The organism is Pseudomonas sp. (genome assembly GCF_050739935.1).
Lineage (GTDB): Bacteria > Pseudomonadota > Gammaproteobacteria > Pseudomonadales > Pseudomonadaceae > Aquipseudomonas.
In genome coordinates this window covers 1-57671 of sequence record NZ_JBOICF010000052.1, presented here as the reverse complement: position 1 = coordinate 57671, position 57671 = coordinate 1, and the positions used below count along the sequence as shown (strand labels likewise).

Annotated in this window: 49 protein-coding genes and 2 pseudogenes (1 of these 51 running past the window's edge); 31 read left to right on the top strand and 20 right to left on the bottom strand. The window is 59.1% G+C overall.

Annotation, left to right across the window (positions count from 1 at the left end):
• The 5 genes from ACRER8_RS09105 to ACRER8_RS09085 form a co-directional block, all read left to right on the top strand.
• Positions 1-953: the end of an MdtB/MuxB family multidrug efflux RND transporter permease subunit gene (locus ACRER8_RS09105; RefSeq protein ID WP_431745998.1), read on the top strand. Its footprint begins 2143 nt before the window's first position; the window shows 953 of its 3096 coding nt (coding positions 2144-3096); the start codon falls outside the window, past its left edge; its stop codon occupies positions 951-953.
• Between the two features lie 94 nt (positions 954-1047).
• On the top strand, positions 1048-4155 hold the full coding sequence (locus ACRER8_RS09100) for an efflux RND transporter permease subunit (RefSeq protein WP_431745997.1): 3108 nt from the start codon (positions 1048-1050) through the stop codon (positions 4153-4155).
• On the top strand, positions 4152-5642 hold the full coding sequence (locus ACRER8_RS09095) for an efflux transporter outer membrane subunit (RefSeq protein WP_431745996.1): 1491 nt from the start codon (positions 4152-4154) through the stop codon (positions 5640-5642). The genes ACRER8_RS09100 and ACRER8_RS09095 overlap by 4 nt, the downstream gene beginning before the upstream one ends.
• Positions 5643-5765: 123 nt before the next feature.
• Positions 5766-7856, top strand: a complete 2091-nt coding sequence (locus ACRER8_RS09090) for a putative bifunctional diguanylate cyclase/phosphodiesterase (RefSeq protein WP_431745995.1) — start codon at positions 5766-5768, stop codon at positions 7854-7856.
• A gap of 120 nt (positions 7857-7976) precedes the next feature.
• On the top strand, positions 7977-8723 hold the full coding sequence (locus ACRER8_RS09085) for an SDR family oxidoreductase (RefSeq protein WP_431745994.1): 747 nt from the start codon (positions 7977-7979) through the stop codon (positions 8721-8723).
• A 102-nt stretch (positions 8724-8825) separates the two neighbouring features.
• On the opposite strand, the gene mapR is transcribed toward ACRER8_RS09085, so the two are convergent.
• Entirely contained in the window at positions 8826-10271 is a 1446-nt protein-coding gene (gene mapR / locus ACRER8_RS09080; protein WP_431745993.1) for a GntR family transcriptional regulator MpaR, read from the bottom strand.
• A 232-nt stretch (positions 10272-10503) separates the two neighbouring features.
• A complete protein-coding gene (locus ACRER8_RS09075; RefSeq protein WP_431745992.1) occupies positions 10504-10752 on the bottom strand; it encodes a DUF3203 family protein in 249 nt (82 codons plus the stop codon).
• 143 nt (positions 10753-10895) lie between these two features.
• Here ACRER8_RS09075 and ACRER8_RS09070 point away from each other — a divergent pair, with 143 nt between their 5' ends.
• The gene (locus ACRER8_RS09070; RefSeq protein WP_431745991.1) at positions 10896-11441 is read left to right on the top strand and encodes an MgtC/SapB family protein; all 546 of its coding nucleotides are present in this window, start codon (positions 10896-10898) and stop codon (positions 11439-11441) included.
• Between the two features lie 49 nt (positions 11442-11490).
• On the opposite strand, the gene ACRER8_RS09065 is transcribed toward ACRER8_RS09070, so the two are convergent.
• Positions 11491-11667: a hypothetical protein gene (locus ACRER8_RS09065; RefSeq protein WP_431745990.1), complete on the bottom strand. Its 177-nt coding sequence runs from the start codon at positions 11665-11667 to the stop codon at positions 11491-11493.
• Between the two features lie 329 nt (positions 11668-11996).
• On the opposite strand from ACRER8_RS09065, the gene ACRER8_RS09060 reads away from it, so the two are divergent.
• The 5 genes from ACRER8_RS09060 (at position 11997) to ACRER8_RS09040 (ending at position 22368) form a co-directional block, all read left to right on the top strand.
• Positions 11997-14033, top strand: a complete 2037-nt coding sequence (locus ACRER8_RS09060; RefSeq protein ID WP_431745989.1) for an alpha-1,4-glucan--maltose-1-phosphate maltosyltransferase — start codon at positions 11997-11999, stop codon at positions 14031-14033.
• 16 nt (positions 14034-14049) lie between these two features.
• Positions 14050-17370 (top strand): maltose alpha-D-glucosyltransferase, encoded by a 3321-nt coding sequence (gene treS / locus ACRER8_RS09055; RefSeq protein ID WP_431745988.1) that lies wholly within the window; start codon positions 14050-14052, stop codon positions 17368-17370.
• A gap of 2 nt (positions 17371-17372) precedes the next feature.
• On the top strand, positions 17373-19616 hold the full coding sequence (glgB, locus tag ACRER8_RS09050; protein WP_431745987.1) for a 1,4-alpha-glucan branching protein GlgB: 2244 nt from the start codon (positions 17373-17375) through the stop codon (positions 19614-19616).
• 427 nt (positions 19617-20043) lie between these two features.
• Positions 20044-20724 carry a TIGR04211 family SH3 domain-containing protein gene (locus ACRER8_RS09045; RefSeq protein ID WP_431745986.1) on the top strand — a complete coding sequence of 227 codons (681 nt, stop codon included), beginning with the start codon at positions 20044-20046 and terminating at the stop codon, positions 20722-20724.
• 300 nt (positions 20725-21024) lie between these two features.
• Complete coding sequence (locus ACRER8_RS09040; RefSeq protein WP_431745985.1) at positions 21025-22368, top strand: MFS transporter; 1344 nt, start codon at positions 21025-21027, stop codon at positions 22366-22368.
• Here the strand turns inward: ACRER8_RS09040 and ACRER8_RS09035 are convergent.
• The gene (locus tag ACRER8_RS09035) at positions 22335-23549 is read right to left on the bottom strand and encodes an MFS transporter (RefSeq protein ID WP_431745984.1); all 1215 of its coding nucleotides are present in this window, start codon (positions 23547-23549) and stop codon (positions 22335-22337) included. The two genes, ACRER8_RS09040 and ACRER8_RS09035, sit on opposite strands and share 34 nt — an antisense overlap.
• A 428-nt stretch (positions 23550-23977) precedes the next feature.
• Here ACRER8_RS09035 and ggt point away from each other — a divergent pair, with 428 nt between their 5' ends.
• Positions 23978-25705, top strand: a complete 1728-nt coding sequence (gene ggt, locus ACRER8_RS09030; RefSeq protein ID WP_431745983.1) for a gamma-glutamyltransferase — start codon at positions 23978-23980, stop codon at positions 25703-25705.
• Between the two features lie 37 nt (positions 25706-25742).
• On the opposite strand, the gene ACRER8_RS09025 is transcribed toward ggt, so the two are convergent.
• The gene (locus ACRER8_RS09025; RefSeq protein ID WP_431745982.1) at positions 25743-26891 is read right to left on the bottom strand and encodes a MalY/PatB family protein; all 1149 of its coding nucleotides are present in this window, start codon (positions 26889-26891) and stop codon (positions 25743-25745) included.
• A gap of 191 nt (positions 26892-27082) precedes the next feature.
• Here ACRER8_RS09025 and ACRER8_RS09020 point away from each other — a divergent pair, with 191 nt between their 5' ends.
• Together ACRER8_RS09020 and ACRER8_RS09015 are read left to right on the top strand one after the other, a co-directional pair.
• The gene (locus ACRER8_RS09020) at positions 27083-27700 is read left to right on the top strand and encodes a hypothetical protein (RefSeq protein WP_431745981.1); all 618 of its coding nucleotides are present in this window, start codon (positions 27083-27085) and stop codon (positions 27698-27700) included.
• Positions 27693-28406 (top strand): hypothetical protein, encoded by a 714-nt coding sequence (locus tag ACRER8_RS09015; protein WP_431745980.1) that lies wholly within the window; start codon positions 27693-27695, stop codon positions 28404-28406. The genes ACRER8_RS09020 and ACRER8_RS09015 overlap by 8 nt, the downstream gene beginning before the upstream one ends.
• A gap of 58 nt (positions 28407-28464) precedes the next feature.
• Here ACRER8_RS09015 and ACRER8_RS09010 read toward each other — a convergent pair whose 3' ends face one another.
• Positions 28465-29622 (bottom strand): aminotransferase class V-fold PLP-dependent enzyme, encoded by a 1158-nt coding sequence (locus tag ACRER8_RS09010; protein ID WP_431745979.1) that lies wholly within the window; start codon positions 29620-29622, stop codon positions 28465-28467.
• Between the two features lie 206 nt (positions 29623-29828).
• On the opposite strand from ACRER8_RS09010, the gene ACRER8_RS09005 reads away from it, so the two are divergent.
• A complete protein-coding gene (locus tag ACRER8_RS09005) occupies positions 29829-30290 on the top strand; it encodes an Lrp/AsnC family transcriptional regulator (RefSeq protein ID WP_431745978.1) in 462 nt (153 codons plus the stop codon).
• A 407-nt stretch (positions 30291-30697) separates the two neighbouring features.
• Here the strand turns inward: ACRER8_RS09005 and pcsA are convergent, their stop codons facing one another.
• Positions 30698-31417 (bottom strand): phosphatidylcholine synthase, encoded by a 720-nt coding sequence (gene pcsA, locus ACRER8_RS09000; RefSeq protein WP_431745977.1) that lies wholly within the window; start codon positions 31415-31417, stop codon positions 30698-30700.
• 296 nt (positions 31418-31713) lie between these two features.
• Between pcsA and ACRER8_RS08995 the strand changes: the two genes are divergently transcribed.
• Entirely contained in the window at positions 31714-32043 is a 330-nt protein-coding gene (locus ACRER8_RS08995) for a hypothetical protein (RefSeq protein WP_431745976.1), read from the top strand.
• Between the two features lie 90 nt (positions 32044-32133).
• Here ACRER8_RS08995 and ACRER8_RS08990 read toward each other — a convergent pair whose 3' ends face one another.
• Together ACRER8_RS08990 and ACRER8_RS08985 are read right to left on the bottom strand one after the other, a co-directional pair.
• Positions 32134-34128 (bottom strand): peptidase U32 family protein, encoded by a 1995-nt coding sequence (locus ACRER8_RS08990; protein ID WP_431745975.1) that lies wholly within the window; start codon positions 34126-34128, stop codon positions 32134-32136.
• A 204-nt stretch (positions 34129-34332) separates the two neighbouring features.
• Positions 34333-34713, bottom strand: a complete 381-nt coding sequence (locus ACRER8_RS08985; protein WP_431745974.1) for a RidA family protein — start codon at positions 34711-34713, stop codon at positions 34333-34335.
• 236 nt (positions 34714-34949) lie between these two features.
• On the opposite strand from ACRER8_RS08985, the gene ACRER8_RS08980 reads away from it, so the two are divergent.
• A complete protein-coding gene (locus ACRER8_RS08980) occupies positions 34950-35720 on the top strand; it encodes an SDR family oxidoreductase (protein WP_431745973.1) in 771 nt (256 codons plus the stop codon).
• A gap of 275 nt (positions 35721-35995) precedes the next feature.
• Here the strand turns inward: ACRER8_RS08980 and ACRER8_RS08975 are convergent, their stop codons facing one another.
• On the bottom strand, positions 35996-36865 hold the full coding sequence (locus tag ACRER8_RS08975; RefSeq protein ID WP_431745972.1) for an isocitrate lyase/PEP mutase family protein: 870 nt from the start codon (positions 36863-36865) through the stop codon (positions 35996-35998).
• A 463-nt stretch (positions 36866-37328) separates the two neighbouring features.
• On the opposite strand from ACRER8_RS08975, the gene ACRER8_RS08970 reads away from it, so the two are divergent.
• The 3 genes from ACRER8_RS08970 to ACRER8_RS08960 all read left to right on the top strand — a co-directional run bounded on the left by ACRER8_RS08970 (position 37329) and on the right by ACRER8_RS08960 (position 41095).
• Entirely contained in the window at positions 37329-37604 is a 276-nt protein-coding gene (locus ACRER8_RS08970) for a DUF2790 domain-containing protein (RefSeq protein WP_431745971.1), read from the top strand.
• 358 nt (positions 37605-37962) lie between these two features.
• A complete protein-coding gene (locus ACRER8_RS08965; RefSeq protein WP_431745970.1) occupies positions 37963-39684 on the top strand; it encodes an IlvD/Edd family dehydratase in 1722 nt (573 codons plus the stop codon).
• Between the two features lie 88 nt (positions 39685-39772).
• Positions 39773-41095, top strand: coding sequence for an MFS transporter (locus ACRER8_RS08960; RefSeq protein WP_431745969.1), 1323 nt, complete (start codon positions 39773-39775; stop codon positions 41093-41095).
• Positions 41096-41103: 8 nt separating this feature from the next.
• Here ACRER8_RS08960 and ACRER8_RS08955 read toward each other — a convergent pair whose 3' ends face one another.
• The gene (locus tag ACRER8_RS08955) at positions 41104-41979 is read right to left on the bottom strand and encodes a LysR family transcriptional regulator (RefSeq protein ID WP_431745968.1); all 876 of its coding nucleotides are present in this window, start codon (positions 41977-41979) and stop codon (positions 41104-41106) included.
• 127 nt (positions 41980-42106) lie between these two features.
• Between ACRER8_RS08955 and ACRER8_RS08950 the strand changes: the two genes are divergently transcribed.
• The 3 genes from ACRER8_RS08950 to ACRER8_RS08940 are packed head-to-tail and all read left to right on the top strand — an operon-like array spanning position 42107 to position 43769.
• A complete protein-coding gene (locus ACRER8_RS08950) occupies positions 42107-42892 on the top strand; it encodes an SDR family oxidoreductase (RefSeq protein WP_431745967.1) in 786 nt (261 codons plus the stop codon).
• A gap of 56 nt (positions 42893-42948) precedes the next feature.
• Complete coding sequence (locus ACRER8_RS08945) at positions 42949-43650, top strand: ribonuclease activity regulator RraA (protein ID WP_431745966.1); 702 nt, start codon at positions 42949-42951, stop codon at positions 43648-43650.
• Positions 43647-43769: a hypothetical protein gene (locus tag ACRER8_RS08940; protein WP_431745965.1), complete on the top strand. Its 123-nt coding sequence runs from the start codon at positions 43647-43649 to the stop codon at positions 43767-43769. The genes ACRER8_RS08945 and ACRER8_RS08940 overlap by 4 nt, the downstream gene beginning before the upstream one ends.
• 13 nt (positions 43770-43782) lie before the next feature.
• Here the strand turns inward: ACRER8_RS08940 and ACRER8_RS08935 are convergent, their stop codons facing one another.
• The 7 genes from ACRER8_RS08935 to ACRER8_RS08905 all read right to left on the bottom strand — a co-directional run bounded on the left by ACRER8_RS08935 (position 43783) and on the right by ACRER8_RS08905 (position 48348).
• Positions 43783-45081, bottom strand: a complete 1299-nt coding sequence (locus tag ACRER8_RS08935) for a tyrosine-type recombinase/integrase (RefSeq protein WP_431746004.1) — start codon at positions 45079-45081, stop codon at positions 43783-43785.
• Positions 45082-45299: 218 nt separating this feature from the next.
• Positions 45300-45584, bottom strand: coding sequence for a hypothetical protein (locus ACRER8_RS08930; RefSeq protein ID WP_431745964.1), 285 nt, complete (start codon positions 45582-45584; stop codon positions 45300-45302).
• Between the two features lie 362 nt (positions 45585-45946).
• Positions 45947-46249: a hypothetical protein gene (locus ACRER8_RS08925; RefSeq protein ID WP_431745963.1), complete on the bottom strand. Its 303-nt coding sequence runs from the start codon at positions 46247-46249 to the stop codon at positions 45947-45949.
• Positions 46250-46945: 696 nt separating this feature from the next.
• Positions 46946-47191 carry a hypothetical protein gene (locus ACRER8_RS08920; protein WP_431745962.1) on the bottom strand — a complete coding sequence of 82 codons (246 nt, stop codon included), beginning with the start codon at positions 47189-47191 and terminating at the stop codon, positions 46946-46948.
• Positions 47188-47349 carry a hypothetical protein gene (locus ACRER8_RS08915; RefSeq protein WP_431745961.1) on the bottom strand — a complete coding sequence of 54 codons (162 nt, stop codon included), beginning with the start codon at positions 47347-47349 and terminating at the stop codon, positions 47188-47190. Before ACRER8_RS08915 ends, ACRER8_RS08920 begins: the two co-directional genes overlap by 4 nt.
• Before the next feature lie 35 nt (positions 47350-47384).
• On the bottom strand, positions 47385-47543 hold the full coding sequence (locus ACRER8_RS08910) for an NAD(P)-binding domain-containing protein (RefSeq protein WP_431745960.1): 159 nt from the start codon (positions 47541-47543) through the stop codon (positions 47385-47387).
• Positions 47544-47613: 70 nt separating this feature from the next.
• Positions 47614-48348, bottom strand: coding sequence for an SDR family NAD(P)-dependent oxidoreductase (locus ACRER8_RS08905; protein WP_431745959.1), 735 nt, complete (start codon positions 48346-48348; stop codon positions 47614-47616).
• 115 nt (positions 48349-48463) lie between these two features.
• On the opposite strand from ACRER8_RS08905, the gene ACRER8_RS08900 reads away from it, so the two are divergent.
• Positions 48464-48838, top strand: a complete 375-nt coding sequence (locus ACRER8_RS08900) for a winged helix-turn-helix transcriptional regulator (protein ID WP_431746003.1) — start codon at positions 48464-48466, stop codon at positions 48836-48838.
• A 143-nt stretch (positions 48839-48981) separates the two neighbouring features.
• Here ACRER8_RS08900 and ACRER8_RS08895 read toward each other — a convergent pair whose 3' ends face one another.
• Positions 48982-49893: a LysR substrate-binding domain-containing protein gene (locus ACRER8_RS08895; protein WP_431745958.1), complete on the bottom strand. Its 912-nt coding sequence runs from the start codon at positions 49891-49893 to the stop codon at positions 48982-48984.
• Between the two features lie 147 nt (positions 49894-50040).
• Between ACRER8_RS08895 and ACRER8_RS08890 the strand changes: the two genes are divergently transcribed.
• From ACRER8_RS08890 to ACRER8_RS08860, 7 genes and pseudogenes are all read left to right on the top strand, one after another.
• Positions 50041-51492 carry an aldehyde dehydrogenase family protein gene (locus tag ACRER8_RS08890; protein ID WP_431745957.1) on the top strand — a complete coding sequence of 484 codons (1452 nt, stop codon included), beginning with the start codon at positions 50041-50043 and terminating at the stop codon, positions 51490-51492.
• Complete coding sequence (locus tag ACRER8_RS08885; protein WP_431745956.1) at positions 51489-52550, top strand: membrane dipeptidase; 1062 nt, start codon at positions 51489-51491, stop codon at positions 52548-52550. The genes ACRER8_RS08890 and ACRER8_RS08885 overlap by 4 nt, the downstream gene beginning before the upstream one ends.
• A gap of 107 nt (positions 52551-52657) precedes the next feature.
• On the top strand, positions 52658-54217 hold the full coding sequence (locus ACRER8_RS08880; RefSeq protein WP_431745955.1) for a BCCT family transporter: 1560 nt from the start codon (positions 52658-52660) through the stop codon (positions 54215-54217).
• Entirely contained in the window at positions 54218-55912 is a 1695-nt protein-coding gene (locus tag ACRER8_RS08875) for a hypothetical protein (RefSeq protein WP_431745954.1), read from the top strand. It abuts the gene before it with no gap.
• Positions 55893-56546, top strand: a complete 654-nt coding sequence (locus ACRER8_RS08870; RefSeq protein ID WP_431745953.1) for a DUF3726 domain-containing protein — start codon at positions 55893-55895, stop codon at positions 56544-56546. The genes ACRER8_RS08875 and ACRER8_RS08870 overlap by 20 nt, the downstream gene beginning before the upstream one ends.
• A 30-nt stretch (positions 56547-56576) precedes the next feature.
• The gene (locus ACRER8_RS08865) at positions 56577-56948 is read left to right on the top strand and encodes a RidA family protein (RefSeq protein WP_431745952.1); all 372 of its coding nucleotides are present in this window, start codon (positions 56577-56579) and stop codon (positions 56946-56948) included.
• Between the two features lie 194 nt (positions 56949-57142).
• Positions 57143-57238 (top strand): annotated as a pseudogene (locus tag ACRER8_RS08860) (hypothetical protein); the annotation flags it as partial.
• A 253-nt stretch (positions 57239-57491) separates the two neighbouring features.
• Here ACRER8_RS08860 and ACRER8_RS08855 read toward each other — a convergent pair.
• A pseudogene (locus ACRER8_RS08855) lies at positions 57492-57671 on the bottom strand (nuclear transport factor 2 family protein); the annotation flags it as partial.

Sequence of the window (57671 nt, the reverse complement as noted above, 5' to 3'; positions counted from 1 at the left end):
ATCGGGATGCCGCCAGCCGCCTTGGCGTGACGGTCGCCAACATCACCGATGCGCTGTATGACGCTTTCGGTCAGCGGCAGATTTCCACGATCTACACCCAGGCGAGTCAGTACCGCGTGGTACTGCAAGCCGCCGCGGGCAACGAGCTGGGGCCGCAGGCGCTGGAGCAGATTCACGTCAAGACCACCGATGGCGGGCAGGTCAAGCTGTCGAGTCTGGCCCAGGTCGAACAGCGTCAGGCGCAACTGGCCATTGCGCACATGGGCCAGTTCCCGGCGGTGATGATGTCGTTCAACCTGGCACCCGGCGTAGCCTTGGGCAAGGCCGTGGATGTCATTGAACAGGTGCAGAAGGATATCGGCATGCCGATTGGCGTGCAGACGGAATTCCAGGGTGCCGCCGAAGCCTTCCAGGCGTCGTTGTCGAGCACTCTGTTGCTGGTCCTGGCGGCCGTGGTGACCATGTACATCGTGCTCGGCGTGCTTTACGAGAGCTACATTCACCCGATCACCATCCTCTCGACGCTGCCGTCGGCGGCCATTGGCGCGTTGCTGGCATTGATTCTGAGCGGCAACGACCTGGGCATGATCGCTATCATCGGCATCATTCTGCTGATCGGCATCGTCAAGAAGAACGCGATCATGATGATCGACTTCGCGCTGGACGCTGAACGCAACCGGGGTGTCGATCCTCAGACGGCGATCTACGAAGCCGCGCTGTTGCGCTTCCGGCCGATTCTGATGACCACCCTGGCGGCGCTGTTCGGCGCCATCCCGCTGATGTTCGCCACCGGTTCCGGCGCCGAGTTGCGCCAGCCCCTAGGCCTGGTGATGGTGGGCGGTCTGCTGGTCAGCCAAGTCCTGACGTTATTCACCACGCCGGTCATCTACCTGTATTTCGATCGGTTGGGGCGCAGGTTCCGTCGCTCAGGGAAGACCGAGGTGGCGGTATGACCGGCAGCTGCGAGCTTCGAGCGGCAAGTTGCAAGCTGACTAGCGGCGCGGCTCTTTCCCGTGACTGGCCGCTCGATGCTTGGAGCTGCTTCTCGTGAATCTTTCTGCGCCTTTTATCCGTCGGCCTGTGGCGACGTTGCTCCTGAGCCTGGCGATCATGTTGCTGGGCGGGATGAGCTTCAATCTGCTGCCCGTGGCGCCACTGCCGAACATGGATTTTCCGGTGATCGTGGTCACGGCATCGTTGCCGGGAGCCAGTCCGGAGATCATGGCGTCCAGCGTGGCCACGCCGCTTGAGCGTTCCCTTGGCACGATTGCCGGGGTCAACACCATGAGCAGCCGGTCGAGTCAGGGCACCACGCGGATCATTCTGCAATTCGACATGGACCGCGACATCAATGGCGCCGCCCGGGAAGTCCAGGCCGCGATCAACGCCTCGCGCAACCTGCTGCCAAGCGGGATGCGCAGCATGCCGACGTACAAGAAGGTCAATCCGTCTCAGGCGCCGATCATGGTCCTGTCGCTAACCTCCGACGTGCTGGAAAAAGGCCAGTTGTACGACATGGCGTCGACCATCCTGTCCCAGAGCCTGTCCCAGGTGAACGGTGTGGGCGAGGTGCAGATCGGCGGCAGTTCGTTGCCTGCAGTGCGAGTCGAACTGGAACCCAAGTTGCTCGATCAGTACGGCGTGTCGCTGGACGATGTGCGCACTACCATTTCCGGGTCCAATGTGCGTCGCCCGAAAGGCTCGGTCGAGAATGCCGAGCAAAACTGGCAGGTGCAGGCCAATGATCAACTGGAGAAGGCCAAGGACTACGAGCCGCTGGTAATTCGCTACCAGAACGGCGCAACTCTGCGTCTCAAGGACGTGGCCAAGGTCAAGGATTCGGTCGAGGACCGCTACAACAGCGGCTTCTTCAATGAAAAATCCGCGGTGCTGCTGGTGATCAACCGCCAGGCCGGGGCCAACATCATCGAAACGGTGGCGGCGATCAAGGCGCAGTTACCTGCCTTGCAAGCCGTGCTTCCGGCCAGCGTCAAGCTGGATCTGGCCATGGACCGCTCGCCGGTGATCAAGGCCACGCTGCACGAAGCGGAAATGACCCTGCTCATCGCCGTGGTGCTGGTGATCATGGTGGTGTTCCTGTTTCTCGGCAATTTCCGCGCTTCATTGATACCGACCCTGGCCGTGCCGGTCTCCTTGGTCGGCACCTTCGCCATCATGTACCTGTGCGGTTTTTCCCTGAACAACCTGTCGCTGATGGCGCTGATTCTCGCCACGGGCCTGGTGGTGGACGATGCGATCGTCGTGCTGGAAAACATCTCGCGGCATATCGACGAGGGTGTGCCGCCGATGCAGGCGGCCTATCGAGGGGCCGAGGAGGTGGGCTTTACCTTGCTGTCGATGAACGTGTCGCTGGTGGCGGTGTTCATCTCGATCCTGTTCATGGGCGGGCTGGTGGAAAGCCTGTTCCGCGAATTCTCCATCACCCTGTCGGTGTCCATCGTGGTATCGCTGGTGGTTTCGCTGACTCTGACGCCAATGCTCTGCGCGCGCTGGCTCAAGCCTCATGTACCGGGCACGGAAAACCGCTTGCAGCGCTGGAGCCAGCGGGTCAATGACCGCATGATTGCCGGTTACGACCGCAGCCTGGGCTGGGTGCTGCGTCATCGGCGCCTGACCATGCTCACCCTGCTGATCACCATTGGCGTCAACATCGCGCTATATGTGGTGGTGCCTAAAACCTTCCTGCCACAACAGGACACCGGGCAGTTGATGGGTTTCGTGCGCGGCGATGACGGGCTGTCGTTCTCGGTGATGCAGCCGAAAATGGACGTGTTCCGCACAGCGATCCTCAAGGATCCCGCCGTGGAAAGCGTGGCCGGATTCATCGGTGGCAACGGCGGCACCGGTAACGCCTTCATCATCGTGCGCCTGAAACCAATTTCCGAGCGCAAGATCGGCGCCGAGCAGGTGGTCGAACGGCTGCGTAAGGAGATGCCGCAAGTGCCGGGCGGACGCCTGTTTCTGCAACCGGATCAGGACTTGCAACTGGGCGGTGGTCGTGAACAGACCAGCTCGCAATACCAGTACATCTTGCAAAGCGGCGATCTGGAAAGCCTGCGCTATTGGTATCCGAAAGTGGTCGAGGCGCTCAGATCGCTCAAGGAACTGACCGCCATCGATGCCCATGACGGCGGCGGCACCCAGCAAGTGACCCTGGTTGTCGACCGTGACGCCGCCAAGCGTCTGGGCATCGACATGAACCTGGTCACCACCGTACTGAATAACGCCTACAGCCAGCGTCAGGTCTCGACCATCTATGATCCGCTGAACCAGTATCAGGTGGTGATGGAGGTCAATCCGAAATATGCCCTGGACCCGATCACGCTGGAGCAGGTGCAGGTGATCACCGCCGATGGCGCCCGGGTGCCGTTGTCGACCATCGCGCACTATGAGCGCAGCCTGGAAGACGACCGGGTGAACCATGACGGCCAGTTCGCTTCGGACAACGTGTCGTTCGACCTCGCCGACGGCGTGACGCTGGATCAGGCCACGGTGGCGATCGAACGCGCAGTGGCGGCGGTGGGCCTGCCGGAAGACGTGATCGCCAAGATGGCCGGCACCGCCGACGCGTTCGCGGCCACTCAAAAGAGCCAGCCCTGGATGATTCTTGGGGCCTTGGTCGCGGTGTATCTGGTGCTCGGGATTCTGTATGAAAGCTACGTTCATCCGCTGACGATTCTGTCGACCCTGCCGTCAGCCGGTGTTGGTGCATTGTTGAGCATCTACCTCACCGGCGGCCAGTTCAGTCTGATTTCCCTGCTGGGGCTGTTTTTGCTGATCGGCGTGGTGAAAAAGAACGCGATCCTGATGATCGACCTGGCGCTGCAACTGGAACGCGGCAGCGGCATGACGCCGCTGGAGTCGATTCGCAACGCTTGTCTGCAACGTCTGCGACCAATCCTGATGACCACCCTGGCAGCGATTCTCGGCGCCGTGCCGTTACTGCTCAGCAGTGCCGAAGGAGCGGAAATGCGCCGTCCGCTGGGTCTGACCATCATTGGCGGGCTGATCCTCAGCCAGATTCTTACGCTGTACACCACACCTGTGGTTTACCTTTACCTCGACCGTCTGCGCCACCGCGTCAACAAGTGGCGCGGTGTGCGGACGGATGCTGCCCTGGAAACTCCGCTATGAATCATCGCCTGAACATTTCGATCAAACAGCGGACGTTGCCTTTGCGGCGCACCTTCACGCTCAGCCTGTGCGCGTTGTTGCTGAGCGCCTGCGCGGTAGGCCCCGACTATAAGAAGCCCGATGTCACCACGCCCGCCCACTTCAAGCAGGCCGAAGGCTGGACTCAGGCCAATCCCAGTGACGCCATCGCTCGCGGCGCCTGGTGGGAAATCTACGGCGACGCGCAGCTGAACGGGTTGGTGGAAAAGCTCAACACCTCGAACCAGACCGTGGCTCAATACGAAGCGCAATACCGTCAGGCCGAGGCGTTGGTGCGCAGTGCCCGCGGCGCGTTCTTTCCGACTTTGGACCTGACCACCAGCAAGAACCGCTCAAGCCAGGGTACCGGCAGCAGCAATTCGAGCCTGAGCAGTTCCAGCAGCGGGATTCGCGACACTTATAACGCGCAGTTGGGCGTGAGCTGGGAAGCGGATGTCTGGGGCAAACTGCGCCGCGGACTGGAAGCCGACAGGGCCAATGCTCAGGCCAGTCTTGCGGATTTGGCCTCGATGCAGCTGAGCCTGCAATCGCAACTGGTGCAGAACTACCTGCAGATACGGGTCATCGATGAGCAGAAGCGCCTGCTGGAGTCTACGGTCGAGACCTACGAGCGCTCGCTCGAGCTGACCCAGAACCAGTACCGTGCCGGCATTTCCGGCCGCGATGCAGTGGCCCAGGCACAGACCCAACTGAAAAGCACCCAGGCCGACCTTATTGATCTGGCATGGCAACGTGCGCAATTCGAGAGCGCGATTGCCGTGCTGATGGGGCAAGCGCCGGCGGATTTCAGCCTGGCGCCGACGACCACCGTCCCGGCGTTGCCACAAATCCCGGCGCAGCTGCCCTCGCAGTTGCTGGAGCGTCGCCCGGACATTGCTGCCGCCGAACGTTCGGTGATGTCCGCCAACGCCAATATCGGTGTGGCCAAGGCCGCGTACTACCCCGACTTGACCCTGAGCCTGAACGGCGGCTACAGCAGCAGCACTTTCAGTAATTGGATCGCCTTGCCGAACCGTTTCTGGTCGGTGGGACCGCAACTGGCCATGACGCTGTTCGACGGAGGCCAGCGCGCTGCCGAAGTTGATCGCACCGAAGCCGTATACGACCAGACGGTCGCCCAGTACCGCCAGACCGTGCTGGATGGCTTCAAGGAGGTCGAAGACTACATGGCCCAGTTGCGCGTTTATGAACAGGAGGCAGGGGTGCGCGCAGAGGCGCTGGATGCGGCCCGGGATTCGCTGCGTCTGACCAGCAACCAGTACAAGGCCGGACTGATTGGCTATCTGGATGTCGTGAACGTGCAGACCACGGCGCTGAGCAACGAACGCAGTGTGCTGACCTTGTTGCAGAGCAGACTGATCGCCAGCGTGCAATTGATCGCGGCATTGGGCGGTGGCTGGAGCACCGAAAGCGGTCTGTCACGTGATCCGGAGATTTCCAGGCGGTAAATGCAAGCTAAAGGCATGGTGCCATTATTCGACGGGCTGACGCGACATTCTTGCGGTTTTCGGTAAAATCGCCGGCCATTCATTGGGCGTCGCTGCCCTAGTCGTTGAGTCGTGAGTCACGCCATGCTGATTGGACACTACACGTTGTCGCTGGTCCTGGTTTCCATCCTCGTGGCGATCCTGGCGTCCTATACCGCGCTTGATCTGGCCGGGCGGATTTCCATCGCCAAGGGCAGGGCGATGGTCCTGTGGATCTGCGGTGGCGCGCTGTCCTTGGGCATCGGCATCTGGTCGATGCACTTCATGGGCATGCTCGCCTTCAAGCTGCCCATCGATTTGGGCTTCGATATCACCCTGACTCTGTTGTCGCTGCTGGTGGCGGTGCTGTCATCTGGCTTGGCGCTGTGGCTGGTCAGCCATCAGCATGTACCGCTGCCCCACATTATGGTCGGTGCGCTGGCCATGGGTGTCGGCATCAGCACGATGCATTACACCGGCATGGCCGCGTTACGCATGCAGCCGGGCATCGACTACGATCCTGCCTTGTTCGGCGCGTCGCTGGCCATCGCGGTCACGGCTTCAGGCGCGGCGCTGGTGATCGCCCTGCGTCTGCGCCGGCAAACGCCTTACATACGCCTGCTGCGCGGCGGTGCCGCAGTGGTCATGGGGCTCGCCATCGTCGGCATGCACTACACCGGCATGGCTGCGGCCAATTTCCCCGAAGGCAGCTTCTGCGGCGCGGCGGTGAGCGGGCTGCGCACCGACGGCCTGGACAAGCTGGTGCTGATTACCACGCTTGCGGTGCTGGCGATCACCTTGCTGACCTCGGTGCTCGATGCACGCCTGGAAGCTCGCACGTCGCAGTTGGCGCAATCGCTGAGTGAAGCCAACCGTGAGCTGACTCAGTTGGCCTTGCACGACACCCTGACCGGGCTGCCGAACAGGATTCTGCTCGCCGACCGCATTGAGCAGGCGATGCGCAAGGTTGACTCCCAAGGCGGGCTGTTCGCTTTGATGTTCATGGATCTGGACGGCTTCAAGCCGGTCAACGACGCCTTCGGCCACCATGTCGGTGATCAACTGTTGTGCGAAGTCGCGCTGCGCATGCGCGAGAATTTTCACCGCCACGACACCCTGGCGCGCATTGGCGGCGATGAGTTCGTACTGCTGGTGGAGTTGGAAGACATCAACGACGCGACCACCGTGGCTTCTCGTCAGGTTGGACTGGTCAGCAAGCCCTTCAACGTTCAGGACCATGATTTGCAGGTCACCGTCAGCATCGGTATCTCCCTGTACCCCGGCAACGGCCGCACGCAGCAAGAGCTGCTGATGAACGCCGACGCTGCGATGTACCACGCCAAAAACGCTGGCAAGAACGGTTACAGCTTCTTCGATGCATCGATGAACACCAATGCCCGCAATCACCTGCAACTGCTTCAGGATCTGCGTGTCGGTCTGCGCGAAGGGCAGTTCTGCCTGCATTACCAGCCAAAATTTGCCGCGGGCTCAGGTGAGCCGGTCGGCGCCGAGGCGTTGGTGCGCTGGAATCACCCGGAACATGGCCTGCTGATGCCAGACAAGTTCATCGGCCTTGCGGAAAAGACCGGTCTGATCATCAACCTGGGCGAGTGGGTGCTCAACGAAGCCTGCCGCCAGATGCGCGTCTGGTACGACGCCGGTTACAGCCATTGGCGCATCGCGGTAAATCTCTCGGCGGTGCAGTTCTGCCATGCCGGACTGGTCAGGAATGTGGCGACCTCGCTGGCAGCCCATGGTTTGCCGGCCAACTGCCTGACCCTGGAAATCACCGAAACCACGGCCATGAGCGACGCCGACGCGAGCATGACGGTGCTGCAGAAGCTTTCGAACCTGGGCGTCGACCTGTCCATCGACGATTTTGGCACCGGTTATTCCAGCCTGATGTACCTCAAGCGTCTGCCGGCCAACGAGCTGAAAATCGATAGAGGTTTCGTCCGCGACCTGGAGCACGACAGCGACGATGCAGCGATCGTCTCGGCCATCGTCGCGCTGGGACAGGCGCTGAACCTGCGCATCGTGGCCGAGGGCGTGGAAACCAGCAGTCAGCAGAATTTTCTGACGGAGCTGGGCTGCGATTCATTGCAAGGGTATCTGTTAGGCCATCCGTTGCCAGCGGACCGTTTCATGGCGGATATTAATGCGGCGCAACACCGCGTCTGCGAGAACCCTGTTTGACGTTTCACGCTTTGCATAACACCGGGTCTGTACGAAACGCTTCTGTACGAAACGCCGGCGCGCGCAGCCGCTGCTCGTCAGGGCCCGGAACAAGACTTGAGCTTTGATTCGGACTTTCTCATGGATAAAAACCTCCTCATCACTGGCGGCTCCAGAGGTATTGGCGCCGCCACGGCAGTTCTGGCGGCGGCGCAAGGTTATCGCGTTTGCATCAATTACCTGTCTGACCACCAGGCGGCAGAGCGTGTCTGCGGACAGATTCGCGAAGCGGGAGGCTATGCCATCGCGCTTCAGGCGGACGTCAGTAACGAAGACGAGATCATCCGTCTGTTTTCCCGGGTGGATTCGGAACTGGGGCGGATCAGCGCGCTGGTGAATAATGCGGGAACCGTGGGCGAGACGTCGCGGGTCGAAAACATGTCCGAATTTCGTATGCTCAAGATCATGATGAGCAACGTGGTCGGCCCCATGCTGTGCAGCAAACACGCGCTGCTGCGCATGTTGCCTCGTCATGGCGGTCACGGCGGCAGTATCGTCAACGTGTCTTCGGTGGCGGCGCGCCTGGGCTCGCCGGGTGAGTATGTCGATTACGCAGCGTCCAAGGGTGCGCTGGACACCTTCACCATCGGCCTGGCCAAGGAAGTGGCGGGCGAGGGCGTGCGGGTGAACGCGGTGCGTCCGGGTTACATCTTCACCGAATTTCATGCCTTGAGCGGTGATCCGCAGCGGGTGCGCAAGCTGGAGCCGACCATCCCCATGGGCCGCGGCGGACTGGCCGGTGAAGTGGCTGAAGCGATTCTTTGGTTGCTGTCGGACAAGGCGTCATATTCGACCGGAACGTTCATCGATCTGGGCGGTGGCCGTTAACCCGGATTCACACGCACCTCTGTAGCAGCACGGCTTGCCGGGGGTGTCCTCGAATGTGCTTACCATCGGCAAGCCGGACCGCTACAGGGGGCTGTAATCAGCTCAAATCATCGACCGAATGATCTTGCCGAGCGTCTCCATTGCTCGTTCGCTGGTGTCGTTCCACGGGCTGCCGTAGTTCAGGCGGATGCAATTCTTGAAACGCCGGGTCGGGGAAAAGATCGGCCCGGGGGCGATGCTGATCCCTTGGGCCAGCGCGACCTGAAACACCTTCAGCGAGTCAATCTGCTCCGGCAATTCCACCCACAGAAAATAGCCCCCGGACGGCTGGCTCACGCGGGTTTGCTGAGGGAAATAGCGCGCCACGGCGCCAAGCATGGCGCGCAGTTGGTCTTCCAGACTGATCCGCAGTTTGCGCAGGTGCCGGTCGTAACCACCGTGTTGCAGGTAATCAGCGATTGCAGCCTGGGCGGGCATCGACGCGCACAGCGAGGTCATCAGCTTCAGCCGCTCGACCTTCTGCGCATAACGCCCCGCAGCGACCCAGCCGACCCGGTAGCCAGGCGCCAGGCTCTTGGCAAACGAGCCGCAATGCAGCACCAACCCCTCGGTATCGAAAGCCTTGGCAGGTTTCGGCGCCTGTTGCCCGTAGTACAGCTCGGCGTAGACGTCGTCCTCGATCAGCGGCACCTCGTGCATGCGTAGCAATTCCACGAGTTCGCGCTTGCGCGATTCCGCAACCGTTGCCCCGGTGGGGTTCTGAAAGCTGGTCATGCTCCAGCAGGCCTTGATCGGATAACGCTCGAGTGTCTGTTGAAGAACGCTCAGGTCGATCCCGGTCTGCGGATGGACCGGAATCTCCACCGCCTTGAGTTTCAGGCGTTCCAGCACCTGCAGGCAGGCATAGAATGCAGGCGCCTCGATGGCCACCAGATCGCCCGGTTCGGTGACCGCCTGCAAACACAGGTTCAGGGCCTCCAGCGCACCATTGGTGATCAACAGTTCCTCCATGGGCAGCATTTGCCCGGCGACCATGTAACGCAGGGCTATTTGCCGGCGCAGCACCGGGTTGCCCGGCGACAGATCGCTGACCACCATGCTCGGGTCCATCTCCCGCGTTGCGCTGGCCAATGAGCGAGCCAGCCGCTGCAGCGGAAAAAGTCCCGCGCTGGGAAACGCCGAGCCAAACGGCACGGTATTCGGATCCTTGATCGACTCCAGCACCGAAAAAACCAGCTCACTGACATCCACTTCGGTGGATTCGCCCACGCGTGGCTCCAGCGTTGGCTCCGACCCTGACAGCGCATCACGGCGTCGGGCCGCGAAGGTCTGGTTGAGAAGGGTGTCGTTGACGAAATAGCCAGAGCGCGGCCGGGCGCGGATCAGACCATGGCGTTCCAGAAGGTAATACGCCTGAAACACGGTTGAGGGGCTGATGCCGTGGGTCTGGCTGGCATAGCGCACCGACGGCACACGTTGACCGGCGGCCAGGACGCCGGAGCGAATCAGCTCGGCGATGTCGTCGGCGAATTTTTCGTAGCGTTTCATGGAGGGCTCGCACAGTCGCAATCACCGCACTATGCGCGCCAGGCTGTTTTCAGTACAGCTGCAGATTTCCGGATAAACAGCGGATCAGATGTGGGATTTACGCATTTGCGGCGTACCCGGATTGGTATGCGTCGACGGTGCTCTGTAGCAGTCCGCTTGGCCGCGGCAGCGTCCATTAAGTCGCCACGTCAACAAACCGGACTGCTACCGCACCAACATGACGATTGGGCATCTAGATCACCGGCGAATCCTCACCCGGCTCAACGCCAATGGTGTGATGCCGCAGATCCTTGGCTTTGTACACCGTCAGCGCATCAGCCTCGGCTTCGGTGATCGGAATTATTTTTTCGCCAATCTGCGCCTCAGACATGTGCGTCTTGTCGTTAGTGGTGATTAACACGTCGGTCACTGCGCTGCTGTATGGGGTTCCGTCTACCACAGCTGTGCAGCGTTCGTTGTTATGGTCGAATTCCAGAGGCATGGTCGTACTCCTTCACGGGCATATGGAAATCCGACTGCGTACCGCAAACATCGTTTCCGCTGTCCGACGCAGGGGCGCTGCAGCACTCCGCCCAAACTCTGTGGTCCATTGCTCAACGCATCTTGAGCATGGAACAAACCCTGATGAACGCCTGGTGGCAAGAAGTCGTCGAAACGCTGCGTTCGGAGTTCTCGGACATCACCGATGCGACGCAACTCACCCGAGTTACCGTGCGCCTGGTGATCGCGGCCCTGCTGGGCGGCATCCTCGGTTTCGAGCGCGAGCACAAAGGCAAGGCCGCTGGCGTGCGCACGCACATGCTGGTGTGTATGGGGGCTGCGCTGTTCGTGCTGGTGCCACGTCTGGCCGGGGCTGATGACGCGGCAGTGAGCCGTGTAGTGCAGGGCATCGTCGCCGGCATTGGCTTTCTTGGCGCGGGCACCATCCTCAAGGGCGAGAAACTCGACACCCATCAAGTCAAGGGCCTGACCACGGCAGCAGGTTTATGGATGACCGCCGCCATCGGGATTGCGGCGGGAATGGGACGAGAGGCGACGGCGGTGCTGAGTACAGTCCTGGCCCTGGCGATCTTCAGCCTGGTGCCGATAATTGTCGAACGCGTGGATCCCGCGCGGAACAAGGAAAACGATCCAGCACGCAAGACCGGGGGGGATTCGCACCAACCCTGAGCACGCGTCCATGTGCTCATGGGTGGTTTGTTGCTGTATCAGGTTCAAGCTACTCCGGAAAATCCTCAGCCAAAACCTCAGGCGGTTCCTCACTGGGAGGATCGCCCTTGGGCGGTTCGACTACCGGCGGCATGGTCGGAGGCGGAGGCTCTTCCGGTTTGGGCACGGGCAGTTCCGGGTCATCGATGTTCGGATCGGGCGTTTCTGCAGGAACGGGAATGGTCATTGCTACACCTTCCTTCAGCGCAGGTTGCAAGAGGCAGTAGTGCCGGTTTTCAACGCGCTCGCAGCCTTCGACATCGTGTCCGTTTGAATGATTCAGCGCTTTTTTTGCGGCGGTTTGCGGCGATGCGGTGAAGCTGGCAGAGAATCGATTTTCGCATCGCAAGCTCTTTGAACTTTTCCCCGAAACTGGCGTTCGGAACCTATGCGGCCAATCGCGGGCAGCGGCTGTCTCGACAGCCCCGGGCCGCTGCTTATGGATGAACGTCGACCCAACGGACTATTACGGATTTGCTACAAGGAGCGTCCCTGGGGCGTGAGGAGTGATGCTCGATGAATGTGACTGCTGATCAGCCATACGGCCCGGATTCCCTGGCCACAGATGTTCCGCACCCGACCCAGCCTTTATCACTGACCCAGGCCTTGCAACTGCCGCGGATTGTCATCGAAGACACTTCGCCTGTAATCGAGTCCGGGCAGCTTGCGGCCAAGGGCATCATTGGCCAGCCGGTAACGGTTACCAGCAAGGTGTTCGCCGACGGCCATGACAAAATGTCCGTGCGCATTTGCTATCGCGCGGCCGACGAGCAGGATTGGCATCAGACGCCCATGCGTGAGCTGGGCAACGATAGCTGGATCGGTGAATTCACCCCGACCTCGGTGAGCCGCTACCTGTTTCGCCTTGAGGCCTGGATAGATCAGTTCGCCAGCTACCGTTATGAGCTTGAGAAGAAATACGCAGCCGGCGTTTCCATCGATCTGGAGCTGGAGGAAGGGCGTCTGCATCTGCAGCATGCCGCCGAGCGCAGCCAGCATGAGTTACGTGGACAACTCGACAGCCTGTTGCAGCGCTTTGGCGAAAATATCGAGCACGAAGCTCAGGTGGCGTTGCTGCTGCACAGTGAAACGGCGGCGATCATGGCCAAAGCCGATAATCACGCCTTCCTCAGCCGCAGCCTTGAGTTTCCGCTGGACGTCGAGCGCGAGCTTGCCCAGTTTGCCAGCTGGTATGAGCTGTTCCCGCGTTCGATCACCGACGACAAGAGCCGCCACGGCACATTCAACGATGTCCACAGCCGCTTGCCGATGATTCGCGACATGGGCTTCGACGTTCTGTACTTCCCGCCCATTCACCCCATCGGCCGCGCCCACCGCAAAGGCCCGAACAATTCGCTGACGGCAGGTCCCGACGATCCGGGCAGCCCTTACGCCATTGGCAGCGCCGATGGCGGTCATGATGCGATTCACCCGCAACTCGGCACCCGTGAGGGTTTCCGTAATCTGGTCAAGGCCGCTGCCGAGCACGGTCTGGAAATCGCCCTGGACTTCGCGATCCAGTGTTCTCAGGACCATCTGTGGCTCAAGGAGCATCCGGGCTGGTTCTCCTGGCGTCCGGACGGCACCATCCGTTACGCGGAAAACCCGCCGAAGAAATACCAGGACATCGTCAACGTCGACTTCTACGCGCCGGATGCCATTCCGAGCCTGTGGCTGGCACTGCGCGATGTGGTGCTGGGTTGGGTCGAGGAGGGTGTGAAGATTTTCCGCGTCGATAACCCGCACACCAAGCCGCTGCCATTCTGGCAATGGATGATCGCCGACATCCGCGCGCAGCACCCGGATGTGATGTTTCTGGCGGAAGCTTTCACCAAACCGGCGATGATGGCGCGTCTGGGCAAGGTCGGTTATTCCCAGAGCTACACCTATTTCACCTGGCGCAACACCAAGGCTGAACTGAGCGAGTATTTCACCCAGCTCAATGAGTCGCCGTGGCGCGAATGCTACCGGCCAAACTTCTTCGTCAACACGCCGGACATCAACCCCTACTTCCTCCACGACTCGGGCCGTCCGGGCTTTCTGATTCGCGCGGCGCTGGCGACCATGGGTTCCGGTTTGTGGGGCATGTATTCGGGCTTCGAACTCTGTGAGTCGGCACCTGTGCCGGGCAAAGAAGAATATCTGGACTCGGAGAAATACGAGATCCGGCCTCGGGATTACACCGCACCGGGCAACATCATTGCCGAGATTGCCCAACTCAACCGCATCCGCCGTCAGAACCCGGCGCTGCAGACGCACTTGGGCCTGCGCATCTACACTGCCTGGAACGACAATATCCTGTATTTCGGCAAGCGCAGCGCCGACGGTAGCAACTTCGTCTTGGTGGCGATCAGCCTAGATCCGCGTAACGCTCAGGAGGCGCATTTCGAATTGCCGCTCTGGGAGATGGGCCTGCCTGACGATGCCGCGACGCTGGGCGAGGACTTGATGACCGGTCACAGCTGGACCTGGTACGGCAAGACGCAGTTCATGCGCATCGAGCCTTCCTATCAGCCGTTCGGCATCTGGCGCATAAAAGCCACAAACCAATAATTCAAAGGAAGTGGTCATGGCGAAGAAACCCCGGAACGCTGCCTTTATCGAAGACCCGCTCTGGTACAAGGACGCGGTGATTTACCAGGTTCATGTGAAGTCGTATTTCGATTCCAACAACGACGGAATCGGTGATTTTCCCGGCCTGATCGCCAAGCTCGATTACATTGCCGAGCTGGGCGTCAATACCATCTGGTTGCTGCCGTTCTATCCTTCGCCACGTCGCGACGATGGCTACGACATTTCGGACTATCGCGGGATTCATAGCGATTACGGCAATATGTCCGATGCCAAGAAATTCATCGCCGAAGCGCACAAGCGCGGGTTGCGGGTGATTACCGAGCTGGTCATCAACCACACCTCCGACCAGCATCCCTGGTTCCAGCGCGCACGCCATGCGAAGAAAGGCTCAAGGGCCCGCGATTTCTACGTGTGGTCCGATGACGATCAGAAATACGACGGTACACGGATCATCTTTCTCGACACCGAGAAATCCAACTGGACCTGGGACCCGGTGGCCGGTCAATACTTCTGGCACCGTTTCTATTCGCACCAGCCGGACCTCAATTTCGATAACCCGCAGGTGATGAAGGCGGTACTCGAAGTCATGCGCTACTGGCTTGACATGGGCATCGACGGCCTGCGCCTGGATGCGATTCCGTACCTGATCGAGCGCGACGGCACCAACAACGAGAACCTGCAAGAGACACACAATGTGCTCAAGCAGATTCGGGCCGAGATCGACGCCAATTACCCCGACCGCATGTTGCTGGCCGAAGCCAATCAGTGGCCGGAGGATACCCAGCTGTATTTCGGCGATCGCAAGGGTAAGGACGGCGACGAATGCCATATGGCATTTCACTTCCCGCTGATGCCGCGGATGTACATGGCGGTGGCGCAGGAAGACCGTTTCCCGATCACCGACATCCTGCGCCAGACTCCGGAAATCCCGGAGAACTGCCAGTGGGCGATTTTCCTGCGCAACCACGATGAGTTGACCCTGGAGATGGTCACTGACCGTGAGCGCGACTATTTGTGGAACTACTACGCCTCTGACCGCCGCGCGCGGATTAACCTGGGTATCCGCCGCCGTCTGGCTCCGTTGTTGGAACGCGACCGCCGCCGAGTAGAACTCCTCAACAGCATGCTGTTGTCCATGCCAGGTACACCGACCCTGTATTACGGTGACGAAATCGGCATGGGCGACAACATTTATCTCGGCGACCGTGACGGTGTGCGCACGCCGATGCAATGGTCCATCGACCGCAACGGCGGTTTTTCCAGAGCCAACCCGGCAAGCCTGGTGCTGCCGCCGATCATGGACCCGCTGTACGGCTATCAATCGGTGAACGTCGAAGCGCAGGACCACGACCCGCATTCGCTGCTGAACTGGACCCGGCGCATGCTCGCCGTGCGCAAGCAGCAGAAGGCGTTCGGTCGCGGCACGCTGAAGATGCTATCGCCGAGCAACCGCCGGATTCTGGCCTACACCCGCGAATACACCGGGCCTGACGGCAAGAGCGAAATCATTCTGTGCGTCGCCAACGTTTCCGCCGCTTCTCAGGCGGCTGAACTGGAGCTGTCGCCGTACGCCGGCACTGTGCCGGTGGAAATGCTTGGCGGCAGTGCCTTCCCACCTATTGGCCAGCTCAATTACCTGCTGACGTTGCCGCCTTATGGCTTCTACTGGTTCCTGCTGGCTGCGGAGAATCAAATGCCCAGTTGGCACGTTGAACCGGCGCAGAGCCTGCCGGATTTCCCAACCCTTGTCCTTAAACAGCGGCTGGAAGAATTGCTCGACGAACCGCTGCGTCAGACCATGGAACAGAGTTCCCTGGCCGCGTACTTGCCCAAACGCCGCTGGTTTGCCGGCAAGGGCAAGGCGCTGGACAAGGTGCACATTGCCTATGCGGTGCGCTTCGGCACCACCGTACGCCCCGTTTTGTTGAGCGAAATCGAGGTCACGTCAGGTGACGAAGTGGTGCGCTATCAGCTGCCGTTCGGCCTGTTGCCCGAGGACGACATCAGCAGCGCATTGCCACAACAACTGGCGCTTGCGCGCGTTCGGCGGGGACGTCAGGTCGGATTGATCACCGATGCCTTCACACTGGAGCCATTCATTCGCGCAGTGATCAAGGGCATGCACGAGGAGATCGTCCTGCCGACCAATGACGGCGAGCTGCGCTTTCAGCAAAGTTCGAAACTCGCACCGCTGGGCCTGAACGATGAGTCCGAGGTGCGCTACCTGTCCGCCGAGCAGTCCAACAGCTCGGTGGTCGTCGGTAAGGCGCTGGTGCTGAAGATGATTCGCCGGGTCGCTGCGGGCACTCACCCCGAACTCGAAATGGGCGCTTACCTGACTGAAGCGGGCTATCAACATATTTCACCGCTGCTGGGTGCAGTGGTACGGGTCGACAGCGATGGCGAGAGCAATCTGCTCATGATCGCCCAAGGGTATCTGAGCAATCAGGGTGACGCGTGGGAATGGACGCAGAACAACCTCGAGCGTGCCGTGCGCGATGAGATGGCCCATGGTCAGTCCACGCTTGAGCAACACGCCAACGCGTTGCTGGAACTCAAGGATTTTGCCGGGTTGCTGGGCCAGCGCCTGGGCGAAATGCATGTGGTACTCAGCGCGCCCACTGACAACCCGGACTTCAAGACTGAGGTTACGAGCGTCAAGGACAGCCAGGCATCGGCGAAAAGCGTGGCGGCGCAGGTGGAACGGGCGCTCGACTTGCTGGCACAACATCGCGACACCCTGGAACCGGCCGATCAGCAACTGGTCAGTGAACTGCTGGGCAAACGCAAACCGTTGCTGGCCCAGGTGCAAACCCTGGCCAAACAGTCGGTCGGCGGCCTGCGCATGCGAGTGCACGGTGATCTGCACCTGGGGCAGATGCTGGTGGTCAAAGGCGACGCGTATCTGATCGACTTCGAGGGTGAACCGGCGCGTCCGTTGCAGGAACGTCGGGCCAAATACAGCCCGTTCAAAGATGTCAGCGGCGTGTTGCGATCTTTCGACTACGCTGCCGCCATGGCCGTACGCAATGCCCAGAGCGCCGACACCTCGGCCCAGGCTGAGGCGGCGCGCAAACATGTTGCTGAAACGTATTTGAAACAGGCGCGGCAAGCGTTCCTCGATGGCTACAAGGCGGCCACCGTCGATGTTGCCCACGCCTGGAAAGATGCCAAGGGGGAGGCCGCTGCGTTGGCGTTGTTCACCTTGGAAAAAGCCGCTTATGAAGTGGCCTACGAGGCCGAGAATCGGCCGACCTGGTTGTCGGTTCCGCTTCAAGGCTTGCGCGGGCTGCTGGACTTGTCTGATGGAGAATGAAAATGAGTGCGTCTGACCAATTCGGCAAAGGCAACCATCAGTTGTTGCCTGGTGCCGGCGATATGGACGCGTTGATCCGCGCCGAGCATCGTGATCCGTTCTCCATGCTCGGCCCCCACAGCGATGGCCAGGATGGCCAGGTGATCCGCGCCTATTTGCCTAATGCGCTCGGCGTGCGCGTGCTGTCTCGCGACGGCGAGCGCGATTTGGGCGAGTTGAGCATGACCGACAAGCCCGGATTTTTTGCCGGGCACTTCCCCGTGCGTGAACCTTATCTGCTGAAGATCCAATGGGCGACCAGCGAGCAAATCACCGAAGACCCATACAGCTTCGGGCAGTTGCTCGGGGAGATGGACCTTTATCTGTTCGCCGAAGGCAATCATCGCGATTTGAGTGCGGCCCTCGGTGCGCAGGTGAAGAACGTGGATGGCGTCGATGGCGTGCGCTTCTCGGTCTGGGCACCGAATGCCCGCCGGGTGTCGGTGGTCGGCGACTTCAACAGCTGGGACGGTCGCCGCCACCCGATGCGTGTGCGTTATCCGTCCGGGGTGTGGGAGATCTTCATTCCGCGCCTGGCGCCGGGTGAGGCATACAAATACGAAATTCTCGGCCAGCACGGCATCTTGCCGCTGAAGGCCGATCCGGTGGCCTTGGCCACTCAATTGCCGCCGGACACTGCATCGAAAGTCGCCAAGCCGCTGAGCTTCGAGTGGCAGGATAACGACTGGATGCAGTCGCGCGGCGACAAGCAAGACATCCACAAGCCGCTGTCGATCTACGAGCTGCACGCCGGGTCCTGGCAAAAAAACTCATACCTCAATGACGATGGGGAAGAGGTCTGGAATCTCTACAGCTGGCATGAACTGGCCGAGCGGCTGATCCCGTACATCAAGGAGCTCGGTTTTACTCACATTGAGTTGATGCCGATCATGGAGCATCCGTTTGGTGGCTCCTGGGGTTATCAGTTGTTGTCTCAATTCGCACCCAGCGCGCGATATGGCACGCCTGAAGATTTCGCAGCCTTCGTCGATGCCTGTCACCGCGCCGACATCGGTGTGATCCTCGACTGGGTACCCGCGCATTTCCCCACCGATACTCATGGGCTGGCGCAGTTCGACGGCACCGCACTGTACGAATACGGTAATCCGCAGGAAGGTTTTCACCAGGACTGGGACACGCTGATCTACAACCTGGGTCGTACCGAGGTCCATGGTTTCATGATTGCCTCGGGCCTGCACTGGCTGAAGAATTTCCACATCGACGGATTGCGCGTGGATGCCGTGGCTTCGATGCTGTACCGCGATTACTCGCGCAAAGCCGGGGAGTGGGTGCCAAACCGTTACGGCGGACGCGAAAACCTGGAAGCCATCGACTTCCTGCGTCACCTCAACGATGTGGTGGCGCTGGAGGCGCCGGGGGCACTGGTGATCGCCGAGGAATCAACCTCCTGGCCGGGCGTTACGCAGCCGGCCCAGCAGGGTGGCCTTGGCTTTTCGTACAAATGGAACATGGGCTGGATGAACGACACCCTGCACTATATCGAGCAGGATCCGATCCACCGTCAGCATCACCATAACGAGCTGAGTTTCGGGTTGGTCTATGCGTGGTCCGAGCGCTTCATCCTTCCGGTATCACACGATGAAGTGGTGCACGGCAAACATTCGCTGATCGACAAGATGCCGGGAGACCGTTGGCAGAAATTCGCGAACCTGCGGGCATACCTGACGTTTATGTGGACCCATCCGGGCAAGAAATTGTTGTTCATGGGCTGCGAGTTCGGGCAGTGGCGCGAGTGGAATCATGACCAGCAGCTGGACTGGTATTTGCTGCAGTATTCCGAGCATATCGGTGTTAAAACGCTGGTAAGCGACCTGAACCGATTGTATCGCTCGGAAAAAGCGCTGTACGAACAGGATTGCCAGCCGCAGGGCTTCCAGTGGGTGATTGGTGATGATGCCGGTAACAGCGTGTATGCCTATTTGCGCTGGAGCAAGGAGGGCGAGCCGCTGCTGGTGGTCGCCAACCTGACACCGGTGCCGCGTCAAGGGTATCGCGTTGGCGTGCCATTCAGTGGCAAGTGGGCCGAGGTGCTCAATTCAGACGCGGAAATTTATGCCGGCTCCAATTTTGGCAATGGTGGCGGCGTTGTAGCCGAGGACATCAAGAGCCATGGTCAGCCGGTATCCCTGTCGCTGAATCTGCCGCCTTTGGCGGTGGTAGTTCTCAAACCGTTGGCAAGTCAATAGATCCGACGCCGGCCCGCTGAATCCGGGTCGGCCGTAGATCGTTCCACGACGCGAAATCTGCGGGAGACGTCGGGAGTTACGACAGCAGCTACAGCGGTGGGCATTCACCATAGTTGGTGTCTGACCCGCCGCACTTTCCCGCAAACCATCTCCCTGGATCATCCTCCCGCCACATCCCTTCACCAGACGAACGTCACCCTCCTGTAGTGAACCTGACACCATTTGAACTGTCTGTTGACCACTGCGCGCGTGGTGCGCCGGGGCACGAGGCCCGGGTGTGTTCAGGCTTCCGGCTTGTTGCAGGCCGCGCCCGCTATTGCCTTTCCCAGTAGTTGCAGCGCGTTGCTTATCGCTGCCGACCAGGCTTTTGTCCATCGCATGCGGCCCGTCCATCCGGCCTTTCTTTTTATCTTGTCGAAGATTCCTCATGTCTCTATCTCGCCCAGTTTCAGTTTCCACTTCTCATTTCTCCCTGCTGCCGGGCGCCCGACGCCATTTGCTCAGTGCCGGCCTGCTGGGAACCTTGTTTGCCGTTGGTGTAGTGAGTCAGGCCCAGGCCGAAGGCAAGGATCGTTGGGTCAGTGACACCTTGAGTACTTATGTACGCAGTGGCCCGACTGATGGCTATCGCATCGTCGGTACCCTCAAATCCGGTCAGAAAGTCGAATTGCTTAACACTCAGGGTGATTACAGCCAGGTGCGTGGCAACTCCGGGGACACGGTGTGGATTCCGTCCAACGACCTGCAGGATGTGCCGGGCCAGACCGAGCGCCTGCCGCAGTTGACACAGCAGGTGGCCGACCTCAGCGGGCAACTGAAAACCATCGACGACGACTGGAAAACCAAGGTCCAGGGCATGCAGGAAACCCTCGACTCGCGCAAGAAGCTGGTGGACGAACTGGAAGCTCGCACCAAAGATCTCAATGCGCAGCTGAGCGATGCCCAGTCGGAGTTGCGTGCAACCCAGGCCAAGTTGGGTGACGAGAACAATCAGGTATTGATGCGCTACATGGTCTATGGCGGCAGCATCGCCGGCGCGGGCTTGCTGCTGGGCCTGATCCTCCCGGCGCTGACCCGTGGGCGCAAGCGCAATGACCGGTGGTTTTGATCTCCGATCAGCACCCTTCAGTATCCAGTCAAGGGCTATGGCTGGCGCATTTCCTGTGGGAGCGAATTCATTCGCGAAAAATGGGCCAGGCACTGAGATGTATCGCGCCTGCTGAAGCCTCGCGAATGAATTCATTCCCACAGGGGACCGTGTTTCAGCCTGGAGCCTAAGGTGAACCGGTAAACACTGGAATCCGATAACCACACGCTATCAAAGATTGAAGATTTGTCATTGGGCTTTATCGCAGGTCTGGTCTAGTTTCGGCTGGCATTCAGATCCATACCTCCGATAGGCACAACAATGACAATAAAATCTGATCCGGCCGCTACTGCGGCTATCGAAAGCGCCGTGCGCAAATGTCGCTGGAAGCTGCTGCCGTTTCTGGCCTTGATGTTTGCCCTGGCCATGATCGACCGCTCCAACGTCGGCTTCGCCAAGGCTGCATTGCAGGCCGATGTGGGGTTAAGCAATGCGGCGTTCGCGCTGGGCGCTGGAATCTTTTTCATCGGCTACGCCATCTTCGAAGTCCCGAGCAACCTGATGCTGCATCGGGTGGGCGCGCGCGTGTGGCTGAGTCGGATCATGATCACTTGGGGCCTGGTCTCGGCCGCGATGATGTTCACCCACAGCGAAACCAGCTTTTACGTGCTGCGGTTTTTGCTGGGCGTTGCCGAAGCGGGCTTTTCGCCGGGTGTCATTCTCTATCTCACGTACTGGTTTCCGGCCCGTCGCCGTGGTCAGGCCATCGGCATCTATTACTTCGGGCTGCCGTTCGCATTGATGCTGGGCAGCCCGCTGTCTGGGTGGTTGCTGGACATGCACGGCGTCTTCGAGCTCACCAACTGGCAGTGGATGTTCCTGGTCGAAGGTCTGGCCGCGGTAATCGTCGGCATCGTCGCGCTGTTCTACCTCAAGAGCAAACCCCAGGACGCCAGTTGGCTCAGTGCTGAGGAGAAGGCCGCGCTAAGCGCCGAACTGCTGGCAGAAGATCAGCAGAAACTCGATCACGGCCCCGGCGACCTATTGAGCATGGTGCGCAATCTGCGGGTCGTGAAATTCGTCCTGATCTATTTCAGCGTGCAGGTCAGCGTGTATGGCGTGATCTTCTACCTGCCAACGCGTATCGCGGAACTGCTCGGCACCACGGTCGGATTGAAGGTCGGCATGCTGACCTCGATTCCGTGGCTGTGTGCGGCGGTGGTGATGTTCTTCGTGACGCGCTATGCCGACCGCCGCGCCCGACATCTAACCATGGCGATGTGCATGTTGGGGATGGCGGCACTGGGAATCGCCGCATCGACGTTGCTCGCCAGTCTGCCGCTGGTGTTGCTGTCGTTCTGCTTTGCCGCCGCAGGCTTCGTGACCGTCCAGCCACTGTTCTGGACTCTGCCGACCGGCTATCTGGGCGGCGTTGCTGCTGCAGGCGGGATCGCCCTGATCGGTTCGCTGGGCAACATCGGAGGTTTTGTCGCGCCAATGCTCAAGGCCAATATGGAAGTCTGGGTGGCAGACCCGCGTGCGGGCATGCTCTCACTGTCGGCGGCCGGGGTGGTCGGCGTGATTCTGCTGTGGACTTTGCGCACGGGTAAACCGACACGGCCGATACACGCTCAGACGGCGCCGGCCAGCTTGGCGGCGCGCTGATAGCGAAACCACACCAGCGCTGCCCACAGTCCTGAGGCAGCGCCAATCCCCATGGCCCAGCGCGGGCCGAACAGGTCGGCAACCCAGCCCACGATCGGGGCGCCGACCGGCGTTCCGCCCAGCGTCGTCGCCAGCAGAATCGCCATGACCCGACCACGCATCAGTGGATCGGTCGACAGCTGCACCATGCTGTTGGCCGAGGTGGTGAAGGTCTGCGCACTGATCCCCAAGACGAACAGCAGCAGGCCGAACAGCCAGAAGTTGGTCATCATCGCCGCCAGCAGAAAACACGCGCCGAATAGTGCGCAGGCCCGGAACAACAGCTTGGACGTCGGACGAGCGCGGCGGGCGGAGAGCAGGGCGCCGGTCACCGAGCCAACGGCCATCAGCGAGGTCAGCAGACCATAATGCGTGGAGTCCGCGTTGAACACGGTCACTGCCATGGTCGAGATGTAAATCGGAAAGTTCAGGCCAAAGGTGCCAACCAGAAACAGCATCAACATGATGGCTTTGAGGTCGGGCCGTCCCCAGACATAGCGAAACCCTTCCGCCAGCCGCCCACGAGCCCGCGCAGGGCGCTCGCGCATGTGCAGCTCAGCGCGGCGCAGGCTGCACAGCGAGCCGATCATCAAGGCGAAGGTCAGTACGTTGACCAGGAACACCCAGCCGTTGCCCACCAGCGGAATCAACAATCCAGAAACCGCCGGGCCGATCATCCTCGCCGCATTGAACGACAGCGAGTTGAGCGCCACGGCGTTGCTCAGGTGGGCTTCATCCACCAGATCGGAAACGAAGGTCTGGCGCGCCGGGCCGTCAATCGCTGCAACGCAGCCCGAGACCAGTGCAAAGAAGTACACGTGCCACAGCTGCACATGGCCGGTGACCGTCAACAGACCCAGGCCCAGCGCCGACGCGGCAAACGCCAATTGCGTGCCGATCAGCAGCTTGCGGCGATCGAAATGGTCCGCCGCGAAACCGCTGACCGGCAGCAGCAACAGCATCGGCCCGAACTGCAAGGCCATGACAATGCCGAGTGCCGTGGCGTTCTGATGGGTGAGCTGGGTGAGCACCAGCCAGTCCTGGGCAGTACGCTGCATCCAGGTGCCGATGTTGGAAACGATCCCGCCGATGGACCAGATGCGGAAGTTGTACACGGCCAGCGAACGAAAGGTTCTGGCCATCAGAGCAGGGGTGCTGCACAGAGGGGGATTTTCACCAGGCAGGCCTTGTGGGTCTGTCGATGACGTCCAATACCCGCGCGCCGTGGCAGTCATCGACGATATTTTTGTGTTGGCGCGCAGGCCCAAGGTTACGCGTATACCCGCATTAGGTGAAAGGTCTGTGAACTGGCGATGGTACGGACGTGCCAGTAAAACCGGCTGTTTCGATGAAATAACCTGTGATTGGCACTAGGTAAGTTATGCGGTAGGCGCTATTTTGGTGCGGCAGGTCGGTTCCCTCGTGGGCCGCGCTGCGGCTATCCAGCGTGCTCCAACAAATGTGCATCTACAGTTGCAAGGATGCCGGGCGATTCACGAGAGGGTACTCCCCATCGAGGTTCGTCCCGCCAATGCTGTTCCACATTCAAAAGAATAAAGAGAGTCGACCCATGAAGTATGAACCCTTGGCCAAGTCGCTGATCGCGACGGCGCTCACCCTCGTTTTTGCTTCCTCCTACGCAGCCTCTGTCGCGCCCGTTGCTGCTGAAAACGGCATGGTTGTCACCGCGCAGCATCTGGCCACACACGTGGGCGTGGATGTTCTGAAATCCGGCGGCAACGCAGTAGATGCCGCCGTTGCCGTGGGCTATGCGTTGGCGGTGGTTTACCCGGCTGCGGGAAACCTTGGCGGTGGTGGTTTCATGACTATTCAGCTGGCCGACGGGCGCAAGACCTTCCTCGACTTCCGCGAAAAAGCCCCCCAGGCCGCTACCGCCAACATGTACCTGGACAAGGACGGCAACGTCGTTCCCGACCTGAGTTCCAAGGGCCATCTGGCCGTTGGCGTACCCGGTACCGTTTCCGGAATGGAAATGGCGCTGAGCAAATACGGCACCCGCAAACGCGCAGAAGTCATTGCCCCGGCGATCAAGCTGGCCGAGAACGGTTTCGCGCTGGAGCAGGGCGATGTCGATCTGCTGCACACCGCTACTGACGAGTTCAAGGCCGATCCGAAGGACCTGGGCGCGATCTTCCTGAACAAGGGTCAGCCGCTGCAGGTCGGCGACACGCTGGTGCAAAAGGATCTGGCGAAGACCCTCAAGGAAATCTCCGCGAAGGGCACCGACGGTTTCTATAAAGGCTGGGTCGCCAAGTCCATCGTCGATTCCAGCCAGGCTGGCAAAGGCATCATCGTCCAGGCCGATCTGGATAAATACAAGACCCGAGAACTGGCACCTGTCGAGTGTGACTACCGCGGCTACCACGTGGTCTCGGCGCCGCCTCCAAGCTCGGGCGGCGTGGTGATCTGCGAAATCATGAACATCCTCGAAGGCTATCCGATGCAGGAGTTGGGCTATCACTCGGCCCAGGGCCTGCATTATCAGATCGAGGCCATGCGTCACGCTTACGTCGACCGCAACAGCTATCTGGGCGACCCGGATTTCGTGAAGAATCCGATCGATCATCTGCTCGATCGGGACTACGCCGCTAAACTGCGCGCCGCCATCGAACCGCAGAAAGCGGGCGTCTCGCAAGAGATCAAACCCGGTGTCGCGCCACACGAAGGCAATAACACCACGCACTACTCGATCGTCGACAAGTGGGGTAACGCGGTCTCCGTCACCTACACGCTCAACGACTGGTTTGGTGCCGGGGTGATGGCGAGCAAGACCGGGGTGATCCTCAACGATGAAATGGACGACTTCACCTCCAAGCTCGGCGTACCGAACATGTATGGCCTGATCCAGGGCGAAGCCAACGCCATTGCACCGGGCAAGACGCCGCTGTCTTCGATGAGCCCGACCATCGTCACCAAGGATGGCAAGGCCGTCATGGTGGTGGGTACGCCGGGCGGTAGCCGGATCATCACGGCGACGCTGCTGACCATGCTCAATGTCATCGATTACGGCATGAACATTCAGGAAGCGGTCGACGCCCCGCGTTTCCACCAGCAGTGGATGCCCGAAACCACCAACCTTGAGAACTTCGCAGTGAGCCCTGACACGCAGAAGATCCTCGAAAGCTGGGGGCATAAGTTCGCCGAACCGCAGGACGCCAACCACCTGGCTGCCATTCTGGTCGGCGCGCCTTCGCTGGGTGGCAAACCGGTGGGCAATAACCGGTTCTACGGTGCCAACGACCCACGTCGCAATACCGGCCTGTCGCTGGGTTATTGAGTCGTGAAGGGCGAGCGGGGCAACATCGTCTGCCCCGCTAGCGCTGGAGCAGACTGCGCTCCATACGCGCCAGCGCTTCTTCGAGCATCGGCCGCGGGCAACCGAAATTCAGGCGCACGAACTGGCCGCAGTCATCGCCGAACTCCAGGCCCTCGCTGAGCGCAACTTTGGCTTCGGTAAGAAAGAATCGCTGCGGGTGCTCGATATCCAGCGCGGTGCAATCCAGCCAGGCAAGATACGTGCTCTGCGGCAGGTTCATGCGGATGCCGGGAAAGCGAGTCTTGATGGCGTGGGCCAGGTAGTCGCGATTGTCCTGCAGATAGGCATTCACCAGCGCCAGCCACGATGCGCCCTCGCTATACGCTGCTTGCGTTGCCTCAAGCCCCAGGACATTGACGCTGTCGACCAGCCCCAGACGCCCGGCATTGAAGCGCTCGCGCAGTTCAGCGTTCTGCACCACGGCGAACGCGGTCTTCATCCCGGCGATATTCCAGGCCTTGCTGGCGGACATCAGGGTTACGCATCGCGCAGCGATCTCGGGACTGAGGGATGCGATGGGCGTGTGACGGCGACCATCGAACAGAATGTCGGCATGAATCTCGTCGGAAACGATCAGCACATCGTGCTGCACGCAGGCTTCACCGATAGCGCGCAACTCTTCACGCTCGAAGACCTTACCCAGAGGATTGTGCGGATTACTCAGCAGCAGAGAACGGACGCTGAGCAGCGCGCTTTGCAGCGCGGCGATATCGGTGGGGTACTCGCCATTGGCGTCGGCGTGAAACGGCAAGTCAACCCGAGGCAGCTTCCAGTTCGCCGGAGCGGCCAACAACGGCAAGTAGTTGGGGGTCTGCACCAGTACGCCACTGCCATTGGGTACCAGGCTGTTCAAGGCCATGTTGACACCCGGCTCGACACCGGGCAGGAACACCAGGTCTTCGGGAAGGATGTGCCAGTCGTAGTGACTCGCCAGATGCCTCACCAACGTCTGCCGCAAGGTCTTTTGAGCCACCGAATAGCCAAGTAGTGGATGTTCCAGACGGTTCTTCAGCGCTTGCACGATTGGTTCCGCCACCGGGAAATCCATGTCCGCCACCCACATTGGCAACACGTCTTCCGGGTACTGGCTCCACTTCTTGCTGCCGGTGTCCAGGCGCTGACAAACGCTGTTCAGGTCCATGCTCATGATTGTCTCGAAAAAGCTCTCGAAAAAAGCGATGGGCGATTGTGCCAGAGACGGGGGTGGAAGATCACGGCGTTCGCATGCGAAGAAAGTAACCTCTAGAGGTTACATTTTAAAAAGTAACCTTTTTAGGTTACTTATGTCGCCCATGGCTTATAGTGCAACCGTAATCGCTCGGGATTGAGGAAGTTTTCATGAGCATCAAAGCTGTTTTGACCGGTGACCTTATGCATTCGCAAAAGGTTTCCGACACCCAGGCATTTCTAGACGGCCTCAAGGATGTGCTGAGCGCATTGAAGAAACGTTATGGATTGAGCACGGAGACCTATCGCGGTGATGGCTTCCAAGTGGTGCTCCAGCATGCACCTCAAGTCTTCGAGTGCGCGCTGGCTATCCGCGCTGGTCTTATCGCCGCAAGTCCGGAAGGTGAGCGCTGGGATGCCCGCATCGCGATCGGCATCGGTCCTTCTGCTGCTGGCCGGGATTACGGAAAGGCTTTTGTCCTGTCCGGGCAAGGGCTGGATGGCATGAAAAAGCTCAGTTTGGCCGTGTTCAGCCACGATGCATCGTTTATGCGCTGTACAGAGCTGGTGACCGAGTTCGTCGCCGCCATTGTGGACAAGTGGACCGTGGTCGAAGCTCAGGCTTACTACGCGCACCTTCAGGGCGTAGGTGATCAGCAGAGCATTGCCGAAAATCTCGGCAAGTCACGGGTCGCGATCAATAAAGCGTTGCAGAGAGGGCAGGCACGCTTGCTGGACCGCTATCTGGCGAGTACCAAAAAGTGGGTGATGGAGTTGAGTGATGCGTGACGCTTCGAGCGTGCTACTGATGATGATCCTGGCCAATATGCTGCTGAACTATGGGCATTCCATATGGCGCGAAGACATAGCGCGGGGTGTAGCGGGCCGAACGGTCGTGATGGCAATCGCAAATGGCCTTGCAACCGGTGCGCTGCTGTATGCGTTTGAGCGCTCTGTTCCGGTTGCTGTCAGCGCCGCGCTGCTCTTTGCGGCTGCATGGGCGCTCATCCTGTGGCTGGTTGGCAAATGGGACTCACGCTTTGCCTTTGCGCTGAGATTTTTCCTGCAGGTGGTCGCTTTGACCACGATCTGGCTCAGCGCGGAAGGCTATTGGGTGTGGGCGTGGGAGTCAGTCAAGACGCTTGTAAGGTCGCATAACCTGCTGGTGTTGCTCGCCTACATCCTGATGCTGCGTCCTTCATCCGTCTTGATTGGGGCTGTGCTGACGCCCTGGCTCGAAAGCGTCAATAGTGAAGGCTCGCTTAAACGGGCTGGTACGTTGATTGGGTATCTGGAAAGGACGCTGATCCTGACTTTCGTTCTAATGGAGCAATGGGGGGCGATCGGTTTTCTGCTCACCGCCAAAAGCATCCTGCGCTTCAATGACATCAAGGGGGCCGAGCAACGCTCCCTTAGTGAATACGTATTGTTGGGCACTCTGGTGAGTTTTACCGTCAGCATCGCCGTGGGCTTGGCGGTAATCAAACTGGGCTGAAAGTAACCTTTAGGGGTTACTTTCGCCCATGTAACCTCTGAAGGTTACTTTCCAGCGATCACCAGAACGTGGCCGACTGGCTGCTGAGCCGTGCTGCGATGACAGAAATGGCTTTCTTCACATCCGCCGCCTGGGTGTAGCGACCCAGACTCAGGCGCAAACTGCTACTGGCCTGGGCCTGGGTCAACCCCAGCGCGAGCAGAACGTGAGAGGCGCCGCTGCTGGCCGAATTGCAGGCGGATGTCGAGGAGACCGCCAGTTCGCTGGACAGGCTCATGGCGCTGAAGCCTGCCTTGTCGACGCAGATGTTCAGCGTATGCGGAACGCGCTGTTGCGCATCGCCGTTAAGGCTGACCCCAGGCAATTGCAACAGGCCGTCAAGCAGTTGAGCAGACAGCGTGCCGATGCGCTGCACTTCTTCCTGCATCTGCGCAGCGGCCAGCGCATAGGCAGCGCCCATGCCGACAATCTGATGGGTCGCCAGTGTGCCAGAGCGAAAGCCTTGCTCATGACCGCCGCCATGAATCTGCGCCTGGAGCATCGGCCGTGCACGTTCGCCCACGTAGAGCGCGCCGATGCCTTTGGGGCCGTAGAGTTTGTGCGCGGAAAAAGACATCAAGTCCACTGGAAGCGCTTTGAGATCTATGGCTACTTTGCCGGCCCCTTGGGCCGCATCGACGTGGAAGAAAGCGCCGTGCTCGCGAACCGCCGTGCCAATGGCCTCGATGTCAGTGAGCGTGCCCAGTTCGTTATTGACCAGCATCAGCGACACCAGCAGCGTGTCGTCTCGCAGCGCCTGAAGTACAGCCTCCGGCTGGATCAGGCCATTGCAGTCGGGCTCAAGCCAGGTAACCGGGAAACCCGCTTGTTCCAGTTGGCGCACGGTGTCGATCACCGCCTTGTGCTCAATGCGGCTGGTGATCAGGTGACGGCGCGCCCCTTGGGCACTTTGGGCAATACCTTTGATAGCCAGGTTATTGGACTCGGTGGCACCGGAAGTCCAGATTAGTGAGTCTGCCGAGCTGCCGACCAATTCGGCGACCTGCCGCCGGGCCAGTTCTACTGCCTGACGCGCCAGATTGCCATACGCGTGGGAGTTGGATGCCGGGTTGCCGAAGGTGCCTTCACGGCCAAGGCAGGTAACCATTGCCTGGATGACACGGTCATCGACAGGGGTGGTAGCCGCGTAGTCGAAGTAACAAGGAAGTGTGCTCATGGGAAGAAATCCGCGCTGTCCGTAATGCAGAAAATACTACTAGCGCGAGGGTGCAAAAAAATTGATTACTGAACGCTATTTTTCTTTTGCATTAGATTATTTTTCTACCTTGCCCGCCATCTAAAGAATATCTTTTCGCGTCCGGTCACTATTGGCTTATCTTTATCGCCATCAGTCATATCCTTCCATTCTCCACGGCACGGCACATGGACAAATTCGATCAGGCAATTCTGGATATCCTGCAAACCGACTGCACGCGGCCCATCGCCGAAATCGCCGACAGCATCGGCCTCGGTAGCACTGCCTGTTGGCGCCGGGTTCAGAAGCTGGAAGAGCGAGGCATGATCCGCGGTCGCGTTGCGCTACTCGATCCGGCCCTATTGAACGTTGCAGTGACGGTGTTCGCGGCGATCCGTACCAATCAGCACAATGCCCAATGGCTGGTCCGTTTTCACGACCTCATCGCGACGCTGCCTGAAGTGGTGGAGTGTTATCGCATGGCCGGGGATACGGATTACATGTTACGTATTGTCGTACCGGATATCGCAGGGTACGACGCCGTTTACAAGAAGCTGATTCAGCTGTCCGGGATTACCGACATCAGTTCGAGTTTTGCCATGGAGCAAATCAAATCCACCACGCAATTGCCTTTGGGGTATACGCAATGAGCGGAGTCGTGAAGCAAACCTGAGCCAGACGCTGCGATCGGTGGCAGCGAATCGTGCAAGAAGCCACAGCCAGCCGCCTTTCATCGATCTCAAGGGCTCAACGTTGGCGAGCTGGGCGTTATTCTGCGGGTATGAAGCCTGTGGTCGCATCGTCATTGCGACTGGTGGGGGTCACGCCCAGGGATATGGGCTGCAACCGGTGTTCAGCGACGGGCGTCAGCGCTGGATTTATCGGTGGGCGTATCTAGCGGGTGGGCCGTAAGTTAAAGCGTGGGATGCGCTCCCACAGGCCATCTTGGTTTGCTTTGCTTCTGCCCGAAGGCTTGTAGGGCAGCTTGTTGACGATCTGCCGGGGAGCGGGAGCAGGATCAGGCACCTCGCTCCTATACGCTCCGGGCAGAGGCCTGTTAGTAGCGCGCCTTGTCAATCCACTCCAGCGACGTGCGCCAGATGCAGATGCCCAGAAAATAAGCCGACATCACCAACCACACGCTCAACACCCACGAGCCGTTATACGGATGGTTGATCACCAGCAGAAAACTGCACAGAAACCAGACACTGGTAACCGCAATATTGATCGGCATGAAGCGGCGGACACGAAATGGATGGAGGAACTTCATACGGGTGACGGTCAACAGGGCCAGACAGATCACCGTAATGAAGGTGAGCCAGGGCGCAGGTGACAGGATGTAAACGCACAGCGCGACCACGTTCCAGGCCGCCGGGAAGCCCTGAAAGTAGTTGTCCTTGCTTTTCATCTCGGTGTTGCAAAAGCAGAACAGCGACGACACCAGAATGATGGAGATGGTCAGCAGCAAGGTGTAGTCAGGCAGCGGGATGTAGCGATAGATGAACAGTGCAGGGATGAATACGTAGGTCAGGTAATCGATCACCAGGTCCAGAACCGAACCGTCAAAATGCGGCAGGACCGACTGCACGTTGACCTTGCGCGCCAGCGAACCGTCCAGACCGTCCACGATCAGGGCAATCCCCAGCCACAACAGGCAGGCCTTTGGCTGATTGTCGAACAGGGCGATGGTCGCGAGGAAAGCGAGGACGACGCCGGTGGCCGTGAAGCCATGGGCACCCCATGCTTTGAGCCAGGCGATGCGTTGAATTGGAATCATGGACGGTCCTTCTGAAAATAAAGCTGACCAGATCGACTCACCATAGGGGCAATCGCGGACCTGGCCAGAGGTGCAACTATCGACCGGTTATCGGTCGATAAGGTTCACCTGTCACCCCTACACGGTAGCAGGCGGCGCAGGCTTTCGTTACTCAATTGTCATTCTGCTCGCATCGTTTGCCTGCGCGATACCTGTCACCGGTCGGCCGCCGGCTGAAGGAGGCACTTTGCTGGCCCCCAGTCGATTGTAATCCCGGCAGAATCTGCGCTCTATCAAGCAGTTAGCCAAGGATTTGCATGCGGATTATCAAGTTTGCTCTGGCGTTTTGTGTTCTGACAGGCCTTACGACATCGGCGTTTGCAAGGGATCTTAGCAAGAACGAACGCGACCTTTGCACGTGGGGCGCGGGAATTGCCAGTACCGCGCAGCAATACAAACTTTCGGGGCTGACGTTGTACGGAGCCCGAAAAAAGCTGCAGGCCCGACACTTTCCCCAGCAGTGGATGCGTATGAGCGCACTGGGTATCACCGAGCAGACATATGACAGCCCGTCGCGATTGCGGCCCGAGAGCGTCAGGCAGGTCTATTACGAAGGCTGCGCCCGGCATGAACTCGCTCGGCGGTGACCGCGGCCAGAGCGGACAGAGAGGGACTGCCGCTGGCCAACCAACATCACAAACCATCAAGCGCGCCACTACGGCGCGCCCGATATTGGCTCAATGTGGCGCGCGGGGGATGGTTTTCAGCAGGTCGGCTGGGCTGATATGGCCGACCACCGGCACGCTGCCAGGCTGCGGCAGGTTGAGGATGTGGCCTTTCATCTTGCCGATGATATGCATCTCGCAAGGCTTGCAGTCGAATTTCAGGGTCAACACTTCGTCGCCGTGAATCAGCTGCATTGGGGCAACCTTGGTGCGTACGCCAGTGACGCCTTTGGCCTGTTTTGGGCACAGGTTGAAGGAGAACCGCAGGCAGTGCTTGGTGATCATCACCGGCACTTCGCCCGCTTCCTCGTGGGCTTCATACGCTGCGTCGATCAGTTTGACGCCGTGGCGGTGGTAGAAATCGCGGGCCTTCTGGTTGTAGACGTTGGCCAGGAAGGACAGATGCGAATCCGGGTACACCGGCGGCGGGCTGGTCTCGGCCTTGCGACCACCACGTGGATGCGCAGCGACACGGGCGGCAGTCAGGGTTTCGATGACTTCGCGGCGCAACGCTTTGAGCTGCGAGTTCGGGATGAAAAACGCCTGCGGTGCGTCCAGTTTCACGTCGGTGGCGTGGTACTGGGTGGTGCCGAGTTGACAGAGCAGATCGCGCAACTGTTCCAGTGCTTGCTCGGGTTTGTTGGCTACACCGAATGGGCCTTCCAGCACGACACTGGCGCTGATGCCTTCTTCGCTCGTCGCGATTAGCTCCAGACGCTCTTCACGCAAGCGAGCCAGCCACGACAGGCCAACGCGGCGCTCGGCCGAAGTCTTCTGCAAGGCCTGCTGCCAGTTGTGATCGAGGTTGCGATTGAGCGGGTGGTTCGGCCGAACCTTATGCAGATCGGCTGGCATCTCGTTGGGTTCGACACGATAGCGATAGCGCTTCTCACCGTCTTCTTCGAACTCGCCCTTGGGTTCGGCGATGTTGGCGCGGAAACCCACTACTTCGCGCTTGATCTGCACATTGAGTCCGTCGCCGTTGGTCAATGGATCATGGGTGACGACCTGCAGATCACGTTTGCCGACCTTTTCCACGATGCCCACTGGCAGGCCGGTGAAGGTCGGGGTGTCGAACGCGCCAATGTCGATCTTGCGATCGGTGACGAAATAGTCGGTGCTGCCCCGGTGAAAGGTCTTTTCCGGGTCGGGCAGGAAGAAATGCGCAGTGCGGCCGCTCGAGGCGCGTGCCAGGTCCGGGCGGTCTTCGAGCACATCATCCAGACGCTGGCGATAGTAGGCCGTGATGTTCTTCACGTAGCCCATATCCTTGTAGCGGCCCTCGATCTTGAACGAGCGCACACCGGCTTCGACCAGGGCGCGGATGTTGGCGCTCTGGTTGTTGTCTTTCATCGACAGCAGGTGTTTTTCGAATGCCACGACGCGACCCTGATCGTCTTTCAAGGTGTACGGCAAACGGCAAGCCTGGGAGCAGTCGCCACGGTTGGCGCTGCGCCCGGTCTGGGCGTGGGAAATGTTGCACTGCCCGGAGAAGGCCACACACAGTGCGCCATGAATGAAGAACTCAATGGCCGCATCGGTTTCGTCGGCGATGGCCCGAATCTCTTGCAGGTTCAGCTCGCGGGCCAATACCAGTTGCGAGAAGCCGGCCTGATCGAGGAACTTGGCTCGCTCCAGCGTACGAATGTCGGTCTGGGTGCTGGCGTGCAGCTCGATCGGCGGAATATCCAGTTCCATCACGCCCAGGTCCTGGACGATCAACGCGTCGACACCCGCATCGTACAGCTGGTGGATGAGCGTGCGCGCCGGCTCCAGCTCGTTGTCGTGGAGGATGGTGTTGATCGTGGTGAACACCCGCGCGTGATAACGGTGAGCGAACTCCACCAGTTCGGCGATATCGCTTACCTCGTTGCTGGCGTTATGACGCGCGCCAAAGCTTGGGCCGCCAATGTAGATGGCGTCAGCGCCATGCAAAATGGCCTCGCGAGCGATGGATACATCGCGGGCGGGGCTGAGCAATTCCAGGTGATGCTTGGGTAGGGACATGTTTTTTTAGTCGGATCGTCACGGTCAAGGCGCGCATTGTAGCGGCGAAACGTGCGAGCGACATCCATGGGCTGCTCGATGGCCGAAAACACGCCGCGATGCTACTGCAGGAGCCGGCCTGCTGGCGAAAGCGGTCGCTCAGGCACCTTTGATGGGGCTGATCGGACTTCGCCAGCAAGCCGGCTCCTGCAGGTCGCGTTTACATCAGCCCTTGGCAGCCATCGCGGTGACTTCCACGCGCATGCCTTCGACACCCAGTGCAGCGACACCGACTGCTGCGCGTACCGGCCAGGGTTTGGCGAAGAAGCGCTTGTACACCTCGTTGAAAGCGGCGCGGTCAGCCATGTCAGTCAGGTAGATGGTCAAATGCATGACTCGATCCATGGAACTGCCCGCGCGTTCCAGTGCGACCTTGAGCGCTTGCAGGGTGCATTCGCTTTGCTCGGTAATGCCGCCAAGCTCAAGGCTGCCGTCTGCGCGAGTCGGGACCTGGGTGGACACCATGATGCCGCCAAAGCTGGCGACATCGGAGGAAATGGAGTCTGCATCAGGGTCTGGGAGGAATGTTAGGTCTTGGCTGGACATGAAAATCTCTGTTCTGAGTGGCTGAACGAGGCGCGACAGCTGGGCGCCATGGTGAAGGCGTGCATCATAAAGCAGATCGACGGCGGTTGAACCCCGCGATCGCCCCTGACGGCGCAGCGGGCAGCAGCGCTTAACCGACTGTTCCATTAACCCATGGCTCAATGTAGTAATGTCGTTCGCTGCTATTTGCCTCAACAGCCTGCGTTCTCAACAGTTCACCCACAGGGAGAGAGTCAATGAAAGACTTCGATGGCAAGATCGTTCTGGTCACCGGCGGCTCCAAAGGCATTGGCCTTGCTTGCGCCCAACAGTTCGTTGCCCAGGGCGCTCGGGTCGTCATCAGTTCGCGCGCGCAGACCAATATCGACAAGGCGCTCGAAACCCTGCCCGGCGCAGTGGGTTTTACCGCCGACGTGTCAGACGAGACATTCGCTGCGGCGCTGGTGCAGCGCGTGACCCTGGAAGTCGGGCCGATCGACGTGCTGGTCAACTCGGCAGGCGCAGCGAAACGCTCGCCTCCTGAAGACCTGACTCCGGCATTCTGGCGCGCGGCCATGGACGCCAAGTTCTTCTCCACGATCAATGTCGTCGACCCCGTGGTCAAGCTCATGGCCGAACGTGGCCAGGGCGTCATCGTCAATATCATTGGCGCTGGCGGTAAGGTCGCCAAACCCATCCATCTGGCGGGCGGCTCGGCCAATGCGGCGTTGATGCTGGCAACAGCTGGCCTCGGTAATGCGTATGCCGGATCTGGTGTGCGAGTGGTCGGGATCAATCCCGGGTTGACCGAAACCGGCCGGGTGGCCGAGGGGATGGCAGCGGACGCGGCCCACGCCGGCATCAGCATGGATGCGGCCATCGAGCGCAGTGTGCAGAAGATTCCCATGGGCCGGATGGCCAAGCCGGAAGAGATCGCCGATCTGGTGCTGTTTCTCGCGTCGGACAAGGCGCGTTACATCACCGGAACCGTCATCACCATGGACGGTGCCGAGCATCCGTTGGTGTAAAGCGTGAATCACCGTCTGTGTCCTTTCGGCAGGGTATAGCCAAACGCTTACAAGCGGTTCAGCAATCTGGCCGTATACAGCGCGGCTGCAAAACCGTAACTTGGATCCATCGACTGAAGCACAGGAAGCGCTTCAGAGGTCAGGGACGATCTGCCATTTGCCTGGAACGCTACCGACAGGGTGTTGGAATGGTCTTGATAGCAAAGAACCCGCTCAGGCGGGTTTTTTATTGCCTGCAGATCGGCCACTTGGTCCGACAGGGGCGAGCATCAGGATCACTCCTTGACGTCCATGAACTCCTCGGCCCACGCCACATAGCTCTCCGGCAGGGTGTAGGTGTGGGTCAGTTCGGTGGCGCTGAGGTTTTCCGTGCTGTGGGTGACTTTGCGCTGAGCGCGTAGGCTGTCGTAAGTCGCCTTGATCGACGCAAAGTAGGCGGCATGGCCCGCAACGATGATGCGCACGCCCAGATCCGCCAGACGCTGACTGTCGTTGAGCTTGGGATTACCGTAGGTGACCAGCATCAACGGTACGTTGAGCTTTTCCGAAATCTGCTCCAGGTGGTCGAAATCCTTGATGCCGACCATGCAGATACCGTCCGCGCCGGCCTTCTCATAGGCCTGGGTGCGTTCAATGATGTCTTGAACAGACAGCACGCCAGCGTTGGTCCGGGCGATGATCGAGAGCTCGGGGTCAACGCGTGCTTCCAGAGCCGCCTTGACCTTGCCGATGCCTTCCTCGATGGTGATCAGGTCTGTCGACTTACGTCCGAACTGGGCGGGCAGCAGCGTATCTTCGATGGTCAGCGCTGCGACCCCGGCACGCTCCAGTTCCTCGACGGTACGCATCACGTTCAGGGCATTACCATAGCCATGGTCGGCGTCGGCGATGAAGGGTAGCTGAGCCACACGACCTATGCGGGTAGCCTGTTCAACGAACTCGCTAAGGGTGATCAGCGCGAAGTCCGGTGCTGCCAGAACCTGTAGCGATGCAACAGAGCCGCCAAGGATACCGACCTCGAATCCAAGGTCCCCGGCGATGCGGGCGGACATGGGGTCAAACACCGAGGCGGTTTCGAAACAGGCGCTGGAGGTCAGCAGTTCACGGAAATTGCGGCGCAGAGCGGAGTGCGAAATTTTGGACATGACGTTTCCTGGTTCTGGCCATCATCGATGATAACGATCTACGCCAATTCAAAATGAGCGGCGAGACTAACATGCCCGTAAATACGTAGGTTATGTCGTTTGGGCATGGGCTATGCAGAGTACACATACCCCTCGTCCGCTGGAAGGACCCGCTGTGGCCATCTCGGTCGTCCAGCCTCTGGATTTGCGCGAGAACCGAAGCGTTCGCTTCGGGGCAAAACCTGTCGCACCAATGGAAAGTTAAATTAAAAGTTAATCAAAGTTAAACTTTACTTCATAACTAACTTATCAGGCAAAACACCCTTACTGGATTGGATATAATGTCAGGTATCGATGCTGGCAATACTTCTTATCGATACTTTATATTTACCCTTTGGCGATTATTCAGTAAGAATCAACTCCACCAGCAAACAAACCCAATGCTTTGCTTATTTGCGATCTAACTTAGGTCCTGGAGATTGAAATGAAATACTTAGCCTTCGCCGCACTCTCTTTGTTCAGCGTATTCGCCTCGGCCAACGAGCTTGCCAGTACGTCCGGCGTCCAGCCGTTGTCGCAGGTGGAGCAGTACAACCGCCACAAAGGCCTGGACGTTGCCAAGGTCACCCATGTGAAAACCGCTCAGGATCCTGAAAAAGTCGATGGCCTGGTTAAAACCGACATGACTTACGTCGATAGCGCTGGCGTGACGCACAATCTTGAATACACCACCATGGGCTATGGTCGTCAGAACGGCTGAACATCTTCGGCGTCATGACCATGTCCGAGATTGAAAATAAAACGCTGCATTATTTGCAGCGTTTTTTTTCGTCTGAAATGAGCCCATGTGGTCCTCATCGATAACTTTGATCCCGCAAAACCGCGAAATAAAGGGTTTGAAGGCCCATTCCCTCACTCGTCGGCCACAGCCCGCAGAAAGTCCGGCAAGCTTCCGCGCGCCCAACCTGATCCCAGACCCTACAAAACCTTAGGTATGAAGTTAGGCCTGCTTGGTGTTTCCGGGCGCCTCGCTGATCCATATTCAGGGCCATGATTCAGGGTCATAGCCAGGTTGCGCCGCGCAGCCTGACATCCAAAAACAATAACGGGTCAGTGCAATGGATAAAAAAGGTTTTGCCAAGGGTCTTGCGAATTACGGCGACACGGAGTTTTCCCTGTTTCTGCGTAAGGCCTTTCTGAAAGGCGCGGGCTATTCGAGCGACATGCTCAATCGTCCAGTCATCGGCATTGTAGACACCTCCAGCGCCTACAATCCGTGCCATGGCAATCTCACTCAGTTGATCGAAGCGACCAAACGCGGGATCTTTCTCGCGGGCGGGCTGCCGATGGAGTTTCCGACCATCTCCATCGCCGAAACCTTTTCCAATCCCACCAGCATGTATCTGCGCAACCTGATGTCGATGGACACCGAAGAAATGCTTCGTGCCCAGCCAATGGATGCCGTGGTGCTGATCGGTGGTTGCGACAAAACGGTACCCGCGCAACTGATGGGTGCAGCTTCAGCCGGTATTCCCGCTATCCAGCTGGTGACTGGCGCGATGCTCACCGGCGCCTATCAGGGCGAGCGGGTAGGGGCCTGCACCGATTGCCGACGTTTCTGGGGCCAATACCGCGCAGCTGAAATCACCGAAGCGCAAATCGACGGCGTCAACAACAAGCTGGTGGCCAGCGTCGGTACCTGCGCGGTGATGGGCACCGCCAGCACCATGGCCTGCGTGTCCGAGGCGCTGGGGATCATGTTGCCAGGAGGCGCTACGCCACCGGCGGTCACCGCAGAGCGCATGCGCAGCGCGGAACTGACCGGCGCCTGCGCGGTACGCATGGCGCAGGAACGTCTGACACCTGATCGAATACTCACCGGCAAGGCCTTCGAAAATGCGCTAAGGGTGTTGCTTGCCATTGGCGGCTCGACCAACGCATTGGTACACCTCACTGCGATGGCCGGTCGGCTCGGGATCGAAATTGATCTGGAAAGGGTGGACGCCATGGGCCGTGAGACGCCGGTGCTGATTGACCTTAAACCGTCCGGCCAGCATTACATGGAGGATTTTCATCGGGCCGGCGGCATGGCGGCGTTGTTGCGCGAAATCCGACCGCTGCTGCATCTCGAGGCGTTGACCGTCACCGGTCGTACCCTCGGCGAGGAAATCGACAGCGCCGAGCCGGCGTTCCCTCAGGACGTGATCAAGTCAATGAGTGACCCGATCTACCCGCAAGGCGGCATTGCGGTGTTGCGAGGTAACCTGGCGCCGGGCGGGGCGATCATCAAGCAGTCGGCGGCCAATGCCGAGCTGATGGAGCACGAAGGCCGTGCCGTAGTGTTCGAAGGACTCGAAGACATGGCGGAGCGGATCGACTCGCCTGAGCTGGATGTGAAACCCGACGACGTGTTGGTCCTGAAGAACATCGGGCCACTCGGCGCGCCCGGCATGCCGGAAGCGGGCTACATCCCTATCCCTAAAAAGCTGGCGCAGGCGGGCGTCAAGGACATGTTGCGCATGTCCGACGGGCGAATGAGTGGCACCGCCGCGGGCAGTATCGTGCTGCACATGACCCCGGAAGCTGCCCTCGGCGGGCCACTGGCGTATGTGCGCAATGGCGACAGGATCCGGTTGAGCGTCAGCGGGCGCAGTCTGCAATTGCTGGTCAGTGATACGGAGCTGGCGGCACGCGCCGAGCGGGCTCCGGTTCAACGGCCCACGGCCGGGCGAGGGTATCGCAAGCTGTTTCTCGACACCGTTACACAGGCCGACCAAGGCGTGGATTTCGATTTTCTCAGGGCCGAGCACTTCACCGAGAAGGTGCCACGACCCCGTTAAAACGCTGTTGCCGGTTGCCGGCGCTAGCGGGTGTTCACCCGCTGCCCCGACGCATTCCTACAAGAAAAATAAAAGAACGGAGACACTCATGAACCCCAGTTCTGTCGCTCACGACACGTCTGTGACTCGCGAGGCCACTGCGCCTAGCGTAAACGCCACCTTCAGGAAGGTCACGCTGCGTGTCCTGCCGCTGTTGTTTCTTTGCTATCTGGTCGCGTATCTGGACCGGGTGAACGTCTCGTTCGCCAAACTGAGCATGCTCACCGATCTGAATTTCAGCTCGGCGGTTTACGGGCTTGGCGCCGGGATGTTTTTCATCGGCTATTTCCTGTTCGAGATTCCCAGCAACATGATCCTGCACAAAGTCGGGGCGCGTCGCTGGATCGCGCGGATCATGATCACCTGGGGCCTGCTCAGCGCGCTGATGGCATGGGTGGAAACGCCGACTGCGTTCTACGTTTTGCGTTTTCTGCTGGGGATGGCCGAAGCCGGGTTTTATCCGGGCGTGCTGTTGTACCTGACGCTCTGGTTTCCCGCTGCGCGGCGCGGTCGGATCACCGCGTTGTTCATGGCGGGCAACCCGGTGTCGGGGATCGTCGGCGGCCCGTTGTCGGGATTCATCATGCATGCCTTCGCCGGATTTCTAGGTTTTACCGGCTGGCAATGGCTGTTCCTGGTCGAGGCGCTCCCAGCGTTGATTCTGGGTGTGGTGGTGCTGTTCTATCTGGATGATTCGGTAGACAAGGCCAAGTGGCTGAGCGCCGAGGAAAAGACTGTGCTTTCCCAAGCCATCGAATCGGACGCCAGCGCCAAAACCCATTTGTCGGCGTCCTCGGTGTTCCGCAGCGGGCGGGTTTGGCTGCTGTGTCTGGTGTATTTCGGCATCAGTATTGGCTCCAACACCTTTGGCTTCTGGCAGCCCACCATCATCAAGGATGCGGGAGTGGCCAATCCGCTGTTCATTGGCCTGCTGACCACGCTTCCTTATATAGCTGCACTGGTCTGCATGCTATTGGCCGGACGTAGTGCCGACCGCATGCGCGAGCGGCGCTGGCATGTGGTGCTACCGATTCTGCTGGCCGCCATTGGCTTCCTGATCTGTGCTCTGTGCAAGGATCAGATCGTTGCCTCGATGTTCGGCCTGGTGCTAGTGGCGATCGGCATCATTTGCGCCATCCCGATGTTCTGGGCATTACCGACCTCGTTTCTGGGCGGGGCGGGGGCTGCGGCGGGAATTGCGCTGATCAACTGCACCGGCAATCTCGGCGGATTCGTCAGCCCGGTGATCATGGGCTGGCTGACCGCCACCACCCAATCGCTGACCTCGGGCCTGTATCTGGTCACCGGTTGGCTGATTCTGACGGGGGCACTGGTCATTATCTTCGTGCCCGCCAAAGTGGTGAACCGGTGAGCCGGCACTCAATCGTCCGCGAGCGCTCGCTGAGTCGCTTCGAGCAGGCTCTGGATCTGTCTGGCGCGAATGCTCGAACGATTCCACAGCAAGCCGACCTGACGGCTGAAACCTTCAACCGGCAGGCTGTGTCTGGTCAACGCCCGGCCTTGAATCCACGGGCCTGCCCAATTCGGCACGAGCGAGACCCCCAGCCCTTTCTCAACCAGCGCGGCAACGCTGTCGAGGGCATCGAGTTCGTAGCGCTCGATGGGCTCGATGCCCGCCAGACGCAGGTAATCGTCGGCAATCTTGCCGCCCCAGTGGCTGTGGTCGTAGCGAATCAACGGCTCTCTGGCGAGGGTTTCATGAACGTCGTCGACACGCAGGGCCGAGGACGCGAGCAGGATCAGGGGCTCGTCGTTCAGACGCTGCCACTCGCAGGTTTTCGGAATGCCGAACTGCGGCTCGACCACCAGCGCCGCATCCAGCTCCTCATCGCAGACGGCACGATAGAGAACGCTGGAGACGCCGCGCTGAATCAGGATACGGGTGTTGGGGTGCTGCTCGTTGAAATACCCCAACACACCGGGCAATAGCCCGGATGCTGCGGAGGCGATCACGCCAAGGCGTAACTGGCCGGTCATGCAAGTACTGGTGGCCAGGCTCTTGAGATCGGCGATGTCGCGCAGGACGGTCTGCGCTCTGGCGAACACCCGCGCACCCGCTTCGGTGGAGACCACAGTGCGGCCGGAGCGTTGAACCAGCGGGGCACCGAACTCGTTTTCCAGCGCCTTGAGGCGAAGGGTGATGGCCGCCGGGGTGAGATCCAGCTGGCGAGCGGCACCCGCAATCGAGCCGTGCTTGATGACTGCGACGAAGCTTTCGAGGAAGTGGGATTCCATAGGGCGAAAATTCCAACTGCGCGGGTTGTTCCCGTGTTTATGCGCCGGGTTTGCGCTCGGTACTTTACACCACTGCACGCGGTGGCAATCACACGGCAGGCAAATGCCGTAAACAGAGGACAGAAAGATGGACCTGGGAATACACAACAAGGTAGCGCTAGTGATGGGGGCCGGGGGCGGCTTGGGCGGTGCCATCGCCAAGACCCTTGCGAAAGAAGGCGCGAAAATCGTGGTGGCCGACATTAATCCGGATGCCTTGGCCAGTATCGAAAGTGCGCTCAAGTCAGCAGGAGCCGAGGTACTGGCGCTGCAATGGGACTTGAGTGACCTGTCTGTGATCGACGGCAATATCGCTGCCATTGAAAGCCATTTTGGTGCCGTAGACATCTTGGTCAACAACACAGGCGGCCCGCCTCCGACGCCGGCGTTCGGTCAGCCGAGCGAAGTCTGGTCGAAGAATTTCCAGTTGATGGTGCTCTCAGTGATCGCGATCACCGATCGGGTGTTGCCAAGCATGCGTGAACGCAACTGGGGGCGGATCATCACCAGCACGTCTTCAGGCGTGGTCGCGCCGATCGCCAACCTCGGTATTTCCAATGCATTGCGCCTGTCGCTGGTGGGCTGGTCAAAAACCTTGTCCAGGGAAGTTGCCCGCGAAGGGGTCACGGCCAATGTGATCCTGCCGGGGCGGATTTCCACCGACCGGATTCGATTCCTGGATGAGGCGAAAGCCAAGCGCGAGGGGCGTGACGTGAATGATGTCAGCGCACAGAGCACCGAGTCGATCCCGGTCGGGCGCTATGGCACGCCTCAGGAATACGCCGATGTCGTGGCCTTCCTTGCCAGTGCCAATGCGTCATACGTTACAGGGACCGTGCAACGGGTCGACGGCGGCCTGCTGGCCAATATCTGACAGCGACGCCGAGCCTTGTCCTCGGCGTCCCTTCAACCGCAAATGAGGAAAAGCGTGTGAGTGATAGCAACTTGATCGAACGCTTGAAAGGCGTTTCAACGGCCACTTTGACCACGGTGTTATTGAAGAAGGGCCTGCGCAATGTGTGGTTGCGCGGAGCAATGCCATTGCGCCGCGGACAGCCCCGACAAGTTGGCCGCGCCTTCACGCTGCGGTTTCTGCCGCTGCGCGAAGACCTGGCCACACCGGCCTCGTGGTCCTCACCGACCTCGACCCGCGCGGCTGTCGAAGCCATGCCGGAGGGCAGCATCGTCGTGGTGGATGCCATGGGGGCGACGGACGCGGGAATTTTCGGCGATATCCTGTGCGCTCGCATGCACAAGCGCGGGGTAGCTGCGTTGGTCACTGACGGCGTGATTCGCGACCTCGATGGCGTGGTTGCCACGCCGTTGCCGGTCTGGTGCAAGGGCACGGCTGCACCACCTGCCGTGAGCGCGCTGACGTTCGCAGGCTGGCAGGATCCGGTGGCGTGCGGCGGCGTCGCGGTTTATCCGGACGATGTCATTGTCCTGGATAACGACGGCGCGGTCGTCATCCCTCAAGCGCTGGTCGAAGAGGTCGTCGAGGTGGCGATCGAGCAGGAGCGTCTCGAAGCCTGGATCGTTGAGCAGGTCGAAAGCGGGAAGGCGCTGCCCGGTTTGTATCCGCCCAACGAGGAAAACCTGCAGCGCTATCGTGCCGATATGGAGAAAGATTGAAGGTCTTGATCATTGCCAATCATGAAGAAGGCACGACAGTGATCGTCGACCTGCAAATGGGACAGGTCGAAAGCTCGTTTTCCCCAGGGAAGGGGATGGAAACGCTGTCGTTCTTTTGATTGCGTTGCGGGGTCAGGTTCGCTCTTTCATGGGCAAACGCTTGATCGAGTACGCGCGTTTCTCGTCTTCAGAGTTGTAGTAGACGTTCTGCGTGGTGCTCAGGCTGTTATGCCGCAGGTCCACCTGAAGGTCTTTCATGTCGCGGTACGGCGCATCGAAAGTTGCTGAAGTATGGCGCAACCAATGGAGCGATGCTGCGCGCAGGCGGCCGACATCTTCATCCGGCCAGTTCTCGGCCTGCATGCGTTCCAGGGCGCGATCGAAAACCTCTTGCAGCAACAGCCTGATATGGCGGTCAGACAACCCGGCGCGGCCACGTTGGGTGGCGATCAACGGCGTGGTTTCCCTGAAACCGGGCAGGGGGGAGAGGCCTTGATGCAGGCGCCAGCGCTTCAGGTAATTCTCGACATAATCATCCCGAACGCTGATCTTCCCGGCCTTGTTGCCCTTGCCGACGACGTGATACCACCAGTTGCCGGCACCATCCTTGCGCATGTCGCCCATACTCGGCGTCCAATTTTCGCGGCCCACCAGATCGGACACGCGCAGGTACATGGCGAAAATCGTCGCAACAATGAACAGCGTGCGCTCGTACTTGGCGTCCTGTGCAGCCAGCAACTCGGCGGTCTCCAGTACGAAGTCCCACTGCAACGACGTCAGGATCCGGGTGTCATGATCACCCGTGGTTCGCTGCTTGTATTTGCTTTTCTGTTTTACCGCTTTGAACGGGTTGTGCTCGCAGAAGCCTTCATCGATCGAATGCTGAAAAAAACTGCCGCAGACCGCGAAAATCTGCGCGATCGAGCCTTGGGCAGGTTTGTATTGTTCCTGAAGGAGAGGGCGGTTCTCTTCTTTCGCCCGTTTGCGCTCTTCCTTGGATGCCGACTGGCTGAAGGGCTTCCAGTCGGTGTTCAACACGCAGCTATCGCTGGCGAGCTTCTTGCGCCCACCAATGCGCAGGAACCGGGATTTAACGACAGGGCCAACCCATGACGGCTCGGGAGCAAGGCAAAACTCGAGAAATTCTTCGGCGTGGGTACGGCGCATGTCCAGCAAAGGGACTCTGGATTTGATCAGGGTCCACAGCAACAGCCGCTCAACATGCGTGCGATAGGAATTGAACGTAGACTCATTGCCCGCGTAGGATTTCAGGAAGCCACGGACCGCGCGGTAGCCTTCAGCGGCTTGAAGTGCTGGCGGAAAACGCTCCAGATAATCCCTGATCGCGGGGAGCTCTTCCTTAAGTGAACTGAAATTGAGTTCGACGAACCGGGCGTAGGTTTCGAACAGTGGATGCGGTGTCGAAGGCACTGACATGAGGGTCGCTTGCTGACAGTCTAAAATAGGCCGGCATGATCCTATGGGAAGCGCAATCATGCAATATTCGGGTCTGACAGTTATCGGATATTGCAAACGTGTGTTTTTGCGCTTCCGAGGCTCTAAAACGTATGTTTTGGCCCTCATTGCCTATCAGGCCTTCAACCGTAATCGCATCGTTTTGTGCTTAAATACCCCGCAAACAGGCGAGGTCAGATCCCTTTCATACACTTCCTGACGTCCTCGTCGATGACATTTCCAGGCTTGATGCAGTCCCTCAGCGGCTTCTCATCCTGTATCGCCTCGAATTCCGCTCTAGCTCTATTGCGGCATTGCTTGTTCATCGCCTTGCCAAGCGGCGACGTATCGCCTTTGTATGACTCACACATCGACGCATTCGCGAGCTTCTGCATCTGGATGATCATCGGCAGCGTCACAGGATCAGCCCATGCCGCCAGGCTCGTGGAAGTCAGCACGATTGCGATAGCGTGTTTCATTATTCGTCCTTGAGGTAGAGCCGGTCCGGATTGTGAAATTGCCCGAAAAATAGCGGGCAGGATTTTCTGAGGAGTTTATTTGTTTATTTGGCGGATTGACACTGAGGGATCTGTTCAGGGCAGTAGCGAGGTACGCGAACGAAATGTCGATCGATGTGACGCGGTAAACGAGATGTTTGGTTTGAGGGCGGCGATTAAGGATTCTGAATCTCTCGAAGCAGCTGTCAGGAACCGGTAAAAAAAACCTCCTAACACATTGATTTTTATGAAGACACCGACCTTAGGTGTCTTTTTTTTGGGCTTTGAGATCGCAGATTATTGGCAATAAGTGGTTTTTAATCTGTTTTACTGTCTTTAATGAATCAGAAGCGGACTCCATGTAATGGTACAGTAGAGGCCGCGTTATGCCAATTTTGAAGAGCGCAGCGAAAAATGAGAAAAAACCCTATTCTATTACCGGATTGCGCCAGCAAAATATCTCCAAGAGAGTTTTCCAATGTTCTTTCTTCGTGGATTGCGAGGTGTGGGCGATATTGCGGTCTTAAATAATACAAGCAAGGGGAGTCAAAGCTAGAACCCAATTGGATTTTTCGTAAAGCAACTTGACTGAAAACATCAATCAAATCTAAAACATCATGCTTTTTTATTTGGAGGCCATCTGCCATGAGACCAGCACCATTTTAATCACTTGGCCCATCCAGCGCTGAAATAGCAAGCTAATTCTCACAAGCGCCTCTCGCCCACTCCGACTGATCGTGATTACCGGTGTCGTTGGGTAGGGCGCAGGGGCATGTTTGGCGATAAATGGCGCTATCTTATCCATTTCATAAAGTGCTGCAAGTATTGCGTCGGTAAAATATAAATTGTCGTTTTTGATTCTTGTTGTCGAGAGCGGTACCCGATGCTGGGTACACACGGAAAACCAATAATAGCGCCAGGTTTTTTCAAGCTACGCCGTTGCCCTAAAACGATTTCATCTAACACACATTTTTCGCAGTAAGTGATGCTGTGTTCTGCCGAGCTTATTCCACCTCCTTGGTCTGGTAGTAGCTGATGGAGGACGAACACAGGAATCGAAAGCACTGAGCTGATTTTTGACAATAGCAATGGTGTGATTTGGCTTTCAACGTCCCGCACCTCATGAAGTTCAAGGATGAATCTTGCTCTTGCGCATCTGGGATCAAGCAAGACCGGCGAGCGAATACCATGTTTGCTGAGGATGGCCCTGACCACCCAGAAGACTTTGGTTTAGTCACTAGGGACGGTTTCGTCGGCAAAGGCTGAGGTGGCGAAGTACTGGCGCGGCCATCCTACACACGCATCAATATCTGCTTTCACAGGCGGGATCGAGTCACCATTGCTCAGTCCGGCTTGACCAAGTCCTTGAAGATCAATTGACCCCAGCTGTTGCCTCGGGCCTGCACAAGTAGTCCACCTGCCGAAAGCCCTCCCATTTTGATCGGTGCGAAGCCAAGGGTTTCTGCAAGCGAACCGATTTCCTCTGCGGCAGCGTCATCGTCGCTGGCTAAAAAGACGACTCTTATACCACCCTGCACCGTCGGATCCTGTTCAAGGACAGTTGAGCCCAAATGGTTGAAGCCCTTCACCAATCTTGCGCCCGTAAACGCTGAGCGATTGCCCTGGACGATGGCTCACCACCCAGCTCTTCAGGCGAGACACGGTACGCATTGGTCACATCGATGACGGTCTTGTCCTTCCAGGTTGGCAGCGCCTTCGCGACCTCCAGGTGGGACTCAAAACGCACGGCAAGAAAGATAACCTCGGCGCTGGCGGCGTCGGTCAGCGTTTTTGGATGATCATAGGCCCAATAGCAGCCGCATCGGCTGCGAGGCTTTCAGGACTGCGGGTGGCTGCCACGGCTACTTCGATGCCTTTGCGGGCAAACGCTCTTGCCAGCGCATGGCCGATCTTGCCGAAGCCGATAATTGCGTAGCTCATACTGTCTTCCTTAGGATTTACCACGCCCGACAATGCTTTAGATTGTCGGATGACTGTCGGGCGCCACTGGTTAGAGTTGTGCCAGTCCGCCGTCGACGGCGACTTCGCTGGCGGTCATGAAACTGCTATCCGGCGAGGCCAGAAAGGCGGCCACCGCGGCAATTTCCGCTGGCTCGGCCATGCGCTGGAGTGGGGTCATGGCACCGTATGCCTTTTGACCTTCTTCACCCAACGCTTCCTTGGCCAACTCGGTCGCCGTCGCGCCAGGCGAGAGCACATTGACGCGGATGCCAGTGCCCTTCAGGTCTTCGGCCCAGGTCCGGGCGAGGTTGCGCACGGCCGCCTTGCTCGCGCTGTAGGCGGTGAATCCCGGTGCTCCCGTGGTGCCGGCGCTCGAACCGGTGAGGATGATGGAGCTGCCTGGGCCCATCAGCGGCAATGCTTGCTGCACCGTGAAGATTGTCCCCTTCACGTTGGTATCGAAGGCTTCGTCAATGTGCGTGGCGGTGATCTGGCCAAGCGGCAGGGGGCTACCAGCGCCGGCATTGGCGAAGACGATGTCGAGGGTTCCGCGTTCGGTTTTCACCGCTGCGTAGAGCCTGCCGAGATCTGCCTCATTGGAAACCGAGCCTTTCACAGCACGGGCATTGGGCCCCAGTTCTGCCACTGCGGCGTCCAGGGCCTGCTGCCGGCGGCCGAAGATATAGACAAAAGCGCCTTCCTCGATGAAACGCTTCGCCGCTGCGCGGCCGATGCCGGTAGCGCCTCCGGTGATCACGGCGGTCTTGCCATTGAGTCTAGTCATGTTGTGCATCCTCGGTTGAAGGTTGATGCAAGCAATACTGCTTACTTGAGAACAAGGATGCATCCCTGATAACCTAAGGACAAGTATGCACCTTTTGGTAAGTAGGCAGGTTATGATGACCACATCAGATGAAGTTTGCGGGACCGGCTGCGGGCTCAACGCCACACTGCGCGTCATTTCGGGCAAGTGGAAACCACTGATACTTTTTTTTCTGCGCGACGGTCCCAAACGCTATGGCGAGTTGAAACGCTTGATCCCAGGCGTTAGCGACAAAGTGCTGATTCAGCAGCTGAAAGATCTTGAATGTGACCGCGTGCTCGCCCGTAATGATTACCGGGAAGTGCCGCCGCGCGTGGACTACACGCTGACGCCGCTGGGTAGCAGTTTGTCGGAAGCAATTCTTCCCTTATGCATTTGGGGAACCCGGAACGCCGCTGAAATGGCGAGCATCTTTGCTGAGCGTGATGCCCTTGCTGAGCTGGACGTCTAATCGCTGCTGGAGGGGGGAGGCCGGAATGCGCCAGATCGCGGGAAGTCTGGTTCCCACGGCAGCATCTGAGCGTTAAGGGGTTTGCGGGAAGGTTGCGGTATTTCTCGAATGTCCACTGTCTGCTTCTGGCCGTTCTCTGCCACTCATGGCCGCGAAGTGGTGCTCAGCAAACCTGAACTTCCAGCAAATCGACTTTCTTTAAGCGCCCTTAGAAAAGTGTAGGACGCATGGTTGAGTGTCTCTCTGGGCTGGGTAATCACGCTCACCGAGCGCACGATGCCAGGATCTTCAAGGGGTAGAAACTTCAAGTTGCCGCTAGCGCTTGAGCGGCTTAGCAGTTCAGGGAGCAAGGTCACTCCCATACGCTGACCCACCAAGGCCAATAGCGAGGTAGTGTTCCTCACGCTGAGGGTTGACTGGTCACGGATGTGACGAAATTCGGCAGCGTTGATCTCGGCGCCAAGCCCGCTATTGATGAAGTTATGCCCCTCCAGATCGCTCCAGCGCACCGGCCGCGTCAGTTGGTTGAGGCTGCTGTCGCTGCTGCACACGACGCAGAATGCATCTGAGAACAGGTGGTTCTGTTCGATGTTGGGGATGATCGCCGGCACCGTGGCAATGCCGATATCCACTTCGCCGCTGAGCACTGCCTGTACCACCCGCGCGGAGTCCATGTCGCGGATATCCAGGTGGAATTGCGGATGTCGTTCATGGAACTGCTTGAGTATTGGCGGCAGCAACGTGATAGCGAAGGAGGGCACCGCTGCCACTCTGACCAGTCCGGTTTCCGCCTTGGCGTAGGTCTTGATGGTGCTGATGGTGCGCTCGAAGTGCGCCAGTTCACGTTGAGCCTCAAGTAAGACAAAACGCCCCAGCGGGCTGAGCTGGTTCTTGCGCTCCCCCTCGAACAGCGAGCCGCCCAGTTCCTCTTCCAGTTGCTTGAGCGATAAAGACACTGCCGCAGGGGTCCGATGCAGACGTTGGGCGGCTTGGGAAAGGTTCTGGCTGGTGGCGACCGCGACGAAGAACTGCAGGTTGGAGATCTTGATACTCATGGAGAGCCCTGATGATTGAAGAGGGGATTAAATAATACTTAAAAAAAGTTAAATTATATTAGATTTACTTAAATTAACACCGGCTCATAATTCTCTCAAACCACACCAGGGCTACGTCTTGCCGAGTGTGCCGCTCAGGAGAGTTTCATGAGTCAGAAGCATTGCAACTACATCGCCGGCCAGTGGCTTGCAGGCGTTAGCGAGATCGAAAACCGCAACCCCTCAGACACCAACGATCTGATCGGTCTATACGCCCAGGCCACCAGATCACAGTTGGATTGCGCGGTCGCCGCAGCCCATGACGCGCAGAAAATTTGGGCTCGCAGTGGCATCGAGCAGCGCTACAAGGTGTTGATGAGCCTCGGTGAGGAACTGATAAAGCGTGCCGAGGAAATCGGCCAGGTCCTTTCCCGCGAAGAAGGCAAGCCGCAGGCAGAAGGCCGCGGTGAGGTATATCGCGCCGGACAGTTCTTTACCTACTACGCCGCAGAAACTCTGCGTCAGTTAGGTCACACCGCCGATTCGGTGCGTGACGGCATCGAGATCGACATCCGTCGCGAGCCGGTGGGTGTGGTGGCGATCGTCTCGCCGTGGAATTTCCCCATGGCCACTGCCTGCTGGAAAATCGCACCAGCGCTGGCATTCGGCAACGCCGTGGTCTGGAAACCGGCCAACCTGACCCCGGCGAGCGCGGTCATCCTGGCGGAAATTATCTCTCGTCAGGATCTACCCAAGGGGTTGTTCAACCTGATGATGGGCGCAGGTTCCGAGATTGGCCAGGCGCTCATCGAGCATCCGGGTATCAGCGCTATTTCCTTTACCGGTTCGGTGGACGTGGGCAAGGGCATCGCTGCCTCGGCAGCTGCCAATCTGACCAAGGTCCAACTGGAGATGGGCTCGAAAAACGCCTTGGCCGTCATGGACGATGCCGATCTGGACCTGGCCGTGAGCTGCGCAGCGAACGGCGCCTTCGGTGGCACCGGACAGAAATGCACTGCGTCGTCGCGCTTGATCGTACACGCGGACATTCACGACGCCTTTGTCGAAAAACTGCTCGTCGCTACTCAGGCGCTAAGGGTCGGCCATGCCTTGGAGCCCGGTACCCAGATCGGCCCGGTGGCCAGTGAGGCGCAACTGCAGGCCAACCTCGCGAATATCCAGTTGGGCCGTGAGGAAGGGGCCGAACTGCTCACCGGAGGTCAACGCCTTGAACTGTCCACGCCGGGGTTTTACCAGGCACCGGCGCTGTTCGTCGGCGGCCAGAACAGCATGTGCATCAACCGCGAAGAGCTGTTTGCACCGATTGCCTGTGTGATCAAGGCCAATAGTTACGACGAGGCGCTTAGCCTGGTCAACGACACCCGTTTCGGCCTGACGGCCGGCATCATGACCCGCTCCCTCGCGCGCGCCACTCACTTCCGGCGCAACGCTCGGGTGGGCTGCGTGATGGTCAACCTGCCTACCGCAGGCACTGACTATCACGTTCCGTTTGGCGGCCGCGGTGACTCGAGCTATGGCCCGCGGGAGCAAGGTCGATCGGCGGTGGAGTTCTACACCCACGTCAAGACCGGCTACATCGCCGCTGGAGCACCGCTATGAGCCCGGCGCAAACATTCGCCGCCCGTGGGCCGCGGATCGACGGCATGCAGTACGACAACTGGTCGGAGAAGATTTTCCAGCAAATGCGCGCCGGCGGCGTTGACGCCGTGCACGTGACTATTGCTTACCACGAAAACTTTCGCGAGATGGTCGCCAACATTGAAGCCTGGAACCAACGATTTCAGCGCTACGCGCACCTGATTCTGCACGGTAAATGGGCCAGTGATGTCGCGCTCGCGCGGCAGACCGGGCGTACGGCGATCTTCTTCGGTTTTCAGAATCCGTCACCCATAGAAGATGACATCGGTCTGGTGGAGGTGGTGCATAGCCTCGGCGGACGCTTCATGCAGTTGACCTATAACAACCAGTCGCTGCTGGCGACCGGCTGTTATGAGCAAAACGACCCAGGCCTGACCCGCATGGGCAAGCAGGTGATCCGTGAGATGAACCGGGTGGGGCTGGTCGTGGACATGTCGCACTCCGCTGAACGCTCGACCCTCGAAGCCATTGAGCTTTCTCAACGTCCGATTGCCATTACTCATGCCAACCCGGCGTTCTGGCATGCGGCACTGCGCAACAAGTCTGACGCCGTGCTCAAGGCCTTGGGTGAGAGCGGCGGGATGTTCGGTTTCTCGTTGTACCCGCATCACCTCAAGGACAAGAGCGCCTGCACCGCACGGAGCTTTTGCGAAATGATCGCGCGCTGCGCCGAGTTGATGGGGGTCGAGCAGCTGGGCATAGGATCGGACCTCTGCCAGGACCAGCCCAACAGCGTGGTCGACTGGATGCGCGTCGGTCGCTGGACCCTGGAAGTCGATTACGGCGAAGGCTCCAAGGCTGAGCCGGGATTTCCCGATCAGCCCGAGTGGTTCCGTGATAATCGCGACTTTCACAACATTGAATCGGGGTTGCGTGCCGTGGGCTTCAGCTCTGCCGATACTGCCGCAATCATGGGCGGTAACTGGATGCGCTTCTTTGAGGAGAACTTCACCCCGGCGCAGCCCCAAATTGAAACATGTGGCGAGTCCAGCGCTCAGCCTTCCGGGATTGCCGTTTGAGCTCCAGTTTGTCCTGATGTAAGCCCTGCCAAGGGTATCGCCAAGCACCAAGAACAATAAATGCGCCCATAACAATTATTAGCGAATGCCCACTCTGCGGAGGCACTATGGAAATCCCAAGCGAAATCAACGCGGGCCTCGAGACACCTGCGCGGCACAAGAGCCCGGCGGGTGCGCTCAACTGGTCGATATTCTGGATTAGCGGCGGGTTCTTCCTGCTGTTTCTGGTCATCGCCCTGATCGACCTGAACACTCTTTCTTTACTGATTGGCGCCGCTTTTGCCTGGAGCACGCGTTTTTTTGGGTTGTACTGGCAGGTGCTGATGCTGCTGACGTTTGCCGCCAGCCTGTACATCGGTTTCACCCGTCTGGGGCGGGTGCGCCTCGGTGGAGTGACGCACAAACCGAGCATCAGCACCTTCAACTGGGTGTCGATGATTATGTGTGCGTTGCTGGCCGGTGGCGGCGCGTTCTGGGCGGCCGCAGAACCCATGATGCATTTCCTCACGCCACCGCCTTACTTCGAAGTCGCCGCAAAAACCGGCCCTGCCGGCGTGGCGGCATTGTCACAGTCTTTCTTGCACTGGGGCTTCATGGCCTGGGCGGTGCTCGGCAGCCTGTTGACCGTGGTTTATATGTACCTGCATCACGAAAAGAATCTGCCGCTGATGCCGCGCACCTTGCTCTATCCGTTGCTGGGCAAGCGTGCCCTCAAGGGACCGATCGCGGTGTTCGCTGATGCCTCGGCGATCATTGCGGTGGTCGCCGGTACGATCGGGCCGGTGGGGTTTCTCGGTCTACAAATCGCCTTCGTGCTGCACTCAGTCTGGGGCGTACCCAATACCATCATGGTCCAGTCCATGGTGATCCTCGCGGTGACGGTGATCTATACACTGTCTTGCGTGATCGGGCTGGGTGGCCTGCGTCTGGTGAGCAAGGTGCATGTGTGGTTGATGCTTGGTCTGGCTGCGTTTCTGTTCATTTTTGGCCCGACGCTGTTCCTCAGCGAGACCTTTGCCCAAAGCCTGGCACTGCACGTCACCAGCTTTTTCCAGACCGCCCTGTACCGCGATGACAGTTCGTGGCTGAACGGCTGGACGCTGTTCTATTGGGGCTGGTTCATCGGCTATGCACCAATGATGGGAATCTACGTGGCCAAGGTCTCTCGCGGCCGGACCATTCGTGAAGTGATCACCCTGATGTCAGTGGCTGCACCGTTGATCACCATGATCTGGTTCACGCTAGTGGGCGGCACCGGAATCGGTGTTGAATTGCAGTCACCCGGCAGCGTGATCAGTCACGGCGTGCAGCCGGAGGCGCTATTGCTCGGAGTCGCCCAATCCATGCCCATGCCGAACCTGATTTCTGCACTGTTCCTGTTCCTCAGCTTCTTCTCGGTAGTGACCAGCGCGGGCTCCATGTCCTACACAGTGGCCATGGCTGTCAGCAGTGGCGAAGGTGAATCGCCGGCCTGGCTGCGGGTGTTTTGGGGAGCAGGCATGGGTCTGGTTGGCGCTACGTTGATCACGCTCGGCCAAGGGGGCGTCAGTGCCTTGCAATCGTTCATCGTAATCACTGCGGTCCCGGTTTCGCTGTTGATTCTGCCGTCGGTCTGGGATGCGATCCGCATCGCTCGACAGATGGCCCGCGACCAGGGAGTGAACTGAATGAATATGCGATCGCCCGCTACTGTCATGAAGGCTTCGCGACTGGGAGCGTTTCACCAATCGCGTCTTTCATTCATGCGCCAGTTGCTACGCCGCCTCAAGGATGAGCACTGGCAGTTCCAACGCTCGGTGTGGACCATCGACAATCAGGGTGTAGGACGAGCCGTGTACACCGCGACCGGGCCACAGCGCAGTTACAGCCTCGTGGCGTTCGCCCATGATCTGGACCCGGCGATGCGCTCGGACCGGGTCATCGCCACCGCCTGGGATGCCACCTTCGCGCTGTTCGACGGCATACCCGATGCCGACGATCTGGAGCGTCTTGAGGCCAACGTTCCAAGGCAGGAAGCCGGGCGTATTTCATCGCGTGAACTGTGCATGGCCCGGGCCAACCGTTCGGTGCGCATGTTCGATCATGTCGTGCAGACCCTGTCCGAGGGCCACCAGCCAGAGCGCGAAGAGATCGATGAGGTGGGCTATCTGATGCGCACCACCGCGGTTTACGGCAGTGGCAAGTTTGGCGCTGCGGATCGTGAAAGCATCGCCCTGCGGCCAGAGTTGGCTGCGCCGTTTCAGGCGGAAATGCTCACCGTGTATCTGATTCGTGCGTTCACGCTGGATCTGGTCGAGCACCTGGCCAAGGTCCGCGCACCGCAGCGTGCAGTGAGCCTGGTACCGGAGTTGCGTCGTCGTTTCGGTATCGGCAACTCCACTGGGTTGGGCATGGCTCCGTTTTTGCTCAACCATCCGGTGCTGTTGAACAACTGGGTCAGCGCCCGAGAGACAGCATTGCAAAGGGTCCGTGCTGTGCAGCAAGCGTCCGCCGAAGAACGCCGGGTGTTTGCCGATTACCTTAAGCGGGCCAGTGCCAGTGTCCGCCACTGGCACTCCGAACACGAGCTGCAACGTGCACGCATTCTGCAGCTGCAGGACGACCTGTCTTGGGTCGAACGACAACTGGACGACAGAATTCTGGATCAGAACGCTCCCTGGGACGCCCTCTATCGCTGGGCTGAGGGGGTGCTGTCGCTGGAAGCACAGGAGTGTCTGGTCTCGCTGTTGTTGGAGCCTTACGCGCATCTGGTGGATGAGTTGGGCGACGGCATGCACGCGGACGAACAGCAGAGCTTTGTCATCAATGGCGAAATGAGCGTAGGTCGGTTGCGAGAAATTTTGCAGGCCCACTACAGCTGGGTTGCCGGTATCGACTTCTCCAGTGAGAGCAGTCAGGCGCTGTTCTGGTACGTGTCCGAAGAAAAGCTTGAACCACGGATAGGTCAGCGCTTCAACGAACCCGGACAAGACCTCGAACAACCTCTGGCGGTGGCCCGTGACATCGGCCAATTACAGGCAGCACTGGCCCCATACCCTGATGAGCAACGGCTGGCGGGTTTCCTGCTACAGCATCCAGAGCATCGTCACAGCGTGCGCAGAGTGCAGTTGGCTCCCGCGTTTCCGTACGCCGACATTCAGGACAACTTGATTGATCAGGCACTGCTGCCGATCGACCTGCTGCGCTGCAAGCTGTCGTTTTTCGGTGCCACGCATTTTGACCCGCGCTCGGATCGCTGGGTGCGTATCACCCTGTACCAGGGTGCGCCATTCCCCCATGAATTGATGAAAATGCCGGCGGACGATTGGTCCTGCCCAAGTCTCGACAGTCAGGAGCAGCATTGTGAATGCGTCGTTGAATGAAATCGAAAACCTCTGCAAGAAGGCGGCGCGCGGTGCTGGACTGTCTTGGGGGGTGGCTGAAGAGGCGGGCAGAGCAGCACGCTGGCTTAGCGGCAATGGTCTGGATGGCCCGGCGCTGTTGGCTGAGCAGTTGCGTCTGGATGACGGGTGCGCTTATTCGCAGATCACTCCCGACATGAGCACTGAATGTTGGGAACGGGCGGGGAGGTCGATGTGCCCACTGATCTCAGGGGTAACGCTGAGCGACCATGCCTACCTGTTACGCGAAAACGGCCGAATCCTGCTCGGGAAAGTGACCCACCCACAGTTGCTAATGCCCTTTGCCAGCGCCGCTGCCAGGCAGCTGGGCATTGCGCTGCAGTTGTCATGGCAGGGTTGCATCCTTGAGTTTTCACCGGGCGGGGAGGCCGTTTTGATACAGCCCGACAATTTCGCCAGCCCGCTCGTCGAGGGTGTCAGTTGCATCTGCATCAGAATTGCCAGTGGGACTGGACGAGCCCTAAGCGGCTCTATCCCGACACTCGCCAAAAGCGTCCAGGACTATCTCGACGTGCTGGCCGCGCGCACCTATGTGCCCGCCTCCGAAGTCTCACGCCTGTCCGGCGCAGGGGCTGGCTTGAGCGACAACATCTGATACCTCCATACGTTAACCGAGAGCATTGCAATGTCGGAATCAATCCAGAAAGTCGGCACCACCCCACGTTTCAGCGAAGCGGCAATTCACAATCAGACCGTCTACCTGTCGGGCAAGGTATCGCAAATTGTTGAAGGCGATATTCACGCCCAGACCAGTGATGTGCTGAAACAGATCGATGAAGCCCTGGAGAGGGCAGGCAGCGACAAAGGTCAACTGCTTAGCGCGCAGATTTGGCTGAAGGATATGGCAGATTACCAATCAATGAATCAGCTCTGGGATGCCTGGCTGGCCGACGTCGAGGCACCTGTGCGCGCTTGCGTGCAGGCGCCGATGGCCAAGCCGCATTACCGTATTGAAATCATGGTGATCGCGGGTCAGCGTATGCCGAATATGTCTTGAGTGATGGGACTGTCGCTTGATTTGCCATTCCCTGGAAATCAAACGCCGATCAGTTGGATGACTTGGAGCAGGTATGTGCCGGCGTTGGGTGGATTTCTGACGGATATGACCGGTCGCCTTCGACGCAGAGTGCGTAAAGACCCCAAAGCAAACCCTTGCTATGGTTTCCTGGGATTTCAGCGCAAGGGTTGCTCATGAAACGCTTCATACAAGGCGAATATCGAGGTCAAGGCACCTTGGTCCCCGAAAGTTCGGACGATTACGTCGGCGATACCAATCCGGTACGCGTTTCGGCAGTCTGTCGTGCTGTGCCAGCAGCAACAATCGATCTCGGTGGTGGCTGATCGAGGTTGCTTCAAAAGCGAGGAAATCCTGGGTTGTCACGGTGCACGTTGAGAAGGGCACGAAGCTGCACCGATACTGGGCCGATAGCTGCCTGTCGCTGATTATATGGCCCCGCATGATCGCCTTTGCGGAGCGGCGCAGGGGTTGTCGGCGTGGCGATCGAGGATCACCAACGCCGACAGGTCGGCTGGGACTGGATTAGAACTTGAATGCCTGACGGCCGATCAGCAGCCATTGGCCTTTCTGTTTTCGCCAGATCTGGAAGTTTTCGATCTCTGTCGGAACTTCCACACCGCTGTTTACGGCTTGAGCCGAGAAGTGGTTACGGACCAGTGCGACGTCGCCATCCAGCGTGATTTTCTGGTTCAGCATCTGCAG

What these genes read in the sequence shown, in the direction of transcription:
- ACRER8_RS09095 (WP_431745996.1), top strand. Translation starts at nt 4,152, where the DNA reads ATGAATCATCGCCTGAACATTTCGATCAAACAGCGGACGTTGCCTTTG.
- ACRER8_RS09090 (WP_431745995.1), top strand. Translation starts at nt 5,766, where the DNA reads ATGCTGATTGGACACTACACGTTGTCGCTGGTCCTGGTTTCCATCCTC.
- ACRER8_RS09085 (WP_431745994.1), top strand. Translation starts at nt 7,977, where the DNA reads ATGGATAAAAACCTCCTCATCACTGGCGGCTCCAGAGGTATTGGCGCC.
- mapR (WP_431745993.1), bottom strand. Translation starts at nt 10,271, where the DNA reads ATGAAACGCTACGAAAAATTCGCCGACGACATCGCCGAGCTGATTCGC.
- ACRER8_RS09075 (WP_431745992.1), bottom strand. Translation starts at nt 10,752, where the DNA reads ATGCCTCTGGAATTCGACCATAACAACGAACGCTGCACAGCTGTGGTA.
- ACRER8_RS09070 (WP_431745991.1), top strand. Translation starts at nt 10,896, where the DNA reads ATGAACGCCTGGTGGCAAGAAGTCGTCGAAACGCTGCGTTCGGAGTTC.
- ACRER8_RS09065 (WP_431745990.1), bottom strand. Translation starts at nt 11,667, where the DNA reads ATGACCATTCCCGTTCCTGCAGAAACGCCCGATCCGAACATCGATGAC.
- ACRER8_RS09060 (WP_431745989.1), top strand. Translation starts at nt 11,997, where the DNA reads ATGAATGTGACTGCTGATCAGCCATACGGCCCGGATTCCCTGGCCACA.
- treS (WP_431745988.1), top strand. Translation starts at nt 14,050, where the DNA reads ATGGCGAAGAAACCCCGGAACGCTGCCTTTATCGAAGACCCGCTCTGG.
- glgB (WP_431745987.1), top strand. Translation starts at nt 17,373, where the DNA reads ATGAGTGCGTCTGACCAATTCGGCAAAGGCAACCATCAGTTGTTGCCT.
- ACRER8_RS09045 (WP_431745986.1), top strand. Translation starts at nt 20,044, where the DNA reads ATGTCTCTATCTCGCCCAGTTTCAGTTTCCACTTCTCATTTCTCCCTG.
- ACRER8_RS09040 (WP_431745985.1), top strand. Translation starts at nt 21,025, where the DNA reads ATGACAATAAAATCTGATCCGGCCGCTACTGCGGCTATCGAAAGCGCC.
- ACRER8_RS09035 (WP_431745984.1), bottom strand. Translation starts at nt 23,549, where the DNA reads ATGGCCAGAACCTTTCGTTCGCTGGCCGTGTACAACTTCCGCATCTGG.
- ggt (WP_431745983.1), top strand. Translation starts at nt 23,978, where the DNA reads ATGAAGTATGAACCCTTGGCCAAGTCGCTGATCGCGACGGCGCTCACC.
- ACRER8_RS09025 (WP_431745982.1), bottom strand. Translation starts at nt 26,891, where the DNA reads ATGAGCATGGACCTGAACAGCGTTTGTCAGCGCCTGGACACCGGCAGC.
- ACRER8_RS09020 (WP_431745981.1), top strand. Translation starts at nt 27,083, where the DNA reads ATGAGCATCAAAGCTGTTTTGACCGGTGACCTTATGCATTCGCAAAAG.
- ACRER8_RS09015 (WP_431745980.1), top strand. Translation starts at nt 27,693, where the DNA reads ATGCGTGACGCTTCGAGCGTGCTACTGATGATGATCCTGGCCAATATG.
- ACRER8_RS09010 (WP_431745979.1), bottom strand. Translation starts at nt 29,622, where the DNA reads ATGAGCACACTTCCTTGTTACTTCGACTACGCGGCTACCACCCCTGTC.
- ACRER8_RS09005 (WP_431745978.1), top strand. Translation starts at nt 29,829, where the DNA reads ATGGACAAATTCGATCAGGCAATTCTGGATATCCTGCAAACCGACTGC.
- pcsA (WP_431745977.1), bottom strand. Translation starts at nt 31,417, where the DNA reads ATGATTCCAATTCAACGCATCGCCTGGCTCAAAGCATGGGGTGCCCAT.
- ACRER8_RS08995 (WP_431745976.1), top strand. Translation starts at nt 31,714, where the DNA reads ATGCGGATTATCAAGTTTGCTCTGGCGTTTTGTGTTCTGACAGGCCTT.
- ACRER8_RS08990 (WP_431745975.1), bottom strand. Translation starts at nt 34,128, where the DNA reads ATGTCCCTACCCAAGCATCACCTGGAATTGCTCAGCCCCGCCCGCGAT.
- ACRER8_RS08985 (WP_431745974.1), bottom strand. Translation starts at nt 34,713, where the DNA reads ATGTCCAGCCAAGACCTAACATTCCTCCCAGACCCTGATGCAGACTCC.
- ACRER8_RS08980 (WP_431745973.1), top strand. Translation starts at nt 34,950, where the DNA reads ATGAAAGACTTCGATGGCAAGATCGTTCTGGTCACCGGCGGCTCCAAA.
- ACRER8_RS08975 (WP_431745972.1), bottom strand. Translation starts at nt 36,865, where the DNA reads ATGTCCAAAATTTCGCACTCCGCTCTGCGCCGCAATTTCCGTGAACTG.
- ACRER8_RS08970 (WP_431745971.1), top strand. Translation starts at nt 37,329, where the DNA reads ATGAAATACTTAGCCTTCGCCGCACTCTCTTTGTTCAGCGTATTCGCC.
- ACRER8_RS08965 (WP_431745970.1), top strand. Translation starts at nt 37,963, where the DNA reads ATGGATAAAAAAGGTTTTGCCAAGGGTCTTGCGAATTACGGCGACACG.
- ACRER8_RS08960 (WP_431745969.1), top strand. Translation starts at nt 39,773, where the DNA reads ATGAACCCCAGTTCTGTCGCTCACGACACGTCTGTGACTCGCGAGGCC.
- ACRER8_RS08955 (WP_431745968.1), bottom strand. Translation starts at nt 41,979, where the DNA reads ATGGAATCCCACTTCCTCGAAAGCTTCGTCGCAGTCATCAAGCACGGC.
- ACRER8_RS08950 (WP_431745967.1), top strand. Translation starts at nt 42,107, where the DNA reads ATGGACCTGGGAATACACAACAAGGTAGCGCTAGTGATGGGGGCCGGG.
- ACRER8_RS08930 (WP_431745964.1), bottom strand. Translation starts at nt 45,584, where the DNA reads ATGAAACACGCTATCGCAATCGTGCTGACTTCCACGAGCCTGGCGGCA.
- ACRER8_RS08925 (WP_431745963.1), bottom strand. Translation starts at nt 46,249, where the DNA reads ATGGCAGATGGCCTCCAAATAAAAAAGCATGATGTTTTAGATTTGATT.
- ACRER8_RS08910 (WP_431745960.1), bottom strand. Translation starts at nt 47,543, where the DNA reads ATGAGCTACGCAATTATCGGCTTCGGCAAGATCGGCCATGCGCTGGCA.
- ACRER8_RS08905 (WP_431745959.1), bottom strand. Translation starts at nt 48,348, where the DNA reads ATGACTAGACTCAATGGCAAGACCGCCGTGATCACCGGAGGCGCTACC.
- ACRER8_RS08900 (WP_431746003.1), top strand. Translation starts at nt 48,464, where the DNA reads ATGACCACATCAGATGAAGTTTGCGGGACCGGCTGCGGGCTCAACGCC.
- ACRER8_RS08895 (WP_431745958.1), bottom strand. Translation starts at nt 49,893, where the DNA reads ATGAGTATCAAGATCTCCAACCTGCAGTTCTTCGTCGCGGTCGCCACC.
- ACRER8_RS08890 (WP_431745957.1), top strand. Translation starts at nt 50,041, where the DNA reads ATGAGTCAGAAGCATTGCAACTACATCGCCGGCCAGTGGCTTGCAGGC.
- ACRER8_RS08885 (WP_431745956.1), top strand. Translation starts at nt 51,489, where the DNA reads ATGAGCCCGGCGCAAACATTCGCCGCCCGTGGGCCGCGGATCGACGGC.
- ACRER8_RS08880 (WP_431745955.1), top strand. Translation starts at nt 52,658, where the DNA reads ATGGAAATCCCAAGCGAAATCAACGCGGGCCTCGAGACACCTGCGCGG.
- ACRER8_RS08875 (WP_431745954.1), top strand. Translation starts at nt 54,218, where the DNA reads ATGAATATGCGATCGCCCGCTACTGTCATGAAGGCTTCGCGACTGGGA.
- ACRER8_RS08865 (WP_431745952.1), top strand. Translation starts at nt 56,577, where the DNA reads ATGTCGGAATCAATCCAGAAAGTCGGCACCACCCCACGTTTCAGCGAA.